The organism is Azonexus sp. (assembly GCF_047638095.1).
GTDB lineage: Bacteria > Pseudomonadota > Gammaproteobacteria > Burkholderiales > Rhodocyclaceae > Azonexus.
Genome location: NZ_JBLJBW010000014.1, coordinates 1 through 55,864 on the forward strand (window position 1 = coordinate 1; position 55,864 = coordinate 55,864).

The 55,864-nt window shown below is 58.4% G+C and carries 55 protein-coding genes, 1 tRNA gene and 1 pseudogene (1 of these 57 cut by a window edge); 32 read left to right on the plus strand and 25 right to left on the minus strand.

The genetic code is table 11. The features are described 5' to 3' along the window. The 4 genes from ACM62Q_RS05240 to ACM62Q_RS05255 form a co-directional block, all read left to right on the plus strand. Window positions 1–930, plus strand: a 930-nt coding sequence (locus ACM62Q_RS05240) for a hypothetical protein (RefSeq protein WP_415034285.1), incomplete at its 5' end; no start/stop codon positions are given. A gap of 354 nt (window positions 931–1,284) precedes the next feature. Next, window positions 1,285–1,533, plus strand: a complete 249-nt coding sequence (locus ACM62Q_RS05245) for a glycosyltransferase (RefSeq protein ID WP_415034287.1) — start codon at window positions 1,285–1,287, stop codon at window positions 1,531–1,533. Between the two features lie 131 nt (window positions 1,534–1,664). Beyond that, a complete protein-coding gene (locus ACM62Q_RS05250) occupies window positions 1,665–1,847 on the plus strand; it encodes a type II toxin-antitoxin system HicA family toxin (protein ID WP_415034289.1) in 183 nt (60 codons plus the stop codon). A gap of 11 nt (window positions 1,848–1,858) precedes the next feature. Then, window positions 1,859–2,254 (plus strand): type II toxin-antitoxin system HicB family antitoxin, encoded by a 396-nt coding sequence (locus ACM62Q_RS05255; protein ID WP_415034291.1) that lies wholly within the window; start codon window positions 1,859–1,861, stop codon window positions 2,252–2,254. A gap of 39 nt (window positions 2,255–2,293) precedes the next feature. Here ACM62Q_RS05255 and ACM62Q_RS05260 read toward each other — a convergent pair whose 3' ends face one another. The 5 genes from ACM62Q_RS05260 to ACM62Q_RS05280 are packed head-to-tail and all read right to left on the minus strand — an operon-like array spanning window position 2,294 to window position 6,480. Further along, the gene (locus ACM62Q_RS05260) at window positions 2,294–3,613 is read right to left on the minus strand and encodes a M18 family aminopeptidase (protein ID WP_415034293.1); all 1,320 of its coding nucleotides are present in this window, start codon (window positions 3,611–3,613) and stop codon (window positions 2,294–2,296) included. Between the two features lie 31 nt (window positions 3,614–3,644). Continuing rightward, on the minus strand, window positions 3,645–4,520 hold the full coding sequence (locus ACM62Q_RS05265) for an esterase/lipase family protein (RefSeq protein WP_415034295.1): 876 nt from the start codon (window positions 4,518–4,520) through the stop codon (window positions 3,645–3,647). A 4-nt stretch (window positions 4,521–4,524) separates the two neighbouring features. Then, on the minus strand, window positions 4,525–5,250 hold the full coding sequence (gene dnaQ, locus ACM62Q_RS05270) for a DNA polymerase III subunit epsilon (RefSeq protein ID WP_415034297.1): 726 nt from the start codon (window positions 5,248–5,250) through the stop codon (window positions 4,525–4,527). Then, the gene (gene rnhA, locus ACM62Q_RS05275; protein WP_415034299.1) at window positions 5,250–5,717 is read right to left on the minus strand and encodes a ribonuclease HI; all 468 of its coding nucleotides are present in this window, start codon (window positions 5,715–5,717) and stop codon (window positions 5,250–5,252) included. The genes dnaQ and rnhA overlap by 1 nt, the downstream gene beginning before the upstream one ends. Further along, entirely contained in the window at window positions 5,710–6,480 is a 771-nt protein-coding gene (locus ACM62Q_RS05280) for a class I SAM-dependent methyltransferase (RefSeq protein ID WP_415034301.1), read from the minus strand. The genes rnhA and ACM62Q_RS05280 overlap by 8 nt, the downstream gene beginning before the upstream one ends. On the opposite strand from ACM62Q_RS05280, the gene gloB reads away from it, so the two are divergent. After that, window positions 6,479–7,237 carry a hydroxyacylglutathione hydrolase gene (gloB, locus tag ACM62Q_RS05285; RefSeq protein WP_415034303.1) on the plus strand — a complete coding sequence of 253 codons (759 nt, stop codon included), beginning with the start codon at window positions 6,479–6,481 and terminating at the stop codon, window positions 7,235–7,237. The two genes, ACM62Q_RS05280 and gloB, sit on opposite strands and share 2 nt — an antisense overlap. A gap of 23 nt (window positions 7,238–7,260) precedes the next feature. Here gloB and ACM62Q_RS05290 read toward each other — a convergent pair whose 3' ends face one another. The 4 genes from ACM62Q_RS05290 to ACM62Q_RS05305 form a co-directional block, all read right to left on the minus strand. Further along, window positions 7,261–8,685, minus strand: coding sequence for a bacteriohemerythrin (locus ACM62Q_RS05290; protein ID WP_415034305.1), 1,425 nt, complete (start codon window positions 8,683–8,685; stop codon window positions 7,261–7,263). Window positions 8,686–8,872: 187 nt separating this feature from the next. Continuing rightward, window positions 8,873–9,511, minus strand: a complete 639-nt coding sequence (locus tag ACM62Q_RS05295) for a response regulator (protein ID WP_415034307.1) — start codon at window positions 9,509–9,511, stop codon at window positions 8,873–8,875. Further along, entirely contained in the window at window positions 9,508–11,499 is a 1,992-nt protein-coding gene (locus ACM62Q_RS05300) for a PAS domain-containing protein (protein ID WP_415034309.1), read from the minus strand. The genes ACM62Q_RS05295 and ACM62Q_RS05300 overlap by 4 nt, the downstream gene beginning before the upstream one ends. After that, a complete protein-coding gene (locus tag ACM62Q_RS05305; protein ID WP_415034312.1) occupies window positions 11,489–12,391 on the minus strand; it encodes a substrate-binding periplasmic protein in 903 nt (300 codons plus the stop codon). Before ACM62Q_RS05305 ends, ACM62Q_RS05300 begins: the two co-directional genes overlap by 11 nt. Window positions 12,392–12,549: 158 nt before the next feature. On the opposite strand from ACM62Q_RS05305, the gene ACM62Q_RS05310 reads away from it, so the two are divergent. The 6 genes from ACM62Q_RS05310 to ACM62Q_RS05335 are packed head-to-tail and all read left to right on the plus strand — an operon-like array spanning window position 12,550 to window position 21,163. Further along, a complete protein-coding gene (locus tag ACM62Q_RS05310) occupies window positions 12,550–16,062 on the plus strand; it encodes a DUF748 domain-containing protein (RefSeq protein WP_415034314.1) in 3,513 nt (1,170 codons plus the stop codon). Window positions 16,063–16,075: 13 nt separating this feature from the next. Further along, window positions 16,076–16,504 (plus strand): DUF3293 domain-containing protein, encoded by a 429-nt coding sequence (locus ACM62Q_RS05315; protein ID WP_415034316.1) that lies wholly within the window; start codon window positions 16,076–16,078, stop codon window positions 16,502–16,504. Further along, window positions 16,501–18,870 (plus strand): protein kinase domain-containing protein, encoded by a 2,370-nt coding sequence (locus ACM62Q_RS05320; RefSeq protein ID WP_415034317.1) that lies wholly within the window; start codon window positions 16,501–16,503, stop codon window positions 18,868–18,870. Before ACM62Q_RS05315 ends, ACM62Q_RS05320 begins: the two co-directional genes overlap by 4 nt. Continuing rightward, window positions 18,871–19,809, plus strand: a complete 939-nt coding sequence (locus ACM62Q_RS05325; RefSeq protein WP_415034319.1) for a nucleoside recognition domain-containing protein — start codon at window positions 18,871–18,873, stop codon at window positions 19,807–19,809. A gap of 47 nt (window positions 19,810–19,856) precedes the next feature. Further along, window positions 19,857–20,282 (plus strand): acyl-CoA thioesterase, encoded by a 426-nt coding sequence (locus ACM62Q_RS05330; RefSeq protein WP_415034321.1) that lies wholly within the window; start codon window positions 19,857–19,859, stop codon window positions 20,280–20,282. Further along, window positions 20,279–21,163, plus strand: coding sequence for a radical SAM protein (locus ACM62Q_RS05335; protein WP_415034323.1), 885 nt, complete (start codon window positions 20,279–20,281; stop codon window positions 21,161–21,163). Before ACM62Q_RS05330 ends, ACM62Q_RS05335 begins: the two co-directional genes overlap by 4 nt. Window positions 21,164–21,165: 2 nt before the next feature. On the opposite strand, the gene ACM62Q_RS05340 is transcribed toward ACM62Q_RS05335, so the two are convergent. After that, complete coding sequence (locus ACM62Q_RS05340; protein ID WP_415034325.1) at window positions 21,166–21,318, minus strand: hypothetical protein; 153 nt, start codon at window positions 21,316–21,318, stop codon at window positions 21,166–21,168. A gap of 13 nt (window positions 21,319–21,331) precedes the next feature. Next, window positions 21,332–23,236 carry a B12-binding domain-containing radical SAM protein gene (locus ACM62Q_RS05345; RefSeq protein WP_415034327.1) on the minus strand — a complete coding sequence of 635 codons (1,905 nt, stop codon included), beginning with the start codon at window positions 23,234–23,236 and terminating at the stop codon, window positions 21,332–21,334. Between the two features lie 76 nt (window positions 23,237–23,312). Here ACM62Q_RS05345 and ACM62Q_RS05350 point away from each other — a divergent pair, with 76 nt between their 5' ends. The 3 genes and pseudogenes from ACM62Q_RS05350 to ACM62Q_RS05360 form a co-directional block, all read left to right on the plus strand. Beyond that, window positions 23,313–23,510 carry a hypothetical protein gene (locus ACM62Q_RS05350; protein WP_415034329.1) on the plus strand — a complete coding sequence of 66 codons (198 nt, stop codon included), beginning with the start codon at window positions 23,313–23,315 and terminating at the stop codon, window positions 23,508–23,510. Between the two features lie 137 nt (window positions 23,511–23,647). Further along, entirely contained in the window at window positions 23,648–23,926 is a 279-nt protein-coding gene (locus ACM62Q_RS05355; protein WP_415034331.1) for a hypothetical protein, read from the plus strand. Between the two features lie 312 nt (window positions 23,927–24,238). Next, a pseudogene (locus ACM62Q_RS05360) lies at window positions 24,239–24,430 on the plus strand (hypothetical protein); the annotation flags it as partial. A 32-nt stretch (window positions 24,431–24,462) separates the two neighbouring features. Here ACM62Q_RS05360 and rho read toward each other — a convergent pair. The 4 genes from rho to ACM62Q_RS05380 form a co-directional block, all read right to left on the minus strand. After that, complete coding sequence (rho, locus tag ACM62Q_RS05365) at window positions 24,463–25,722, minus strand: transcription termination factor Rho (protein WP_415034333.1); 1,260 nt, start codon at window positions 25,720–25,722, stop codon at window positions 24,463–24,465. A gap of 196 nt (window positions 25,723–25,918) precedes the next feature. Then, window positions 25,919–26,245, minus strand: a complete 327-nt coding sequence (trxA, locus tag ACM62Q_RS05370) for a thioredoxin TrxA (protein ID WP_415034335.1) — start codon at window positions 26,243–26,245, stop codon at window positions 25,919–25,921. Between the two features lie 153 nt (window positions 26,246–26,398). Further along, complete coding sequence (locus ACM62Q_RS05375; protein ID WP_415034337.1) at window positions 26,399–27,004, minus strand: response regulator transcription factor; 606 nt, start codon at window positions 27,002–27,004, stop codon at window positions 26,399–26,401. Then, entirely contained in the window at window positions 27,001–29,001 is a 2,001-nt protein-coding gene (locus ACM62Q_RS05380; RefSeq protein WP_415034339.1) for a sensor histidine kinase, read from the minus strand. Before ACM62Q_RS05380 ends, ACM62Q_RS05375 begins: the two co-directional genes overlap by 4 nt. Window positions 29,002–29,124: 123 nt before the next feature. Here ACM62Q_RS05380 and ACM62Q_RS05385 point away from each other — a divergent pair, with 123 nt between their 5' ends. The 3 genes from ACM62Q_RS05385 (at window position 29,125) to ACM62Q_RS05395 (ending at window position 32,191) form a co-directional block, all read left to right on the plus strand. Then, window positions 29,125–30,129, plus strand: a complete 1,005-nt coding sequence (locus ACM62Q_RS05385; RefSeq protein ID WP_415034341.1) for a TRAP transporter substrate-binding protein — start codon at window positions 29,125–29,127, stop codon at window positions 30,127–30,129. Window positions 30,130–30,194: 65 nt separating this feature from the next. Further along, window positions 30,195–30,908, plus strand: a complete 714-nt coding sequence (locus ACM62Q_RS05390) for a TRAP transporter small permease (RefSeq protein ID WP_415034343.1) — start codon at window positions 30,195–30,197, stop codon at window positions 30,906–30,908. Beyond that, window positions 30,908–32,191, plus strand: coding sequence for a TRAP transporter large permease (locus tag ACM62Q_RS05395; protein ID WP_415034345.1), 1,284 nt, complete (start codon window positions 30,908–30,910; stop codon window positions 32,189–32,191). The genes ACM62Q_RS05390 and ACM62Q_RS05395 overlap by 1 nt, the downstream gene beginning before the upstream one ends. 271 nt (window positions 32,192–32,462) lie before the next feature. On the opposite strand, the gene ACM62Q_RS05400 is transcribed toward ACM62Q_RS05395, so the two are convergent. Next, window positions 32,463–34,091, minus strand: a complete 1,629-nt coding sequence (locus tag ACM62Q_RS05400) for a methyl-accepting chemotaxis protein (RefSeq protein ID WP_415034347.1) — start codon at window positions 34,089–34,091, stop codon at window positions 32,463–32,465. A 188-nt stretch (window positions 34,092–34,279) separates the two neighbouring features. On the opposite strand from ACM62Q_RS05400, the gene clpB reads away from it, so the two are divergent. Both clpB and ACM62Q_RS05410 read left to right on the plus strand, forming a co-directional pair. Beyond that, on the plus strand, window positions 34,280–36,862 hold the full coding sequence (gene clpB / locus ACM62Q_RS05405; RefSeq protein ID WP_415034349.1) for an ATP-dependent chaperone ClpB: 2,583 nt from the start codon (window positions 34,280–34,282) through the stop codon (window positions 36,860–36,862). A gap of 109 nt (window positions 36,863–36,971) precedes the next feature. Further along, window positions 36,972–37,661, plus strand: a complete 690-nt coding sequence (locus ACM62Q_RS05410; protein WP_415034351.1) for an MgtC/SapB family protein — start codon at window positions 36,972–36,974, stop codon at window positions 37,659–37,661. 8 nt (window positions 37,662–37,669) lie between these two features. On the opposite strand, the gene ACM62Q_RS05415 is transcribed toward ACM62Q_RS05410, so the two are convergent. Both ACM62Q_RS05415 and map read right to left on the minus strand, forming a co-directional pair. Further along, window positions 37,670–40,228, minus strand: coding sequence for a [protein-PII] uridylyltransferase (locus ACM62Q_RS05415; protein ID WP_415034354.1), 2,559 nt, complete (start codon window positions 40,226–40,228; stop codon window positions 37,670–37,672). Further along, the gene (map, locus tag ACM62Q_RS05420; protein WP_415034402.1) at window positions 40,228–41,142 is read right to left on the minus strand and encodes a type I methionyl aminopeptidase; all 915 of its coding nucleotides are present in this window, start codon (window positions 41,140–41,142) and stop codon (window positions 40,228–40,230) included. Before map ends, ACM62Q_RS05415 begins: the two co-directional genes overlap by 1 nt. 20 nt (window positions 41,143–41,162) lie before the next feature. Between map and rfbD the strand changes: the two genes are divergently transcribed. From rfbD to ACM62Q_RS05460, 8 genes are all read left to right on the plus strand, one after another. Next, entirely contained in the window at window positions 41,163–42,059 is an 897-nt protein-coding gene (rfbD, locus tag ACM62Q_RS05425; protein ID WP_415034356.1) for a dTDP-4-dehydrorhamnose reductase, read from the plus strand. A gap of 178 nt (window positions 42,060–42,237) precedes the next feature. Continuing rightward, window positions 42,238–42,657 carry a DUF4395 family protein gene (locus ACM62Q_RS05430; protein WP_415034358.1) on the plus strand — a complete coding sequence of 140 codons (420 nt, stop codon included), beginning with the start codon at window positions 42,238–42,240 and terminating at the stop codon, window positions 42,655–42,657. Window positions 42,658–42,810: 153 nt separating this feature from the next. Beyond that, window positions 42,811–43,164 carry a c-type cytochrome gene (locus ACM62Q_RS05435; RefSeq protein ID WP_415034360.1) on the plus strand — a complete coding sequence of 118 codons (354 nt, stop codon included), beginning with the start codon at window positions 42,811–42,813 and terminating at the stop codon, window positions 43,162–43,164. Window positions 43,165–43,215: 51 nt separating this feature from the next. Beyond that, window positions 43,216–43,818, plus strand: a complete 603-nt coding sequence (locus ACM62Q_RS05440) for a NapC/NirT family cytochrome c (protein ID WP_415034362.1) — start codon at window positions 43,216–43,218, stop codon at window positions 43,816–43,818. 161 nt (window positions 43,819–43,979) lie between these two features. Continuing rightward, window positions 43,980–44,306: a hypothetical protein gene (locus ACM62Q_RS05445; protein WP_415034364.1), complete on the plus strand. Its 327-nt coding sequence runs from the start codon at window positions 43,980–43,982 to the stop codon at window positions 44,304–44,306. Then, a complete protein-coding gene (locus tag ACM62Q_RS05450; protein ID WP_415034366.1) occupies window positions 44,306–45,145 on the plus strand; it encodes an HDOD domain-containing protein in 840 nt (279 codons plus the stop codon). The genes ACM62Q_RS05445 and ACM62Q_RS05450 overlap by 1 nt, the downstream gene beginning before the upstream one ends. A gap of 51 nt (window positions 45,146–45,196) precedes the next feature. Beyond that, window positions 45,197–45,748 (plus strand): YaeQ family protein, encoded by a 552-nt coding sequence (locus ACM62Q_RS05455; RefSeq protein WP_415034368.1) that lies wholly within the window; start codon window positions 45,197–45,199, stop codon window positions 45,746–45,748. 33 nt (window positions 45,749–45,781) lie between these two features. Further along, window positions 45,782–46,303, plus strand: a complete 522-nt coding sequence (locus ACM62Q_RS05460) for an OmpA family protein (protein WP_415034370.1) — start codon at window positions 45,782–45,784, stop codon at window positions 46,301–46,303. 109 nt (window positions 46,304–46,412) lie between these two features. Here the strand turns inward: ACM62Q_RS05460 and ACM62Q_RS05465 are convergent, their stop codons facing one another. Together ACM62Q_RS05465 and ACM62Q_RS05470 are read right to left on the minus strand one after the other, a co-directional pair. Next, window positions 46,413–48,338, minus strand: a complete 1,926-nt coding sequence (locus ACM62Q_RS05465; RefSeq protein WP_415034372.1) for a peptidase U32 family protein — start codon at window positions 48,336–48,338, stop codon at window positions 46,413–46,415. A 1-nt stretch (window position 48,339) separates the two neighbouring features. Beyond that, complete coding sequence (locus ACM62Q_RS05470; protein WP_415034374.1) at window positions 48,340–49,164, minus strand: class I SAM-dependent methyltransferase; 825 nt, start codon at window positions 49,162–49,164, stop codon at window positions 48,340–48,342. Between the two features lie 74 nt (window positions 49,165–49,238). On the opposite strand from ACM62Q_RS05470, the gene ACM62Q_RS05475 reads away from it, so the two are divergent. The 5 genes from ACM62Q_RS05475 (at window position 49,239) to ACM62Q_RS05495 (ending at window position 52,742) form a co-directional block, all read left to right on the plus strand. Beyond that, window positions 49,239–49,511, plus strand: coding sequence for a hypothetical protein (locus ACM62Q_RS05475; protein WP_415034376.1), 273 nt, complete (start codon window positions 49,239–49,241; stop codon window positions 49,509–49,511). 146 nt (window positions 49,512–49,657) lie between these two features. Beyond that, a tRNA-Arg gene (locus tag ACM62Q_RS05480) sits at window positions 49,658–49,734 on the plus strand. Window positions 49,735–50,032: 298 nt separating this feature from the next. Next, window positions 50,033–50,389, plus strand: coding sequence for a dihydroneopterin aldolase (locus ACM62Q_RS05485; protein ID WP_415034378.1), 357 nt, complete (start codon window positions 50,033–50,035; stop codon window positions 50,387–50,389). Continuing rightward, the gene (locus ACM62Q_RS05490) at window positions 50,368–50,913 is read left to right on the plus strand and encodes a dihydrofolate reductase (protein ID WP_415034380.1); all 546 of its coding nucleotides are present in this window, start codon (window positions 50,368–50,370) and stop codon (window positions 50,911–50,913) included. The genes ACM62Q_RS05485 and ACM62Q_RS05490 overlap by 22 nt, the downstream gene beginning before the upstream one ends. Further along, window positions 50,910–52,742, plus strand: a complete 1,833-nt coding sequence (locus ACM62Q_RS05495; protein ID WP_415034382.1) for a putative bifunctional diguanylate cyclase/phosphodiesterase — start codon at window positions 50,910–50,912, stop codon at window positions 52,740–52,742. The genes ACM62Q_RS05490 and ACM62Q_RS05495 overlap by 4 nt, the downstream gene beginning before the upstream one ends. 138 nt (window positions 52,743–52,880) lie before the next feature. Here ACM62Q_RS05495 and ACM62Q_RS05500 read toward each other — a convergent pair whose 3' ends face one another. The 5 genes from ACM62Q_RS05500 to ACM62Q_RS05520 form a co-directional block, all read right to left on the minus strand. Beyond that, the gene (locus tag ACM62Q_RS05500) at window positions 52,881–53,270 is read right to left on the minus strand and encodes a DUF6858 family protein (RefSeq protein ID WP_415034384.1); all 390 of its coding nucleotides are present in this window, start codon (window positions 53,268–53,270) and stop codon (window positions 52,881–52,883) included. Beyond that, window positions 53,267–53,656, minus strand: a complete 390-nt coding sequence (locus ACM62Q_RS05505; RefSeq protein ID WP_415034386.1) for a NifB/NifX family molybdenum-iron cluster-binding protein — start codon at window positions 53,654–53,656, stop codon at window positions 53,267–53,269. The genes ACM62Q_RS05500 and ACM62Q_RS05505 overlap by 4 nt, the downstream gene beginning before the upstream one ends. Window positions 53,657–53,691: 35 nt before the next feature. Then, window positions 53,692–54,318, minus strand: coding sequence for a ubiquinol-cytochrome c reductase iron-sulfur subunit (petA, locus tag ACM62Q_RS05510; RefSeq protein WP_415034388.1), 627 nt, complete (start codon window positions 54,316–54,318; stop codon window positions 53,692–53,694). Between the two features lie 262 nt (window positions 54,319–54,580). Then, window positions 54,581–55,198 (minus strand): cytochrome b/b6 domain-containing protein, encoded by a 618-nt coding sequence (locus ACM62Q_RS05515; RefSeq protein WP_415034390.1) that lies wholly within the window; start codon window positions 55,196–55,198, stop codon window positions 54,581–54,583. After that, window positions 55,195–55,864 carry the final stretch of a tetrathionate reductase family octaheme c-type cytochrome gene (locus ACM62Q_RS05520; protein ID WP_415034392.1) on the minus strand. 968 nt of this gene lie beyond the right edge of the window, so the window shows 670 of its 1,638 coding nt (coding positions 969–1,638); its start codon lies off the right edge, out of view; its stop codon occupies window positions 55,195–55,197. Before ACM62Q_RS05520 ends, ACM62Q_RS05515 begins: the two co-directional genes overlap by 4 nt.

The following is a 55,864-nucleotide window of genomic DNA, read 5'->3' on the forward strand; positions in this document are numbered from 1 at the left end:
ATTTTCATTTTTTGCCTTCCAAAAGTAACGCTAATTTTAGGTCACCCTTGGCAGACTAAATTTCGGGGGAAGCTCAGAGAAGACCGGCTCTTACCCCCGGAAGAGCGCTTGGCGCGGCAACTGCAATTGCAATTGGCTTACGTCGGTTACGTTGGTCTTGTGATCAGGCGGGCGCTTGAACGGTATGGTCTGCGCAGGGTTGATGGAGATTTCGTCTTCAGTTGGGCGGGACGGCGTTTCGTACTCCGGCGTGATGTACATGATTGGGTCGTAACTCAGTCTGAGAGATCTACCCTGAGAATCCTGCCGATTGCCTGGTTCGGCGCGTCAATAAATATCAGTGAGAGTCTGGAGCCTGGTCGCATCGTGTGTTGGCCAGGCGTGCCAACCAGTGTCGCATCGTCGCAGAGTCTTCCTGTTTCACCGCTGGATCTTTATGTCGTGGAGAAGGTGGGGAAGTTGATCGATGAGTGGATGTTGCGGCAGCTGCTCCAAGGTCATGGCCGAAAAATGGGGCCGTTGCCCACACTGGCCAAAAAGCTAACCGAGACTTGGCCCGAACAGTTTGAATCTATTTCGCCTACCCACGTTAGGCTCCTCGCGCCACTCGATGGTCAGAAAGCAGCCGAACTGAAGGCATCACTCAAAGGTGCGGCCAATTCACAAGTTGAGGACGCCGTCGGTGTGACCATCGAACAGGTCGCAGCACTTGCCCAACTTTGTGGACATCCAGCGCGATTCGAACGTGGGCAGCAGCAAGACTTCTACTGTCAATGCGGGACCTGCCAGGCAACCTGGTCGCTCAAGACAACAGGGAAAAAGCGACACTTTTCTATGCGACCGAAGGGTGCCTCTGCCATACCAGAGGAGGACGGCTTTCTTTGGTCTGGGAGAGATTGGCTGGAGTTCGACATAGATTCAGCACCGTGAAGATGGCCTGATCACAGAGTCTACATCCAAAAGGACCGCGTCGGCCAAGCTATCGGGGATCGGAAGTGCGCGGGGGGCTGCGAACTTTTCTCGGACCTCCGTATTCGTATATAATCTTTCCCACGGTGTCCTCTCCGACGAGGCAGGGCGGTTTCCTGTAACAGGAAACTACACCACCAAGTAATCCCTGCTTTTGTTGCGGAGCGCTGAAAATCCTGTCAGTCAGGATTTTTTTGCATTTAAGAAGAGAAAACAAAATCTCAGCGACCAAAAAAGCGTGTGATGAGTTGGGCCAATCTGTTTGAGTAGGCGTTGGTCTTGTGTCTCGTGGAAACAAAACCAATTTTGCGGCCCATGCCTGAAAAAAATGCTTCGCACGATGTCAATAACGCCTTGCCCAAGGTTGCCATCCTGCTGTGCACCTACCACGGCCAGCACTATCTCGCCGAGCAACTGGATTCTTTTCAGGCCCAGTCGCACTCAAACTGGGCGGTCTGGGCGTCGGACGACGGGTCCGAAGACGACACACGCGCCATCCTCAATGTCTATCGGCCCATCGAGATCATCCGCCAATACATCGAACAACAGCAGACACCACACTGACCGCCCAAAGGACGCCTACGGCGTCCGCGCTATCCTTCCCCGGCATGAAGGCCGAGGCTTGCCGCGCACCGGGTCAGTTTTTTTGTGGTTATAGTGTTGATGATTTCTGATGAATGGTTATGATAACCACCATGAACAGCGCAGAACTCATCAAACAGTTGGAAAAGGCGGGTTGGGTCCTGCGGAGCGTCAAGGGCTCGCACCATGTTTATGTCCACCCACAGCGCGGCGGTCATTTGAGCGTGCCGCACCCCAAGAAGGATCTGGGGGCTGGACTGGTGCACAAGCTGATGAAGCAGGCTGGGTTGAAGTAAAGGAGAACGTGATGAGATTTGTGATTGCTATCGAACCCGGCGATGACGGGCATGCCTTTGGGGTGGTTGTGCCCGATCTGCCGGGGTGTTTTTCGGCGGGCGACACCTTGGATGAGGCGATTGATAACGCCCGAGAAGCGATCGATCTGCACTGCGAAACCTTGATTGAGGATGGCGGCGATGTGCCGGCACCGAGGTTGTTGTCCGAGCATCAGGCGGACCCGGATTTCACGGGCTGGGTGTGGGCTGTGGTCGAGGTGCCGGTGGAGCGTTATTTCGGGCCGGCAGAGAAGGTCAATATCACTTTGCCGCGCTTGCTGCTGGCGAAGATTGATGACTATGCCCGCAGCCATGGTGAAACCCGTTCCGGATTCTTGGCGGAGGCAGCAAGGGTTGCGATGAGGTAGATCGCTGCCTAAAAACAAACCCGCCCGGCATCGTCTTGATCACCGGGCTTTTTTTTGCTCGAAAGACTTTCTTTGCAGGGCCGCGCTCAGTGCCTGGATCAGCCAGGCGTGGTCGGCTGCGCCGGCGCTTTCGCGCAGGCTGTGCATGGCCCAGAGGGGGCTGCCGATGTCGATGGCGGGGATGCCTAGGCGGGCGGCGAGGATGGGGCCGATGGTGCTGCCGCAGCCTAAATCGCTGCGGTGGGCGTAGTGCTGGCAGGGGATTCCGGTTTTTGCGCAGAGCGCCATGAAGCGCGCGGCGCTTTCGGCGTTGGTGCTGTAACGTTGGTTGGCGTTGTATTTGATGACCGGGCCGCCGTTGATGCGGATGCGGTGGCCGGGTTCGTAAGCTTGAGGGAAATTGGGGTGCCAGGCGTGCGCCATGTCGGCGCTGATGAAAAAGCTTTGCCGTCGGGCACGTTGCTGATCTTCCGGGTTGAGCCCTTGTTGCTGGGCAATGCGTTCGAGCACGTCGTTAAGGAAGGAGCCGCCGGCCCCAGCGCTGCTTTCGGAGCCGACTTCTTCGTGATCGAACAGGGCAATCAGTGCCGTTTGCGGGCTGGGGGGGCTGTCGATCAAGGCACGCAGCGCGCCGTGGCAGGAGGCGAGGTTATCCAGCTGGGGCGCAGCGATGAATTCTTCTTCTGCCCCCCAGAAAACGCCGGCCTGCGTGTCGCACACGGCCAATTCCCAGCTCAAAAGTGCTTCGGCGGCGCAGTTCAGCTCTTGTGCCAGAAGTGCGCGAAAGCGCTGCGCTGAGGTAAGCGCGTTGCTTATGGCAAAAATTGGCGGCAGTTCGGTTTGCTTGTTGAATTTCAGGCCGGCCTCATTGACCTCGCGGTTCATGTGTATGGCGAGGTTGGGTAGGCGCAAGAGGGGGCGGGCGATGTGTAAAAGCCGGGTTTGCAAGCCTTCCGGTGTGTCAAGCACGACACGTCCGGCCAGGCTTAAATCGCGGTCGGCAAAGGTGGCGAGGATGGGGCCGCCGTAGACTTCGACGGCGAGCCGTTCCAGGTCGCCCTGGCGATCCGCCGCCTGTGGTTTGACGCGTAATCCGGGCGAATCGGTATGCGCGCCGATCAAGGTGATGCCTTGCGCTGGATCGCTGCCCAGGGTGAAGGCGATTAGAGCGCTGGCGTTACGCGTGACGTAATAGCGCGCGCCAGGGCGCAAAGACCAGCGGGCGGTTTCATCGAGCGCGATAAAACCGGCGCTTTCGAGCTCATGGCTGGCACGTTCGACGGCGTGCCAAGGACTGGGGCTGGCGGCGATGAAATCGAGCAAGGTCTGTGCGGCAGCGCGGGGGGAATAGGATGTCATAGGCTTGAGGGGGCATGGGCTTTGGAGACGGTCACTTCTGACACAGGGCGATCAACTGGGCGGCGACTTCGCGATCGTAGAGGAGCTGCAAATGGCCGACCGGTGGCGTGCGTTGATTGTCCGCGCCGGTCAGACGCTGGTGCGCGCGCGGCATGATGAAATTGTCGAGCGGGTTTTCCAGGGCGATCACCGGGAGATTCGGGCGTTCATGCCTCAGATCTTGCAGCCAAAGGGAATCCGGCTGCATTTCGCGGCTGTTTTGGCCAAAGCCGAAACGCGCCAGCGCCGTGCCGCTGTTGGGGCTGGCCAGTGTGATCAGGCGGCGCACACCGTGTCCTTTTTGCGCGCCGTAGCGGGCGAGCCAGGAACGGCAGACCAGGCCGCCCATGCTGTGGCCGATGAGGATGATTGGTGTATTGCGCTGTTCTTGGCGCAATGCGGCAATGCGCGCCGCGACGAGCGGCACCATGCGCCCCATGCTGCCAAAGGGCGGGCGCAGGTTGAGTGTGGCGACATTCAGGCCGGCGGCTTCCAGACGCCGGCGCAGCAGCCACCAGACGGCGCGATTGCAGCTGTAACCATGCACCAGGAGGACGATGGGACGCCCCGCTTGCAGGCGATCCGGAGCCATCCACAGACTGGGCAGCGGCAGGACGAGGAGCTGGGTAAACAGGCTGGCGGCGGCTTCGTGCAGAATTTGCCCAAGGCGCGGGCGCAACTCGCCGGGTTCGGCGCAGCGGGCGCTAAAACCCCAGGTGGCGAGACTCTGCCCCAGACGCAAGGCGAGCAGGAAAAGCGCCCCGGCCAAGAGGGCGCGCCCGGGTGTCCAGCCGAACCAAGTTTGGCCGAGATAGGCGTAGAGCCCGAGTTCGAGCCAGAGCCAAAGTTGCAGGCGCAGGGCAGACATGGTGTTACGCGCTGCCGTCGGCAAGGGCGGCGGCTTGGGCCAGCCATAGACATTGCCCCTTGCTCTCTTTGTCGATGTCGGCCAGCAGACGGGCGTGCTCGTTTTCTTCTGTGGCGCTCGCCAAAAGAACGCGCAGGGGCTTACGTTGGCGGGCCTTGCCGTCGGCATCGCATTGCGGCACCGGCGCGTCCTCGGCCTCGATCATCAGGCTGTTTTGGCCGCGCGTCATAGCCAGGTATACCTCGGCCAAGAGCTCGGTATCGAGCAAGGCACCGTGCAGGGTGCGCCCGGAGTTGTCGATGGCGTAGCGCTCGCACAGGGCGTCGAGATTGTTGCGCTTGCCCGGGTGTCGCTCCTTGGCCTCTTTTAAGGTGTCGATCACGCCTTGGCACAGGGTTTCCACCGGCACGCGGTCGAGCCGGTCGAGTTCGGCGTTGAGAAAACCAAGATCAAAAGGCGCGTTATGGATGATTAACTCGGCTCCGTTGATGAACTCGAGAAATTCATCGGCGATGTCGGCAAACTTGGGTTTGTCGGCAAGAAATTCCAGACTGATGCCGTGCACCCGCTGCGCTTCGGCATCAATGTCGCGTTCGGGGTTGAGGTATTTGTGCAGGTGCTTGCCGGTCAGGCGGCGATTCACCAATTCGATGCAGGCCACTTCGATGATGCGGTGGCCTTGGCGCGGGTCCAGGCCGGTGGTTTCGGTGTCGAGTACGATTTGGCGCATTAGAGCTCTTTCAGTAAGTCGTCGATGCCGCGATTGGCCAGTTGGTCGGCGCGTTCGTTTTCCGGGTGGCCGGCGTGGCCTTTGACCCAGATCCATTCAATTTTGTGCTGGGCGCGCAAGGCATCGAGCTTTTGCCAGAGGTCGGCGTTTTTTACGGGTTTTTTGTCGGCGGTTTTCCAGCCGTTTTTTTTCCAGCCGTGTATCCATTCGCTGATACCTTTGAGTACGTACTGCGAATCGCTGTGTACCTGGGCGCTGACCGGGCGTTTCATGGCTTCCAGAGCGCGGATGACGGCTAAAAGCTCCATGCGGTTGTTGGTGGTGTCGGCCTCGCCGCCCCACATTTCTTTTTCGTGCGCTCCGCTTTTGAGCAGCACACCCCAGCCGCCGGGGCCGGGATTGCCGCGACAGGCACCGTCGGTAAAGATGTTGACCACGCTGGGGGCTGCCGGAATCGCTTTAGTCACTGTGAATTTCCTTTGGGGTTTTGCGCGCAATCGGCTGCAAGGCTTTGTCGCGCAAGGTTTTTTTCTGCCAGTTCGGGGTGATGAGGCGCAGACCGGGGACGCGCTTGACGGCGCGCAGCATATAGACCGCGCCGGAAAATTTCCACCAGCGGCGCCCGGCACGCTCGGTGAATTGCCAGCGCTGCAGCCATTTTTGTTCTTCAAAAGGCGGGACATAACAGCCCAGTTGGCTGGTGTCGATGCTAAAACCCAACAGATTCAACCAATCCTTCAGGCGCGGCAACGAAAGGTAGCGCCCGGTCCAGGGGTAATGGGTTGGCCGCCCGGCCTGTTTGCGCAAACCCCAGAGCGACAAGGGATTGAAGCCGCTGATCACGAGCTGGCCTTCGGGTATCAGCACGCGCTCCACCTCGCGCAGCACCTGGTGGGGATCTTCCGTAAATTCAAGCACATGGGGCAAGACGATGAGGTCCACGCTCTGATTGGCAAAGGGCAGCTGCTCTGGGTGGCACTGCACGGCAATCTCGGCACCAAGGCCCACGTGGGCGCGCAGCGCCATGCGGTTGGCGCGCAAAAAATCATGCTGCGTCAGCCCGATCTGCAGGGCGTTAAAACCAAAAATATCGGCCACCGCGGCATCGATCTGGGCGCTTTCCCACTCCAGCACGTAGCGCCCGAGCGCAGAGGCGAGCCACGGGCCGAGCTCGTCGCGGTTACGCGGCGTGTTTGACAAGCTGGGGTCTGGACGCGATAGTTCCGGCATGTTTCAAATCTCGTACATTCCTGCGTTCAAGGACAATTACATCTGGGTGTTGCAGCGCGGCGCGCGCGCTTTCGTGGTCGATCCGGGCGATGCGGCACCCGTCCTGTCGCACTTTGCTGCACACGGATTGGAGCTGGCCGGCATCCTCGTCACACATCACCATGCGGATCATCAAGGCGGCGTGGCGGCGCTGCTCGAACGCTGGCCTTGCCAGGTCTTTGCGCCGGCCAAAGAGTCTATCACGGGGCGGACTCAGCCCTTGTCGGGCGGTGAAAAGATCGATGTGCTGGGGGTGCAAGTCGAGGTTCTCGATGTTGCAGGGCATACATGCGGCCATCTGGCCTATCTTGCGCCGCAAGCGCTTTTTTGTGGCGACACCTTGTTCGGGGCCGGCTGCGGCCGTTTGTTCGAGGGCAGCCCGGCGCAAATGTATGCAGCGCTGACGCGCATCGCCCTTTTGCCGGAGGCGACGAAAATTTACTGCGCCCACGAATACACGCAGATGAATTTGCCTTTCGCGCAAAGGGTGGAGCCGGACAACCCGGCCATTGGCGAGCGCATTTCCCGGGTCGCCGCGCGTCGGCAGGCCGGTTTGCCGACCGTGCCGCTTGCTTTGCCGGAAGAAAAGGCGACCAACCCCTTTTTGCGTTGCAGCGAACCCGCGGTCATCGCCGCCGCCCGCGCGCAGGGCGCGCTCAGTGACGATGCGGTGGAGGTGTTCGCGGCCTTGCGGGCGTGGCGTAATGGGTTTGGCTGAGTTCTCTTGCCGCTGCCGCTGCCTCAGTCGTTTTCCGCGTTATCCAGGAACGGCCGGTAACGCTGGTCTTCGCCGAGGATGTGCTTGCGTAGCCAGTCGCGCAGATAGCCCAGGATTTCGCTGCCGAGCTGGCGGCGGCTGTGGTAAGTGAATTCTTCGCGCACCTGACGGATCCAGCGCACGAAGCCTTGGTGGATGCGCCGGTGTTGTTCGAGGTCGGGGTAGTTGGCGGCGGCGATCAAATCTTCTTCATACTCGAAATGAAAGACCGTGTAATTGATCAACTCGTCGATGATCATTGCGACAATGGCGCGGTCGTTGCGGATTTCGGCGTTGGCCAGCTGATTGATGGTGTCGATGAGAATCTGGTGCTGTTCGTCGATGTGGGTATTGCCCACGCTCATTTCGGGCTGCCAGTTGACCAATTTGACCTGATTGCGCCCTTCGACCACCTCGAGAAAAGCCTCGACGACAACGGGATCGAACTGACGCCCGCTCAGGCTGCGGATCTGCTCGATGGCGTGCAGGGTTTTCCAGGGGGCTTTGTAGGGGCGGCGCGAGGTGAGCGCGTCGAATACATCAGCCAGGGCGCAGAGCCGCCCGGAGAGCGGAATTTCCTCGCCGGCCAGGCCGTTGGGGTAGCCGCTGCCGTCGTGCCATTCGTGGTGGGTCAGGGCGATTTCTGCGCCCAGTTCGAGATAGCGGCTGTTGTCCATGAGCAGACTGGCTTGCGTTAGCATGCGCGCGCCGTCGACGGCATGCTGGCGCATGGTGTTGCGCTCGTGGGCATCGAGCGGGCCAGGTTTGAACAAGATGCGGTCCGGCGTGGCGATTTTGCCAACATCATGCAGGATGCTGGCGGTGGCGACCTGGTCGATGTAGGCGTCGTCGAGAATTCCCGAAAAATGCCCACGTTGTTGCAGCAGCCGTGCGGTTTCGCCGACCAGCCGAGCAACCCGCAAGACATGCGCGCCGGTGTCAGTGTCGCGGTGCTCGGAAAAATTGGCAAAGGCGACGACGGTGGCCTTGGCATTACGGCGCAATTCCTCAAAAGCCCGGCTCTCGACACTGATATCGGTATAGGTGAAGACGTAGCCGCCGTCGGGCAGGGGGCGGGCCTTGACCTTCAGCACCGTGCCGGTGGGACGGATGCGGATTGCTTGCCAATCTTCCTGGCGCTGCATGCGGTGCATGCAATCGGCAATATGTTTGGCTGGGTCCACGCCGTCGATCTGGTCGCCTTCCTGCTCGAATTGCTGCAGTAATTCCTTGAAGGGGCGGCCGATCAGCGGGGTAAAGGCATCGAGTTCAAGTAGGTGCAGATAGGCTTGATTAAAGCCTGCAATGCAAAAATTGCGATCCAGCCAGAGCAGGCCCTCGTCGATACATTCGAGCACATCGGCGATCGGTGCCTCATGGCGGGGGTGCTGGATGCTACGGGTATCCACGTTGTTTGGAAATGTTGGCAAATGATAGAAAACGAAAATAAGCGGCGAAAGACACAGTTTTTGACACTGTCTTGCATTCTAGGGCGCAAGTTGGGGCTGTGCCATTCCTGAAAATGCTTATGGCACTACGTGTAAACAGGTAAGCGGGGGTAGGCGAGGGGGTAGGTGGCCGTTGTCGGCGGCTGGCTTACACTGAAGGCACCAGGCGATGGCGGATGGCGTAGTGGGTGAGGCCGACGGCGCTGTCGATGCGCAGTTTGCGCATGATGTTGCGCCGGTGGACGTCGACGGTGGATTGTGCGATGCCCAGTTTTTCGGCGATTTGCCCGGAAGTGAGGCCGCTGGCGACCAGACGCAGGACTTCGGTTTCGCGCCCGCCGAGTTTGCTGGCGGCAAGTTTGTGGCCGTCGCCCAGCACATCGCGAATGGCTTGTGTGGTTTCCGGGCAGAGGTAGCTGCGGTTGAGGCAGACGGCATCGATGGCGCGCAGGAGCTCGGTGCTGGCGGCGGCCTTGGTGACATAGCTCAGCGCGCCGGCGGCGAGCATGTCGGAAATGTAGCCACGGTCGGCAAAAATCGACAAGGCAATGACGCGGCATTGCGGGAGTTCATTTTTCAAGCGGCGGGTGATTTCGATGCCGTTGATGCCCGGCAAATCGATATCCAGACAGATGACATCCGGTTTCAGGCTACGCGCCAGCGCCAGCGCTTCGTGGCCGTCGCCGCTTTCACCAACGATTTCCAGGCGCGGATTGCGCTCGAGTAAAAGATGGAGGGCTTCACGAAACATTTGATGGTCATCGACCAGCAAGAGGCGAAAGGTCACGCGGGTTCTCCTTCTAGAGGCAAGGTGATGCGCAGTAGGGTACCGCGCCCGGGGCGGCTGTCAATATGACAACTGCCGCCGGAAAATTCCGTTAAATCGCGCACGGTGAGGATGCCAAGGCCGATATTTTGGCTGTCTTGACCGAGTTCTTCCAGCGCAAAACCTGCGCCGTCATCTTCGATGCGCAATTCGATCTGTGCCGGCTGGCGTGCCAAATAGACATCGATGCGGCTCGCTTGGGCGTGTTTGGCACAATTTGTCAGCGCTTCTTGAACAATGCGGAATAAAACGGATTCTTGCGCCGGCGGCAGGCGGGCATCGTCGTTACAGTGCAGCTGCGCACGGACTCCGGTGCGCCGGGTAAAGGCTTGCAAATGGCTGGTCAGCGCCGGGCACAGGCCGGCGTAATCGAGAATGGGCGGGCGCAGATCGTTTGAGATATCGCGGATGCTCGCCGTGGTGTCTTCGATCAGGGCGCGTGCATCTTCCAGATGGAGTGCCAAATCGGTGGTGTCGTTTGCGTTCAGGCGGGCGATGGTGTCTTCCAGGTGAATACTCAAGGCCGCAAGATTGGGGCTGGTGCGGTCGTGCAATTCACCCGCCAGGCGGCGGCGGGCCCTTTCCTGGACGTTGATCAGTTGGTGCGAGAGGGTATTGACGCGGCGTTCGGCTTCTTTGCGCTCGCTGATATCTTGTTTGACGGCAATGAAATGGCGGATTTCGCCGCCTTCGTCGAGTACCGGCGTAATGGTTTGGTCTTCGCTGTAGAGGCTGCCGTCGCGCCGGCGGTTGAGTATTTCGCCGCGCCATACCTGGCCGCTCAAGATGGTCGACCATAGGCGTTGGTAAAATGCTTTGGGCTGGTGACCGGCGTTTTGCAGTTGCCCCGGCGTGCGCCCAAGTACTTCTGACAAGGCATAAGCCGTCATGCGGCAAAACGCCGGATTCGCCCATTCGATGCGCCCGTTTTTGTCTGTGATGATGATGGCGTTGGCTGCGGCAGATAAGGCGCTGTGATGCAGGCGGATTTGTTCGATGTCGGCGGCGCGCTGGCGGGTCATGCGCTCATAACGGAAAAAATACAGGCTGCTGGCAGCAAAGGTGGTGAGGAGCAAAAACAAGGTGGTTGCGATGCTGTGCCAGGCTTCGTGCTGCCAACTTGCCATGGCTTCTTTTTTATCGATTTGCATGCTGACGAAAAACGGCGTTTCGCGGGCTTCGGCAAAACTGCCCAACATCTCCTGCGAGTCGTCTTGCTCATTGTTGAAACGGCCGCTGCTGTATTGGCTTAGGGTGGCCGCATCGGGGGCGCGCTCGTTCATGCTGCCGGGCAGGTGTTCAGGATGGGTGGAGAGTAATCGCCTGTTGTCGTAACGCAGGATATCGACGGTGTTTTTCGGGTGGCCGCGGTGCTGTTCGTAGTAGTTGAGAAAGTAATCGGGGTTGATGGCCGCAAGAAAACTGCCGGCCGTGGCAGGGCTGTCGCTATGGCGCAAGACGGGTAATAGCAGCAGGTCGTTGGCGGCAGCGGGTTGCTTTGCCGTGCTGAGACGTCCGGCATTGAAATCGCGCCCGATCCAGGGCGGTGCGGCGCGTAAAAAACGCCCGGGCAGGGTCGTGGCGGGCAAAAAAGCGCTTTGATCGATTGCCTGGCCGAGATTGGCGGGGTTTGAGCTGGCGCTGATTTTTCCTTGCCCATCCAGGCGTGAGAGCGAGCGCAGGTAAGGGGCGTTTTCCAAGGCGCGTAGCAAATCTTCGTTAGTGGCGTGCGCATCGAGCTGTTCGAGGGTGAGTTGCACGGCATTGAAGGTTTGCTCCAGATGGGTGGCAAATATCTGGGCATACAGATCGCTGTTGGCGGCGATGCGTTCCAGGGCTTCGTTGTGCAAACGCCACAAGGTGTAGCTGGTGCTGCCCAGAAATAGCAGCGTGAGCAGCGCTAAAACGCTAAAAAAAATCTGGCGTGGGGTACGCGGTTTAATTGGCATGGGTGTCGCTGACAACGATGGGCAGCAGGCGGTGCCGGCGCGCTGCGTCGGCCAGGCGACCATCGCGCTTGATGTGCGTGACGAATTCTTCCAGGCGCGCCAACCAGGCGCTATCCCCCGGTTTCAAGGCGAAGGCGTAAGGCATTTTTTCAGTGCCCGGCAGTGGTTCGATCAGGCGCGCCCAGGGGGTTGTTTCCAGCGTACGCCGACTGTAGGGATAATCGGTCATGAACACGTCGGCGCGCCCGGATTGCACCTCTTCTTCGCGCCCGTTGGGGCGCTGTGTGACGAGCAGGCGGGCGTAGCGCAGGGTGTGGCGCATGATGTTTTCGTGGTAGGTGCCACGGGCGACGGCCACCACATTGCCGGGGCGGTCGATGTCCTGCCAACTGCGGATGCGCCGGTTACTGCGTGTGGTCACGGCATAAATGCCGCTGCTCAAATGGGGTTGGGTGAAATCGAGATGTCGTTGCCGTTCCGGTGTTACGGCAATGGCAAAGATGGCCACGGCACAGCGCTCGGAAAGCAAATCGTCGATCAGGCGCGGGAAGGAGCTATCGACAAAGCGCAGCGACACGGCCAGATCTTGCGCCAGCGTCTGCGCCAGATCGATGCCGATACCGGAGAGCTCGCGGGTTTTCGGGTTGCGGTAGGAAATGCCGTAGTAATCGGGCCAGATGCAGACATCGATTGCCTGTTGTGCCTCGATGCGGCTCAAGGTGTCGGCCGCCGCCAAAGGTGCAGTGAACAGGCTCAGACCGGCGGTGAGCAACCAGACGAGCAGCCAGACAAGCAGCCCGGCGAGCAGGGGCTGTTTTATGTTTTTGCCGGGGCGGCGGCAAAAACATAAAGAGTGGGCGATTGGGCGTATCAGGATGGGTGTGAAATACAAAACGTAAATGAAACAAAAACAGAACAAAAAATAGCGATGCAGGCGTTATCTTGCCACGTCTGACTATGCTAGATTCAGCAGATTACTTTTTGCCTAAAACGAGCATGAACACAGGGTCTTCACATTCTTCCTCAAGATTGTTACAGCTACGTGAGCGCGTGGATACCCCCAAAAACCGGTATTGGGCGAAATGGCTGCTGGGCAGCTTTGCCGTATTGATCTTGCTGGGCTTTTTGGTACTGCCGCCGATTCTGAAAAATGTTTTGACGACACAATTAAGCGAAATCCTGCACCGTGAGGTTACGATCGAAGCGATCGAGGTCAATCCCCTGCAGCTTGCTGTGCGTGTTTCCGGTGTTTCGGTGCGCCGCAAAGCGGGAGAGGGGCAGACGGCGGAACAGGCGGCGGGACAGACGGCGGAACAGGCCGGGTTTGATGAGCTGTACATCAATTTGTCGGCGGCTTCTCTTTTCAAAATGGCGGCGGTGGTCGATGCGCTGAAACTCACCCATCCGCGTTTGGCGGTGACACGCCATGCCGATGGGCGTTTCGATGTCTCCGATCTGCTCGATGTATGGCTCGCGCCCGACGACAGCCCGCCGGGGCCGACACCGCGCTTTTCTTTGAACAACATTGAGATCACGGCGGGCGATTTGCGCTTCAACGACGAGCAGCATGGCAAAGCGCACCGCATCGATCAACTGCATCTGGGCCTGCCTTTCATTTCCAGCCTGCCTTATCAGGCCAAAATCGAGGTGCAGCCTTTGTTTGCGGCCCACATCAACGGTGCCCCCTTGCGCTTGGAGGGAGAAAGCCGGCCGTTTGCGCAAGACAGGCACAGCCAGATCGACCTGACGCTCGATGCCTTCGACCTGGGTGGTGTGCACGCTTATTTGCCGAAAAATTTCCCTTTGCATTTGCCGGCGGCGACGCTCGATAGCCGCGTGCAGGCGGTGTTTCGTGAATTGCCGGGCGGGGTGAATTCCCTGGTCCTGAGCGGGCAGCTGGCCTTGAACGGCGTGAAACTCACCGATGCGGCAGATGCGCCGTTTATCGCCTGGCAAAAAATGCAGCTCGATCTGGACGAAATCGACCTTTTCAATCAGCGTTTTGCCGTGCGCCAGCTCACTTTCGATGGTCTGGAAGTCGATGCGACAGTCGATCGTGCCGGTGAACTGAATTTTTTGCGTCTGCTCGATCGCTTGCAGGCCGCGCCGCAGGAGAACACCGTGGCGGCAGCGCCCGCCGGCGCACTGGTGAAGGAAGGCGCGCCAGCAGGGGGAGCAGAGGCTGGGAAGAAAAACGCTGCAAGCCAGGAAAAACATCAGGAAAAAACCCAGGAAAAAGCCTCGGAAACCCCGCCTTTGCGCTGGTCTTTGGGCGGCTTGGCCCTCAATAATGCGCAACTGCGCTGGCAGGATGCCTCGAACGCCGCGCCCGTCAGTGGCAGCGTACGATCGCTCAACCTGCGCCTGGGGGCGCTCGATCAGGCGCTGGAGAAATTGCAGCTGGAATCCTTGACGGCAGAAATCGATTTTGCCGAAGCCTTGCGCGCCCGTCAGCTGGCGGTGGACGGCGTGGTACTCGATCTGTCGGGGCGGCGGGCCGAAATTGCCGCTGTACGCCTGGAAGGCGCACGCTTGGCGCTTTTGCGCGATGCGCAAGGCTTGTTGCACTGGCTGAATCCGCCGCAGCTCAAGGCAGACAAAAAAACCGCCGAGAAACCGGCTGATAAAACTGCCGACAAAACCGCCGACAAAACCGCCAAGATCGCGCCCTGGCGGGCGCAACTGGCGCGTCTGGAAGTGGCCGATCTGGCCTTGCGTTTCGAAGACCGCAGCGTCAATCCGAGCGCCGTGCAGAAAATCGATCAGCTCCAGCTGGTGGCGGAAAAACTGGGCAATCTACCCAAGGAAGAAGCGCGTTTGCAGATGAAGGCGCAGCTCAATGACAAGGGGCAGCTGGAGATCAACGGCGGGCTTCAGGTCGAGCCGCTGGCCGGCAAGCTGCAACTGAAAACGACCGGGGTGCCGATCGACGTCTTGCAAGGCTATATCGATCCGCATTTGAACGCGGCCTTGCAGCGCGGGCAGTTCTCCAACAGCGGCGAATTGCTTTTTTCTCTCGACGAGCAAACCGGGAAGGACGCACTGAAACTGGCCTATCGCGGTTCTGCCACGCTGGGTAATTTGCTTTTGGTCGACAAGGAAAACAAAAGTGATTTTCTCAAGTGGAAATCCTTGCACGTGGGGGGCATTGATTTTCGCCTGACGCCGCTCGCCATCGATATCGGCGAAATCGCGCTGACGGACTTTTTCTCCCGCCTGATCCTGAACGCCAATGGCCGCCTGAATCTGGCCGACATCTTGCGCCAGAAAGAAACCCCCGCGGCACCGCTGGAAAACCCCGCCTCCGGCACACCGGCCGAGGAAAAAAATACCGCGCCGGCCGTCGCTGAAGCCCCAGCTACCCCGCCGCTGCCGATCAAAATCGGCAAAATCACGCTGAATAACGGCACCGTCAATTTTTCCGATTATTTCGTCAAACCCAATTACACGGTCAATATCGGCAAGCTTTCCGGGCGGGTAACGGGTTTGTCCGCGCAGGCGGGGACGCTGGCCGACATGGAATTGCGCGGCAACTACGGGGCAGGCGCGCCGGTCTTGATTACGGCGCAGTTGAACCCTTTGGCGGCGAAGTCTTTTCTCGATCTGAAAGCCGAAGTCAAAGGCGTCGATCTCACCGGCTTTTCGCCCTATGCCGGCAAATACGCGGGTTATCTGATTGAAAAAGGCAAACTCAGCTTGGATGTTGCGTACAAGCTGGAAAATCAGAAACTGAGCGCCGAAAACCATTTGTTTATCGATCAATTCAATTTTGGCGAGAAAACCGATAGCCCGGACGCCACCAGCCTGCCGGTCAAGCTGGCGATTGCCCTGTTGCGCAATAATCGGGGGGAAATCGACATTCGCTTGCCGATTGCCGGTTCGCTCGATGATCCGCAATTTTCCATTGGTGGCCTGGTCATCAAGGTCATCGTCAATCTTTTCGTGAAAGCGGTGACTTCGCCCTTTGCGCTTCTGGGTTCGATGTTTGGCGATGGCGAGGAACTCTCCAATATCAGTTTTGAGCCGGGGCGGCGACGTATCGATGCGCCCGCGCAGAAAAAACTGGAAGCGCTGGCCAAAGCCTTGCAGGAGCGCGATGGTTTGAAGCTCGACATCACCGGCTATGCCGATGCCGAAAGCGAGCGCGAGGGCATCAAGCGGGTGGCGATCGAGCGTTTGATGCGGCGCGAAAAATTGGCCGATCTGCAGAAAAAAGGCGGCGACAAAAACGCGGAGGCCTTGGAACTGCGCGAGGTGCGCATCACGCCGGAGGAATATCCGGCCTACTTGGCGCGGGTCTATAAGGCGGCAAAGTTTCCCAAACCGCGCAACGTGATCGGCCTGCAAAAAGATATTCCTGCTGAAGAAATGGAGCGCTTGCTGATGGCCAACACGCCGGCGGAAGAGGGCGATCTCGCGCTCCTCGCCCGTCAGCGGGCGGAAAGCGTGCAAAGCTGGCTGGTGGACGAGGGCAAGGTCGACCCTGGGCGGATTTTTCTGGTGCCGCCCAAGCCTGGGCAGACGCCGCCCGCCGGGGCGCAAGCCGTCTTTAACCTGCACTAAGCGGCGAGCGAAAATGTCGTCCGAGGCCTTGCTGGCGGCCTATGTCGCCACCTGTTACCGCGTCTATTTGCCGGGAGATTGCCTGGATTTACGGGTGGGTGAAGCCAATGCCCCGCTGGCGGCTTGGCTGGCCCGCGAAGGCATTACCTGTTTCGCTGTGTTGACGGCATTCAACCCGGGCAGCATCGTTTTGAGCGCTGAGGAAAACGCGCAGCGCCAGGCCGATTTGATCGGTGAATTGCTGTTGGGCAATTACGAAACTTATAACGCAGAAAACTTGGCCGATAACGCCGCTTGGCCGCTCGAGGAAAGCGTGTTCGTGCCGCATCTGGAACGCCTGGATGCGCTGGCGCTGGCGGCCGATTACGGCCAAAATGCCGTCTTGTGGGGGAGTGCAGAAGGCATTCCGATGCTGGCCTGGACGGCTGAACTGGATACATGATGCAAAAAATCGGTCGTTTTGAAATTCGTGGCGAACTCGGGCGCGGCGCGCAGAGCGTGGTTTATCGCGCCTGGGACCCGCAGCTGGAACGCGAAGTGGCGATCAAAACCCTGCATTTCGAGCGCCCCAATCCGGCGCAAAACCGGGTGTTGTTGAGCGAAGCGCGCTCGGTCAGCCGTTTGCGCCACGCCAATTTGGTGCCGATTTTTGAAGCAGGTGAAGAAGAGGGCGATCTCTACCTGGTGTTCGAATATGTGCCGGGCCGCAATTTGGCGGAGTTTTTGCGCATTCACGGGGCTTTGCAGCCGGTGCGCGCGGCGGCAATTTTGCGCGATATTTTGGCGGCGGTGGCGCAGGCGCACGCGGCCGGGGTGATTCATCGCGACTTGAAACCTTCGAACATTTTGCTGGCCGCCGATGATGTGCCGCGCGTCATGGATTTCGGCATCGCCACGCCGATCGATGCGCCGAGCGAGCGCATGGATCAGCTCTCAGGTACGCCGAATTACATGGCGCCGGAATACGTTCTGCGCCGGGAGTTGAGCGAGCGCTCCGATATTTTTGCCGCCGGCCTCATCTTTTACGAAATGCTCACCGGCCAGCGGGCTTTTGCCGGCAATGATGTGCAAAATTTGTTGCAGCAGGTGGCCAATAAGAGCGTGCGTCTGCCGGCCGATTGCCCGGCCGATGAGCGCCTGAGCGTGATTGCGCACAAAGCCCTGGCGACGGACCCTGCCTTGCGCTACCAGAGCGCCGAACAGTTTGCTGCAGCGCTCGATGAGTATCTCGAGCCGCCGCTGGAAACGCCGGTGGGAGAAGGCAATGCGCAGGCGACGGTGGAGTTTTTGCTGCGCCGCATGCGCCATAAAAGCGATTTTCCAGCCCTTTCGGAATCGGTTACGGCGATCAACCGCATTGCCAACAGCGAAACGGAAAGCGTCAATCGCCTGTCCAGTACGATTTTGCGCGACTTTGCCTTGACCAACAAAATTCTGCGCCTGGTCAATTCAGCGCATTTTCGCACCGCTGGCGGCGGTAGCATCAGCACCGTCTCGCGCGCGGTGATCGTGCTTGGTTTCGAAGCGGTAAGGAATATCGCGATTACCGTGCTGCTTTTTGAGCATCTGCAGAACAAGGCGCATGCCGGCCCTTTGAAAGAAGCGTTCTTGCGCAGCAATCTGGCGGCCGTGCTGGCGCGCGATCTGAGTACGCTGACGCGTCAGGGCAACTCGGAGCAAGCCTTCATTTGCGCCTTGTTTCATGGCTTGGGGCGCTTGCTCGCGCTCTATTACTTTCCCGAAGAGAGCGAGGAGATTCGCCGCCAGATGGCGCAAAAAGGCTGTAGCGAAGAAGCCGCGGCGCGCATGGCGCTGGGCATTGGTTTGCAAGATTTGGGGCTGGCGATTGCCAAACAGTGGGGTTTCCCCCCGCTGATCGTCGATTCCATGCGCGATTTGCCGCCCGGCCGGGTGCGTCGTCCGGCAAGCGATGAAGAGCGGCTGCGCGCCCTCTCCGGCCTGGCCGAGCAGCTTTGCGAAAGCCTGGCTGCTGCGTCTGCCGAGGCGCGTGTGCGCGAAATGAAGAAAATTCAGCAGCGTTTTACGGATGCTTTGCCACTCAACGATGAAGAATTGGCCTTGAGTGTGCGCCGCAGTATCGAGGAAGTCGGCGAATTTGCCCGCATCATTCAACTGAACGTCAAACAAAGCGCTTTTGGCCGGCAGATGCGCGAATTTGCCAGTCAAGGCAGCGCGCTCGAAGCCGATGCGGGGGTGGCTAGCACTTTCAGTGGCACCGTGCTGCAAGAGGCTGTCGGTGTTTTGGAAGACAGCCCGGAACTGCCCGAAAAACCGGATGCGCAAGCCGTATTGACGGCAGGGATTCAGGATATCAGCAACACCCTGGTCGATGATTTCAAGCTCAATGACATTTTGCGCATCATTCTCGAAACCATGTACCGGGCGATGGGTTTCAAACGGGTGCTGCTGTGCATCCGCGATGCGCGCAACAACACCATGCAGGGGCGTTTCGGTCTGGGGCCGGACAGCCCGGCCTTGGCGCGTAGTTTCCGTTTTCCGCTGGGCAGCGGGGCGGATGTGTTTTTCGTCGCTTGCGCGCGCGGGGCGGATATTCTCATCAGCGATATCGAAGATCCGAAAATTGCACCGCGCATTCCCGAGTGGTACCGCAAACTGACGCCGGCCCGCTCCTTCATCTTGTTTCCGCTGACCATCAAAGGCAAGCCGGTGGCGATGATTTATGCCGATGCCGATGCCGCCAACAGCATCGTTATTGCTGAAAAAGAATTGTCACTGCTGCGCACCCTGCGCAACCAAGCGGTGCTGGCGATCAAACAGGGCGGCTAAATGGAAGTTTTGGTCGATATTTTGTTGCGCGCCGGACGCTCGGCAGTCGAGCTTTCTTTGTTCGTGCTTTTGCCGGTGATGGTGGTGATGCTTTCCTTGATGCGTCTCTTGGAAGCTCGCGGCGTGCTCGACTGGCTGGTGGACAAAACCGCCCCCTTGCTCAAACCCTTTGGTCTGACTGGGCTGGGGGTATTTGCTGCGCTGCAGATCAATTTCGTCAGCTTCGCCGCACCGATGGCGACGCTGACCATGATGGCGCAGCGCGGGGCCTCCGATCGCCATATCGCCGCCACTTTGGCCATGGTATTTGCCATGTCGCAGGCCAATGCCGCCTTGCCGATGATGACCATGGGCTTGGATATCGGGCTTACCTTGTTGTGGTCTTTGCTCGGCGGTCTGGCCGCAGCGAGTGCGACCTACTATGTATTTGGCCGCAACTTGTCGGTGACCGAAGGCCAGCTCGACGAGCATCTCGATCATCCGCTTGCCGACAGCGCCAAAGGGATTCTGGACGTCATCAACCGCGCCGGGGCGGAAGCCTTTCGCCTCGCCACCGGGGCAATTCCCATGCTGGTGCTCTCTTTGGTGGCGGTGACTTTACTGCGTACCTTCGGTGCCATCGATGCGCTCACCGTGCTCTTGGCCCCGTTTCTGGATTGGGCCGGCATCGACCGCATGCTGGTCTTGCCTTCGCTGACCAAATATCTGGCTGGCGGCACGGCGATGATGGGTGTGGTCGATGACATGCGCCGCGCCGGGCAGATGAGCGCCGAACTGCTCAATAGTAGCGCCGGTTTTCTCATTTCCCCCTTTGACCTGCCCGGCGTCGCCGTGCTGATTTCCGCCGGGCCGCGTATCGCCCAGGTGTGGAAACCGGCGGCTTACGGCGCTTGTGTCGGCATCGCCCTGCGCACGCTGGGTCATGCCTTCCTGGGCTGATTTTTTGTTCTGAAAATGTTTTGAAAATGTTCTGAAAGGCATCTCGCATGGCCCGCATCAAGATCGAACTGCCGGAAAAATTCATTTTTTCCACCGATGTTCCCCTCTACATCCAGCACATCAACTACGGCCAGCATCTCGACAATGCCGCGCTGCTGATGCTGATCGCCGAAGCGCGGGTGCGTTTCTTCCAGCATTTTGGCTGGCGCGAACTGGACGTGGAAGGTGTCGGCATCGTCGTGGCCGACGTGGCCGCGCAATACCGCTCGGAAGCCTTCCACGGCGAAAGCTTGCACATCGAATTTGCCACCGCCGATTTCAACGACTACGGCTGCGATCTGGTCTGGCGCGCCACCGATCAAGCCAGCGGCCGTGAAGTGGCGCGCGGCAAGCATGGCATCGTCTTCTTCGACTACAAGGCGCGGAGCAAGGCCAAAGTACCCGCCGCCTTCCGCGCCAAAACCGGAGCATGATCCCCATCCGCTACGTCGAGCCGGTCTATCGTCCGCCCTCGGAGGCCGAATCGCTGATCCTGCCCGTCACCGACGGCTGCTCCTGGAATCAATGCACTTTTTGCGAGATGTACAGCGCGCCGCAGAAGAAATTCCGCGCCCGCAGCGAGGACGAGGTGCTGGCGAACATCCGCGATCTGGGCGCGCAGTACGGTCAGGCCATCCGCCGCATTTTCCTCGCCGACGGCGATGCCCTGGTCCTGCCGACCCGCCGCCTGCTGAACATCCTGACCGCCATCCGCGAGCATCTGCCGGGAGTGCGCCGTATTTCCAGCTATTGCCTGGCGCGCAACCTCGGCAAAAAAAGCGTCACCGAATTGCAGGAACTGGCTGCCGCCGGCCTGAGCCTCGCCTACCTCGGTGCGGAATCGGGCGATGATGCCGTGCTCGCTGCCGTCAACAAGGGCGAAACCTATGCCAGCACGCTGAACGCGCTGGAAAAACTCGGTGCCGCCGGCATCAGCCGCTCGGTCATGATCCTCAACGGTCTGGGTGGCGTGGCGCGCTCCCGGCAGCACGCCGAAAACTCCGCCCGCCTCATCAACGCCGCGCAACCGGAATACCTCGCCACCCTGGTGGTCAGTTTTCCCCTGGGTGAGGCGCGCTTTCGCGCCGCTTTCCCGGATTGGGAACCGCTCGACCAGCGCGGCCTGTTCACCGAAATGCGCCATTTCATCGGCGCGCTCGAATTGCAACGCACCGTTTTCCGCTCCGACCACGCCTCCAACTGGCTGATGCTCAAAGGCAGCCTGGGGGCCGATAAAGCGCGCCTGCTCGCCCAGATCGACGCCGCGCTGGCCGGGGCAGCGCCGCTACGCCCGGCCTGGGCGCGCGGTTTGTAAGTTCAGGCAGCGAACTGGGCGCGCGGCAGCAGCCAGCGCCCTGGATAACCGGGCAGTTCACTGAAGCCGAAATGCTGATAAAAGGTGGCAGCAGTCGGTGTTTTGGCGTCCACGATCAGGGCTTTTGTGTGGCGCTCGAATGCGCACAGCGTCAATTTTGTCGCCGCCTCATTGGGCCGCCAGCGCTCGCGCGATGAAATCGCGTTTGACGCGGGGACGCGGCACGCGCTCATCGAACCAGCGGCGTACGTCATCTTCCAGGCAGATGCCGTGCATATAGTTGTAGAGCGCTTTGTTGAGCGCCCGTCCAAGTGTGTCGTGATCGACGCCGCTGGGGTCGTTAAAAGCCACGTCATTCTTGGCGAAACCAGCGAAGGGCGCGGGTTGTAGAGTGATGCCGAATTGCGCTGGGTTTTTGCCGACCGGCGAATGCACCGTGCAGGAAAAGCGGTGAAAGAAACCCGATTGAATGCAGCCTTCGGCAAAAAGCTGGCGCACATATTCCAGCGCATCCACCGTATCCTGCACGGTTTGTGTGGGAAAACCGTACATCAGGTAGGCGTGCACCAGGATGCCGGCGTCGCTGAAGGCGCGGGTGACGCGGGCGACCTGATCGACCGAGACGCCTTTTTGCATCAGTCCGAGCAAGCGGTCGGAGGCGACTTCCAGGCCGCCAGAAACGGCAATGCAGCCGCTTGCGGCAAGTTCATGGCAAAGCTCCGGGGTGAAGGATTTTTCAAAACGTATATTGCCCCACCAGGAAATCACCCGGCCGCGTGTTTTCAGCTCTGCCGCCATGGCGCGCAAAGCTTTGGGCGGCGCGGCTTCGTCGACGAAATGAAAGCCGCTGTAGCCGGTTTCGTCGATTACCTGCTCCATGCGATCGACCAGTTGGGCGGCGCTGATGGCATCAAAACGTGAGATGTAATCGAGGCTGATGTCGCAAAAGCTGCATTTTTTCCAGTAACAGCCGTGGGCGACGGTGAGCTTGTTCCAGCGCCCATCCGACCACAGGCGGTGCATGGGGTTGAGCAGGTCAAGCAGTGATAAATAGCGATCCAGCGGCAGCCCCTCCCAGGTGGGCGTGCCGATTTCGCTAAAGGGAATATCGGCTTCGCCACTGTGGATGTAGCGCACGCTGCCCACGTCGCGCACATAGGTGCGCACCAGTTGTTCTCGCGGGCGGCTGCCGCTCAAGTGCTCGATCAGGGCAAGCAACGGCTTTTCGCCATCGTCCAGGGTGACGTAGTCGAAAAAGTCGAAAACGCGCGCTTCGGCGAGTTCGCGCAATTCGGTATTGACCCAGCCGCCGCCCAGCACGGTGACGATTTCCGGGTGTTGCGCCTTGATGCTTTGTGCCATGCGAAAGGCCGCATAAACCGAGCCGGGGAAGGGGACGGAAAAGAGGGCGATCTGCGGTGGATTTTCTTGCAGGGTGGCGAACAGGCGGCGTTCAAGAAAACGATCTACCAGACTGGGCGGCGCGGCCAATGCTGCGGCCAGTGGCGCAAAACTGCCTTGGCTTTGCGCCAAGGATTCGCCGTAGCGGATGAATTCGAAGCGCGCATCGCCCGCCTCGCGGATGATATCGGCCAGGTCGTTGATGAACAGCGTGGCGAAATGGCGCGCCCGGTCTTGCAGGCCGAGTGCGCCGAAGGCCCAGTTGAGCGGATCGCCGCTGTCATCGTCGAGATAATGTTCGAGTGCCGAGAAACGCGGTCCTTCGGGCAGAAAACTGCGCGACACGATGCGCTGGGCAAGCGAGGGGTCGCGTCCCTGCAAAAACGCCAGCGTCGGGCCAGTGGCGTAGCGGTAACGGGGAAATTCGTTGAGAAAAAATTTAAGGCTTGCCGAGCGCCGTTTGCGTGGCAAAGCCTCGGCTGCCTCGTGCAAAGCGTCCAGGCCCTCGGGCGCAAGCAGATCGAGCACGAGATGAATGGCCAGATCGGCCTGTCGGGCGGGAAAGCCGCGCGCGCGTAAAAAGCCGGTGAGATAGGCGGTGGCGGGGTAGGGAATGTTCAGCTGCGTCATCGGTGGGATGATGCTGAGAATGGCGGGGCGTTCAGGGAGCATGGGGCGTAGTTTACTGGACGATTCGCGGCATTCGTGTAGAGTGAGCGTATCCCTTGCTCGTGTGAAGGAGTTGATTATGGACATTGCATCGGTTGGCGCATCCGGCGCCTACGTTCCCGCCGTTACCCCGCAAACTGCCGCTGCAGGCGTTGCTGCACCGCCTACTGAGCGCAGCGAGCCGCGCCCCGTCGAAGCCGCCAGTGGCGAAGCGCCGCGTGTCGTGGTCAATGCTCAAGGTCAGCAAACAGGAAAAATCATCAATACGACGGCTTGAAATCTGCCGATAAGGCATCGGGTCGACACCATGGGCACTGCGGTGCCCTTTTTGCTGTGCGCCCGGCACGGGCGCACTCTCGTGGGTGAAAGTCTTACCGTAAGTTGATCACAGCGAACGAAGCGAAGCGCAACTGCATGAGGGTGACCGATTGTGGGGAGGGCGAGGCAGGGTTTCACAACGCATGCGTTGTGCTGCCGCAGCCGGAATCCTGTGCAAAGGATTCCGTGGACGGGGTGGAGCGAAACTGCGAGCCGATGGACAGGAACCGGATAGAAGGCGTTACCGAGCAGGGCGAGCGGGCGAAATTCCGCGAAGCTCTCGTGATCAAGGCGAAGTGGCGTAAATCCGGCGGTTGTGTAGAGAAGGAGTGTGTTCTTACCCGGGGAGATCTCGCCTCATGGCTGAAAGGCTGACGCCGGAAGGTGGAGCGACCAGCCCGCAGGGCGCAGGACAGCCGAAGGCTGGTCCCGACCAACGGGAGGGATGCGGCAAAGCCGCACAGAAGTCAGCAGAGGCCGTAGTAGCTGCCGGTAAGGAGCGAAGGGCCGAACGAGGAGAAGTGTTCGAGACCATGTCGATGTTGAACGCAAGGCGTCAGAAGTCCGCGCAAGCCATGCCGCGAACATCCTCCAACATTGTCTTGAATACACCTGTAATCGGGCCGAAGAACGGTGCCCCCGGCTCGAAAGTCATGCCGCGCCATATGAGGTGCAACTCGGTGAGCGGGCTATGCCGCTCACAACCTCGCCGTCTTAAAGCACATCACCCTCAACATCATTCGCCTCGACCCCATCAAACGCAAGAGCGGCATCAAGGTCAGAAGGCTTATCGCTGCCACCTCTGGCCTCTACCGCGCTCAACTGCTCGGCTTGCGTGACTTTCATGCGATTGCCCTGCCAGGAGGGGGGACGGAGTGATGGCCATTGTTTGCGTTCCGGGTATTGCGGTCTTAGCCGCGGCGCATGGCGTCGAAGAATTCGGCGTTGCCCTTGGTGGATTTGACCTTGTCGAGCAGGAATTCCATGGCTTCGAGGTCGTCCATCGGGTAGCAGAGTTTGCGCAGAACCCACATTTTTTGCAGGACATCCGGTTTCAGCAGCAATTCCTCGCGGCGGGTGCCGGAGCGGTTGACGTTGATGGCCGGGTACATGCGTTTTTCGGCCATGCGGCGGTCGAGGTGGATTTCTGAGTTACCGGTGCCCTTGAATTCTTCGTAGATGACTTCGTCCATGCGGCTGCCGGTGTCGATCAGGGCAGTGGCGAGGATGGTCAGCGAGCCGCCTTCTTCGATATTGCGGGCGGCACCGAAGAAACGTTTGGGTTTTTGTAATGCATTGGCATCGACGCCGCCGGTGAGTACCTTGCCGGAAGCGGGCTGCACGGTGTTGTAGGCGCGGGCAAGGCGGGTGATGGAATCGAGCAGGATGACCACATCGCGCTTGTGTTCGACCAGGCGCTTGGCCTTTTCGATGACCATTTCGGCGACGGCGACGTGGCGGCTGGCCGGTTCGTCGAAGGTGGAGGCGACGACTTCACCCTTGACGGTGCGCGTCATTTCGGTGACTTCTTCCGGACGTTCGTCGATCAAGAGGACGATCAGCGCGACTTCCGGGTGATTGGCGGCGAGTGCGTGCGCAATGTTTTGCAGCATCACCGTTTTGCCAGTTTTCGGCGGGGCGACGATGAGGCCGCGCTGACCAGCACCGATGGGTGAAATCATGTCGATGACGCGGCTGGTGATGTTTTCGTCAGACTTGACATCGCGTTCGAGCTTGAAGTGACGCATCGGATGCAGGGGCGTCAGGTTCTCGAACATGATCTTGGTTTTGTTGGCTTCCGGGGGGAAGCCATTGATCTCGCTGACGCGGGTCAGGGCGACGTAGCGTTCGCCATCTTTCGGGGTGCGGATTTCGCCCTCGATGGTGTCACCGGTGCGCAGGTTGTAGCGGCGGATCTGCGAGGGGGTGACGAAAATGTCGTCCGGGTTGGCGAGGTAAGAGGTGTCGGCGGAGCGCAGAAAGCCGTAGCCGTCGGAGAGGACTTCCAGGGTGCCGTCGCCGTAAATGGTTTCGCCGTTACGGGCAATCGCCTTGAGCACGGCAAAAATGAGTTCCTGCTTGCGCATCCGGTTGGCGTTTTCGATGGCGAGTTCGGTAGCCATGTCGAGCAAGCGGCTGACGTGTAGGGTCTTGAGTTCGGAGAGTTGCATGGGGAATGTAAGAGGGGCGCCGGGCAGCAGGAAAGACAGCAAAAAGGCGGCAGGGGCCAGCGGGCTGTGGCGTCAAGCGTGTGCTTCGGGGAGTGTTGGTAAGGACGCGTTGGGGCAGGGAGATTTGCTGTTTCTGGGCCTGCCGGCGTCAGCCTGAAAGTGCGCGCGGCACTTTCAGGCGGCAAGACTAAGGGGATTACAGCGCGCTGTCAATGAAAGCGGCGAGTTGCGATTTGGAGAGTGCACCGACTTTGGTGGCTTCGATGTTGCCGTTCTTGAACAGCATCAGCGTGGGGATGCCACGGATGCCGTATTTGGCCGGGGTGCCTTGGTTGTCGTCGATGTTGACCTTGGCGACTTTGAGTTTTCCGGCGTATTCAGCGGCGATTTCGTCCAGGATGGGGGAAATCATCTTGCACGGACCGCACCATTCGGCCCAGTAATCGACGAGCACCGGCAGCTCGGCCTGGAGGACTTCCGCCTCGAAGGTGGCGTCGGTGACGTAATGGATGTGTGCGCTCATGATGGCCTTTCAGGAAGAAGGAGGAGCAAAAGAAGAAGCTTGTAAGAGCAAGTAGATGCTCGTGAATGCTGGCGGAATTGTTCCGGCAGAAAGCGTGGCAGCATGCTAGCGAAAAAAAACCGGCAAGGGAAGCGCGAAACGGTGCTGGGTGATTTATAAGGGGGCGGATTTCAGCAAATTCGCCAATTCCACCGCGGTTTTGACCTGCATTTTTTCAAACAAATTGGCCCGGTGTACTTCGACCGTGCGCGTGCTGATATTGAGTTCGTCGGCAATTACCTTGTTGTATTTGCCGGCGAGAATGCCCTCCATGATCTGATGCTCGCGTGGAGTGAGTTGCAAGACGCGGTGCTTGATCGAGTCGGCGCTGGCGTGGGCGGCGTGCTGTTGGGCATCATGCGCAAGGGCTTCGCTGACGCGGGTGGCCAGCGCGTTGTCGTTGAAGGGTTTTTCAAAAAAATCGAAAGCCCCTCGTTTGAGTGCAGCAACCGCCAGCGGCACATCGCCGTGGCCGGTGAGGAAAATCACCGGCAGGCTGGCGCTGCGGGCGAGCAAGGCGTCGAAACAATCCAGGCCACTCATTCCTTCCATGCGCATGTCGAGAACCACGCAACCACGGGTGGCGGGCGTCCAGGCGGCGAGAAAATCCTCGGCGCTGGCATAGGCGGCAGTGGGCAGGCCACGGGATTTGAAGAGCCAGGCCAGGGCATCGCGGATGGCCTCATCGTCGTCGACCAGGTGGGCTTGCGGGGTGTTCATTCGGCGTTAGAGTCCAGGGGAAGGGTGAAGGTGAAACGGGTGCCGCTGCCGCTCGGAGAATCGGGTAAATCTTCTGCCCACAGGCGGCCACGGTGAAATTCGATGATCGAGCGGCAAATGGATAAACCGATGCCCATGCCTTCCGATTTGGTGGTGAAAAACGCGGTGTAAAGTTTGTCGGCGATTTCCGGTGCGATGCCGCAGCCGTAGTCGGTGACGTGCAGGCGAATGTCTTGCGTGCCAAGTGCCACATCCAGGTGCAGCTGACGATGGGCGGGGGCGGTATCGGCCATGGCGTCGAGGGCATTGCGCAAAAGATTGAGCAAAACCTGTTCGATGAGCAGGCGATCAAGCGAAATGTCCGGCAGTGCTGGCAAGGTGGTTTCGATGCGGATATGACGTTTGCGCGCTTCCGGTTCGATGAAGGCGAGGCAGTCGTCGATGATGTCGCTCAGCGCACAGGGGGCGCGTTTGGGTTCGCTGCGGCGTACGAAATCATGTACGCGGCGAATGATGCGGCCGGCGCGCTGGGCTTGCGTCGCCATTTTTTCGAGGGCTGGGCGTAATTCGGCGCAGGAAAAATTTTCTGTTGCAAGCAGATTCAGGCAGCCGGTGTTGTAACTGGCAATTGCGGCGAGCGGCTGGTTTAATTCGTGGGCGAGGGTGGAGGCCATTTCGCCCAGGGTGACCAGGCGGGCGGTGAATTGCAGCTGCTCCTGCTGCTGGCGGGCCAGTTCTTCGGCGCGCTTGCGCTCGGTAATATCGAGCACGGAGGCCATCCAGCCGGTGTGTCGGCCGTTGCCGTCAATCAATTTGGCCTCATAGACGAGCGCTTCGAACCGTTCGCCGTCTTTACGCATGAAGGTGAGTTCGAAACCTTCTTCCGGGGCCAAGCCAGCAAGCACGGTCTGGTGCATGGCGCGTGCTTCATCCAGATGTTCCGGAGCCCAGTAGGGCATGGGCGGGCTGTGATCGACCAGTTCTTCGGCAGAAAAACCGGTCATTTTGCAGAAGGCAGGATTGACGTAAATGATGCGTCCATTGAGATCGCGAGCGCGCATGCCGACGGTGAGCGAGTTTTCCATGGCGGTGCGAAATGCGTGTTCTGCCCGCAAGGCGGCTTCGGCACGGGTGCTTTTTTGCATCAGGCCGCGCACCAGCCATAGGCTGGCAAACACCCCCAGGGCCAGAAACAAAATGGCCAGGGTGAGCATGTTTTGCAGTGGATTCTGGGTGCTGGGGTAGCTGCTGATTTTCAGGCGCAAACCCTGCCCGGGCGGGTCGAAAGCCAGTAGATAGGAATCGCTGCTGGTTCCGGCAACCTGGGTTTTGCTGGCGAAAATCTGCTCGTTGTCATCGACGATTTCAACCTTGTATTTTTCGGTGAACCACCAGGGAATCTGTTTGCTCAATAAAAGGTTCAGACGATAGGTGGCTTGCAACATGCCGCTGAGTTCGCCACTGTGATAGATCGGTAAAAGGAGGTGAATCTGGCCATCTTGCGCCGTATTCAAGTAGGGCGCGCTATAGACCGCCTTGCCCAGGCGGCGCGCGGTATCGAAGGCGGTACTCAGAATTTGCGCTTGCGGAGAATCCGCCGGGCGCTGTAGATGGATGGGGAGCGTGAGGATGTTTTTTTCCTGAGCATCGAGCCAACCCAGGCGCAAGATGTCCGGGTTGTTTTTCAGGAAATGGCTGGCGCGCAGCTGAAACAGGGTGCTTTGTTCCTGATGTTGCGTTTCTTCCGCTAATTCGCCGGCGAGTTGTTGCAGTTGCTCGCGATGATTTTCCAGATGAAAACGCAGGCTTTGTTCCAGCCATAAAACGTCTTTGATCAAGACGTTATGTTGCTCTTCGCGCTCGCTTTTTTGCAGTAACCAGAGTAGCGCAATCAAGGCGGCGATGAGCAGCGCCAGCCCCAATTTGGGCAGCAACAGGTACCAGGAGAGGCGCTGCCTGTTGATGGGTGCGCGGGCAGGGTGTGGAAGGGGCGACATGTGGCGATGTTAACCCGGCGCCGGGATGTGGAAAACCACAATACCGAAGATTTACGCCCTCCGTAATACTTTGCTTCGCTAGCAAGGGTTTTTGCGGCATTCCATTCTAAAGAGGAGAAATCGATGAAAGTTTCCAAACTTCTGGTCGGCCTGTTTGCTTGCGCCGCCTCGCTGGGCGCTTATGCGCAGCAGCCGATTGTGATCAAGTTCAGCCACGTCGTGGCCGGCGATACCCCCAAAGGTAAGGCGGCGGAATTTTTTGCCAAGAAAGCCAGTGAGCTGACGCAAGGCAAGGTCAAGGTCGAGGTCTATGCCAACTCCACCTTGTATAAAGACAAGGAAGAAATGGAAGCGTTGCAGCTGGGGGCAGTACAGATGCTGGCCCCGTCGCTGGCCAAATTCGGCCCGCTCGGCGTGCGCGAATTCGAGGTTTTCGATCTGCCCTACATTTTCGATAACTACGATGCCCTGCACAAAGTGACGAATGGCCCGGCCGGTAAGCAACTCCTGGCCAAGCTCGAACCCAAGGGGATCAGCGGCTTGGTTTTCTGGGATAACGGTTTCAAGTCTTTCTCGGCCAACACGCCGATCAAGACGCCGGAAGATTTGAAAGGCAAAAAAATGCGTATTCAGTCTTCCAAAGTGTTGGAAGAAGAAATCCGCGCGCTTAAGGCATTGCCGCAGGTGATGGCGTTCTCCGAGGTGTACCAGGCGCTGCAAACAGGCGTGGTCGATGGCACGGAAAACCCGATTTCCAATCTTTACACCCAGAAAATGCACGAAGTGCAAAAACACCTGACGCTCACCGACCACGGCTATCTCGGTTATGCCGTGATCGTCAACAAGAAATTCTGGGACGGTTTGCCGGGCGATATTCGCAAGCAACTGGATGAAGCCATGGTCCAGTCCACGCGCTACGCCAACCAGATCGCCAAGGTGGAAAACGACAATGCGCTGGAAGCGGTGAAGAAGAGCGGTAAAACCGAGGTCTACACGCCGACCGCCGCCGAGCGCGCAGCCTTCAAGAAGGTGCTGGTGCCGGTACATAAGAAGATGGAAAGCCGCGTCGGCAAGCAGACCATCGATGCCGTGTATCAAGCGACGGGTTTTAATCCGAACGCACTGTAAAAAGTTTCAAACAAAGTCCTTCCGCCGGCCACAACCGGCGGAAGTTGGGTTAACGAGGGGAAAACATGAAATTTCTCGATCATCTGGAGGAGTGGCTGATTGCCTTCCTCATGGGCACGGCGACGCTGATCATTTTTTTATCGGTAGCACATCGCTTCAGTAGCGGCTGGGACATTCCCGGCGTGCAGGATTGGCTCCTGGAAATCAACATGGGTTGGGCGCAGGAGCTGACCATCATCATGTTTGTGTGGATGGCCAAATTTGGCGCGGCCTATGGCGTACGCACCGGCATTCACGTCGGGGTTGATGTGCTGATCAACCGTCTGACGGCAAAAAACCGTAAAAAATTCATCATTTTTGGCCTTTCGGCAGGGGCGTTTTTCACCTTCGTCGTGGGCAGCCTGGGGCTGACCTTTGTGCTCGAAAATGGCGCGCATTACCAGATCTTCTCCTGGCTCGGCCTGGATACCGGTGAGATGTACGAAGGCCCGGTCACGCCGGACCTCGAATGGCCGACCTGGATCGTTTATTCCGCCGTGCCGCTGGGCTCTTACCTGATGTGTTTCCGTTTCTTGCAGGTCATCTACTCTTTCGTGCGTACGGGCGAATTGCCGCACCACGATCATGGTCACGTCGATGGTATCGAGGAAGAGGTGCTGCCGGTGGATGCCAATCCTTATGACATGGGTGACGATCTGCACCCGCAGGATATGAAGCACAAGCAGTATGGCGAGGCGGAAAATCAAACCGATGCCCCCGCCGGCAAGGAGGACAAATAATGAGCGCGCTGATTATTTTTGTCATCCTGGCGACCTTGATGCTGACCGGGATGCCCATTTCCATTTCGCTGGGTCTCACTGTGCTGACCTTCCTGTTCACCATGACGCAGGTGCCGATCGAATCCGTGGCTTTGAAGTTGTTCACGGGGATCGAAAAGTTCGAAATCATGGCGATTCCCTTCTTCATCCTGGCCGGCAACTTCCTCACCCACGGTGGGGTGGCGCGGCGCATGATCAATTTTGCCACTTCCATGGTCGGTCACTGGCACGGCGGTCTGGGCTTGGGCGGTGTGGTCGCCTGCGCGTTGTTCGCTGCCGTATCGGGCTCCAGCCCGGCGACCGTGGTGGCGATTGGCGCGATTATTTTGCCGGCGATGGTGAAGCAGGGTTTCCCGAATAAATTCGGGGCGGGCGTCATCACCACGTCGGGGGCGCTGGGTATTTTGATTCCGCCCTCCATCGTCATGGTGATGTATTCGGTGTCGACCAATACTTCGGTCGGTGCGCTGTTCATGGCAGGGGTGATTCCCGGCTTGCTGCTGGCCTGTTTCCTCGGTTTCGTGACCTGGAACCGGGCGCGTAAATTCGGTTATCCGCGCATGAAAAAGGCCAGCTGGAAAGAGCGTTTGCAAGCGCTGCGCGCCTCTGCCTGGGGGCTTTTCCTGATTGTGGTGGTGATGGGCGGGATTTATAGCGGCATCTTCACGCCGACTGAAGCGGCTGCCATGAGCGCGGTGTACGCCTTCATCGTGGCGGTGTTCATCTATAAAGATCTGCGTCTTTCTGATGTGCCGAAGGTGCTGCTCAATTCGGCCAATATGAGCGCCATGCTGCTCTACATCATCACCAATGCGGTGCTTTTCTCCTTCCTCATGACGCACGAGAATATCCCGCAAGCCATGGCCAATTTCATGATGGGCACCGGTATTGGCGTGATCGGATTCTTGATCATGGCCAACATTTTGATGCTGATCATGGGTAACTTCATGGAGCCGTCTTCCATCGTGTTGATTCTGGCCCCCATCCTGTTCCCGATTGCCATGACACTGGGCATCGATCCGGTGCATTTTGGCATTGTCATGGTGGTGAATATGGAAGTGGGCATGTGTCACCCGCCGGTCGGCCTGAACCTGTACGTCGCCTCCGGCATCACCAAGATGGGCATCACCGAACTGACCATCGCGGTCTGGCCCTGGCTGCTCTCCATGCTGGTATTCCTTGTGCTGGTGACCTATGTGCCGGAAATCTCCCTCTGGCTGCCGCGCACCCTAGGCATGTTGTAGGACTAAACCGACAGAGGCGGACGCAAGGCCGCTAAGGCGTACAAACCCCGGATACATCGCGCTGTATCCGGGGTTTTTTGTTGCTCTCGTCCATGCTGTGCTGCACCTAGAGTCATTCTGTCTTGCGCGGTACCAATGATTCGCGCACCAACGGGCGGTTGTGGACCTTGTTTTGCCCGTGGTTTATCGCCTCGACGGTTTGCCTGAAAAGGCGGTGGCGGACGAAAAAAAGCCACCCGCAGAGGATGGCTTGGTTTTCTGGCGCTTGCGCTCAGGTCTTGAACTGGGCAACCGCAGCGTGGAGTTCGCCGGAGAGTTGGTGCAGGCGGCGGGCGGCATCGGCCGTGTGGCGCACGGCGGAAGCGCTTTCTTCCGACATTTGAGCGATGGTTTCGATTTTGTGGGCGATGTCGTTACTGGCGTGGCTTTGCTCGGCGATGGCATCGGAAATGCTGTTGACCACGTCGCTGACGCGTTGCGCGCCATCGCGGATGCTGTTGATCGATTCGCCGGCCTGGCTGGCGAGATTGACCCCGCTGCTCACCTTGGAGACACCGGCTTGCATGCTCGACACTGCGCCGCGCGTGCCTTGCTGGATGCGCGTCACCATGGTGGCGATTTCGGTGGTGGACAGGCTGGTGCGTTCGGCAAGCTTCCTGACTTCGTCAGCAACCACGGCAAAACCGCGCCCCTGTTCGCCGGCGCGCGCCGCTTCAATGGCGGCGTTGAGCGCGAGCAGGTTGGTTTGGTCGGCAATTTCGCGAATCGTATTGACGATGGAGGTGATCTGATCCGACTGGCGGCCCAAATCTTCGACGATTTCCGAAGAAGCCTGCACCGCTTCGGAAATTTGTCGCATCTCGCTTGCGGCAGAATGAATGACGGAAGCGCCTTCTTCCGAAACCGTGGCCGAATTTTGCGAAATGGCGTGCGCTTCATGGGCATTTTCGCGCACCTGGTCGATGCTGACCGCCATTTCTTCCACCGAGGCGGCCATGGAAGAAGCGGCATCACTTTGGCGTTGTGAGCGGTCGGCGACTTCTTCGGCGGCACCCAAAAGTTGATTGGCCGAACTGGCGACATGCTCGGCATTTTCCAAAATAGTGGAAATCATCGTGCGCAAGGTGTCTTGCATGCGGGCGATGTCGGCGAGCAGGCTTTCCCCCGGGGGAGCGTCGACATTGCTCGACAGGTCGCCGGCGGCAATGCGGCGGGTGACGGCGCTGGCGGCCGCCGGGTCGCCGCCCAAGGTGTTCAGGATATTGCGCGAAACGAGCAAAAGCGAAATGCTGATGAAGCCGGAAATTCCCAAGCCCCAGAGGAGGAGTCTTAACGCGTCGCGGCGAAATTGCGCATCGACATCATCGACATAAATGCCAGAACCCACGGCCCACCCCCAAGGTTTGAAACTTGCAAGGTAGGAGATTTTGGGTACCGGCGCATCCGAACCCGGTTTGGGCCAGAGGTAGTCGACAAAACCCTCGCCTTGTTTTTCCAGCACCTCATCCATGGCGACAAAAATCTGCTTACCCGTCGGGTCTTTTACCTGATCGAGTGCCGGCCAGCCCTCTGCCGGTTTGATCGGGTGCATCAGCATTTTTTGGCGCGGGGCGTGAACCCAGAAATATTCGACTTTGTCGTAGCGCATGGCACTGATCACAGCAAGAGCCTGCTGTTTGGCGTCTTCTTCGCTCATCTGGCCGGCGCGTGCCTGTGCTTCGTATTTGGCCAAGGTGGAAACCACCACTTCAACCAGGTTGCGCACCTTGTTCTGGCGGTCTTCCATCATGCGCTGTTTGTCGTCGAGGAGCAGGTAGACGAACAAAATGATGAGGGCAACAATGGTTGCCAGGGTCATGGCGATCAATTTGCCGCGCAGTGTCATTGGTGTGTTTGGCATGGGCTCTCTCCCGGTAATTCTGCTTTTGTATGAGGGTCTGCGCTTGAATGCGCTGGCGACCGTTATCCATATGAGATTTTAGCGGTTTGCCTGGGGTTTTTGTGCCAGGGCGCGACAAATTGTCTCTTGAAATTCCCGCCTTCTGCCTCATTTGTCACTCATGTCAATTTTTGCCTGAGGAAACTGCCATGCGACTCGATAAACTGACCACCAAATTCCAGGAAGCCCTGGGGGATGCACAAAGTCTTGCCAATGGTAATGACCAGCAATTCATCGAGGCGCAACACCTTTTGCTGGCTTTGCTGAATCAGGAAGAGGGCGGCAGCGTGTCGCTTTTGGGGCGCGCCGGCGTCAATGTGCCGGTCTTGAAGCGTGATCTGGAGTTGGCTTTGCAGCGCTTGCCCAAGGTCGAAGGGCATGGCGGCGATGTGCAGGTGGGGCGCGAGCTGACGAACTTGCTCAATTTGACGGACAAGGAAGCGCAAAAACGCGGCGATCAGTTCATTGCCAGTGAAATGTTCTTGCTCGCGCTGACCGATGACAAAGGTGAAACTGGCCGTTTGGCGCGCCAGCATGGTTTGCAGCGCAAAGCCCTGGAAGCGGCGATTCTCGCTGTGCGCGGCGGGCAGGGGGTGGATAGCCAGGAGGCAGAAACTCAGCGCGAAGCCTTGAAAAAATACTGCCTCGATCTGACCGAGCGCGCACGCCAAGGCAAGCTCGATCCGGTGATCGGGCGTGACGATGAAATCCGCCGTGCCATTCAGATTTTGCAGCGGCGCACGAAAAATAATCCGGTGTTGATTGGTGAGCCCGGCGTGGGCAAAACGGCGATTGTCGAAGGCTTGGCGCAGCGCATCGTCAACGACGAAGTGCCGGAAACGCTCAAAGGCAAGCAGGTGCTGGTGCTCGACATGGCCGGGCTGCTGGCCGGAGCCAAGTACCGTGGCGAGTTCGAGGAGCGCTTGAAGGCGGTGTTGAAGGAGGTGGCGCAGGATGAAGGGCGCATCATTTTGTTCATCGACGAATTGCACACCATGGTGGGGGCCGGCAAAGCTGAGGGCGCGATCGATGCGGGCAACATGCTCAAACCGGCGCTGGCACGCGGCGAGTTGCACTGTATCGGTGCCACGACCTTGGATGAATACCGCAAATACATCGAAAAAGATGCCGCCTTGGAGCGCCGTTTCCAGAAAGTGCTGGTGGAAGAGCCATCGGTGGAATCGACCATCGCCATTTTGCGCGGTTTGCAAGAGAAGTACGAACTGCACCACGGGGTGGATATCACTGACCCGGCGATCGTTGCGGCGGCAGAACTCTCGCACCGCTACATCACCGACCGCTTTCTGCCGGACAAGGCGATCGACCTGATCGACGAAGCTGCGGCGCGCATCAAGATGGAAATCGACTCCAAACCGGAGGCGATGGACAAGCTCGATCGGCGCATCATCCAGCTGAAAATCGAACGCGAGGCAGTCAAAAAAGAGAAGGACGAAGCCTCGCAAAAACGCTTGGCCTTGATCGAGGAGGAAATCGTTAAGCTGACCAAGGAATATTCCGATTTGGAAGAAATCTGGAAGGCAGAAAAATCGGCGGTACTCGGTTCGGCGCAGATCAAGGAAGAAATCGACCGCCTTAAGGCCGATGTTGCCCGCCTGCAGCGCGAAGGGCGGCTCGATAAGGTGGCTGAGCTGCAATACGGCAAGCTGCCGCAGTTGGAAGCGCAGCTCAAGGCGGCGGAAAAAGCGAGTCACGGCGAAAAACGCGCGCATCAGCTTCTGCGCACGCAAGTCGGCACGGAAGAAATTGCCGAGGTGGTGAGCCGTGCCACCGGCATTCCGGTCAGCAAAATGTTGCAAGGCGAGCGCGATAAATTGTTGCACATGGAAGCGCGCCTGCATCAGCGCGTCGTCGGCCAAGACGAGGCCGTGCGCCTGGTGGCCGATGCCATTCGCCGCTCGCGTGCGGGGCTTGCCGACCCGAACCGCCCCTATGGCTCTTTCCTTTTTCTGGGGCCGACCGGTGTGGGCAAAACCGAGTTGTGCAAGGCGCTTGCAGAATTCATGTTCGATGCCGAAGACCATTTGATTCGCATCGACATGAGCGAATTCATGGAAAAACACTCGGTGGCGCGTTTGATCGGCGCGCCGCCGGGTTACGTCGGCTACGAAGAGGGCGGTTATCTGACCGAAGCCGTGCGGCGCAAACCCTATAGCGTCGTTTTGCTGGACGAAGTCGAAAAAGCGCATCCCGACGTGTTCAACGTCTTATTGCAAGTGCTCGACGACGGGCGCATGACGGATGGTCAGGGGCGCACGGTCGATTTCAAAAACACGGTGATCGTCATGACTTCCAACCTGGGTAGCCAGATGATTCAGCACATGGCGGGCGAGGATTATGCGGCGGTGAAAGAAGCGGTGATGAACGAGGTGAAAAGCTATTTCCGCCCCGAGTTCATCAACCGCATCGACGAGCCGGTGGTCTTTCACAGCCTGGACGAAAAACATATCGCCGGTATCGCCCGCATTCAGCTTGCCTATCTGGAAAAACGCTTGGCGCAGCTCGAAATGGGCATGGTGGTCGAGGAATCGGCCCTGCTGGAGCTGGCAAAAGCCGGTTTCGACCCGGTGTTTGGCGCGCGCCCCTTGAAACGTGCGATTCAGCAGCAAATCGAAAATCCGCTGGCCAAGGCCATTCTTGAAGGCAAATTTGCTGCCAAGGATGTGATCCGGATCAGTGCAGGGACGACCGGCCTGGAATTTTCGCTCGCATGAAGTGCTGCATGAAGTGCTGCCTGGGCGGGGCTGAAAAAAACGCTTGCCGACACAGTAAATAAGGGCGTATACCGTTTTCCGGGGCCAAGGCAGGCTCCGGGAGACGACTATGGATGATCTGGCAACGATTTCCGCGCATCTCGTGGCCGCTTTGATCGCAGGCGGCATCATCGGTCTGGAGCGCAGCTACCACGGCCGACCGGCCGGTTTTCGCACACATGCCCTGGTGTGTATGGCGTCCAGCTTGTTGATGTTGGTGACGCTTTATCAGTGGAAATGGCTGCCGGGCGTCCCCATGGACACCGTGCGCACCGACCCGACACGCATGGCGCAAGGCATCATGACGGGTATCGGTTTTCTCGGGGCCGGGGTGATTTTCAAGGAAAGTTTCACCGTGCGCGGTCTGACGACGGCAGCCTCGATCTGGACGACCGCGGCCATCGGCGTTTTGATCGGCGTGGGTTTCTATCTGCCGGCAGTGCTGGCAACTGCCCTCACTTTGGGCACCTTGTCGCTGTTTCGCTGGATCGAAGCGCGCCTGCCAGCGCATTTTTATGCCCACCACAGCATACGTTTTGATCGCGCTACGCCGTTTCCCGAAGCGGTATTGCGCAGCTACGTCACGGCAGCCGGGTTTTCCATCGCCAACATGAGTTATCGCTTGGCCGATGACGGCAGCTGGTATGAGTACAAAATGATTCTGAGCACGACCAACCCGGCCAATATTTCGCGCTTTGCCGAAGCCTTGCGCCAGCGCCCGGAAGTCAAATCTTTCCGCATTTCACCCGCCGGGGATTGAGTTTTACCTCACACCTGCAGCCGTTCCATGAGTACGGTTTCTAGCCTGATACGGCGGGCGGGGTCGTTTAAGTCGGCACCGCTGACCAGAAAAACGTCTTCGGCGCGCTCGCCCAAGGTGGCGATTTTGGCGGTGTGCACCTGAACGCCGTGTTCGGCCAGGGTTTGTGCGATCAAGTAGAGCAGGCCGGGACGATCGGCGGCGACCAGGGATAAAACATAGTGCGTACCCTTGTCGTCCGGGCGCACGCTGACTTCCGGTTTGATCGGAAAATGCCGCAGCTGGCGCGAGAGGCGCACCGCCGAAGGCGCTTCCGGCGGTAACTGACGGCGTAAGCGCTGTTCCAACTCGTGCTCGATGTAATCGAGCGTTTCGCGCTGCACTTCTTGCGCCTCGACCGCTAGTAAAACGAAACTGTCGAGTGCGTAACCATGTGCCGTGGTGTGTATTTTGGCATCCACCACGCTGTAGCCGGCGCGGGCGAAAAAGCCGGCCAGGCGGGCAAAAAGGTCGGGTTGGTCGAGGGTGTAGACCATGACCTGCACGCTGTTACTCAATTCGCCCAGACGGGCGCGCACCACCGGTTGCTGGTTGTGGATGCGGTAGTGCAGGGCGCGCGTGTGCCAGGCAATTTCTTCGGCGGAATGGCGCAGGAAATAAACCGTATCGAGTTGTCGCCACAGACGTTCGTGCACGGTATCGGAGAGGGCAAAGAAGCGCAGCTGGCGCATGGCCTCGGCTTGGCGTTCGGCGATGATGCCGTGCGCGGCCGGACTTTCGTCGCCGCTCAAATGATGCAAGGTGGCCTGGTAAAGGTCGGCAAGCAGCTTGCCTTTCCACTCGTTCCACACCTTCGGGCTGGTGCCGCGAATGTCGGCGTGGGTCAGGAGATAGAGTGCCTGCAAATGGCGCACATCACCGACCAGCGCGGCGAAACGGGCGATCACCTCGGGGTCGTGGGTGTCTTCTTTTTGCGCGATCAGCGACATGCGCAAATGCTGGCGCACCAGCCAAACGATGAGTTCGCTGTCATCGGCGCTCAAACCGTGCTGGGCGCAGAATTCGGCGGCATCTACCGTGCCTTTTTCCGAGTGGTCGCCGCCGCGGCCTTTGGCAATGTCGTGAAAAAGCGCCGCAATATAGAGCAGCCAGGGGCGCTCGAAGGCATTGATGATGCGCGAGCATTCCGGGTATTCGTGGGCGAATTCACTCAAGGTGAAACGGCGCAGATTGCGCAAAACCTGCAAGCTGTGCTGATCGACAGTGTAGGCATGGAAAAGGTCGTGCTGCATCTGGCCGACGATGCGCCCAAAGTTGGGCAGATACGCGCCGAGAATGTCGAGCTGATTCATCCGGCGAAATTCGCTGACGACACCGCTGTCGTTTTGTAAAAGTTCAAGAAACAGGCGGCGATTGACCGGATCGGCACGAAATGCGTCGTCGATAAGGTGGCGGGCATGCCACAGGCTGCGCAGGGTCGGCGCGGTCATGCCGTTGAGCGTGGGGTTTTGCTGCAGGGCACGAAATGCCTTGAAAATGAGCTGGGGCCGGGTTTTGAAATCTTCGCGCTGGCGAATGGCGAGCTGGTTGCCGACGAGCTCGAAATCGGCATCGTAATCACGCGCATGCTGGCGGTTTTCCGGAAACAGCGCATATTCCATGTTTTGCAGGACGATGGTGTTGAACATGACCAGGGTTTTGGCGTTGCGGTAATACACCTGCATCAGCTGTTCGGAAGCTAGTTTTTCACTGTTGTCGGCGTAACCGTAGCGCATCGCAAGCGAGCGCTGGTAATCGAAACGCAAACGCTCTTCACGCCGCCCGGAAAGTAGATGCAGGCGGATGCGTAAATGGTGCAGAAAGTCTTCCAGCTGTTGCCCGAGTATTTGCCCTTCCGGGCTGACCATGCCGCTTGTTGCAAGCTCCGCCCAGGTCGTGCCGAAACCGGCGACCCGGGCGATCCAAAGCAGGGTGTGCAAATCGCGCAGACCACCCGGAGCTTCCTTGATGTTGGGTTCGAGGCTGTACGGGGTTTCGTCGTGGCGCTGGTGGCGATCTTTTTGTTCGAGCAGTTTGGCATCGTAAAAATTGCGCGCATTGAGGTGGCGGCGAAATTGTTTTTCGAAGCGGCCAAAAATTTTGCTGTTACCGGCGAGTAAGCGGGCTTCCGATAGCGCCGTTTGTACGGAAAGATCCCCGGCCGCTTCGATCAGGCACTCATCGATGGTGCGCACGCTGTGACCGATTTCCAGGCCAAGATCCCACAAACAGGCGAGCAGGGCGTCGATTTTTTTCGCCGTGGCAGCGCTCGCAGTTTGTGGCAACAGGATGAGCAGATCGATATCAGAAGCCGGATACAGCTCCCCGCGCCCGTACCCCCCCACGGCGGCGAGGGCGGCAGCGACGGGAAAGCGGCTCAGAGTCCACAATTCGCTTAACAGCGCATCAACATCCTCGGCGCGCGCGCGCAATAAGGCGGCGGCATCGTTATCCTGCGCATAGCGTGTTTCCCGGTCGTGGCGCTGTGCTTGGCTGCGTTGGCGTAGTGCGGCGACCGGAAAAAGCATCAGGGAATCCAGTTCGGTTTGGGGCGGCTGCCAGCCGAGAGAGTGAGTACCTCGTAAGCGGTGTCGGTGACCAGTACCGTGTGTTCCCACTGGGCGGAAAGGCTGCGATCCTTGGTGACGATGGTCCAGCCGTCAGACATTTCGCGGATGGCCGCTTTGCCAGCGTTGATCATCGGTTCGACGGTGAAAATCATCCCCGGTCGCAGCTCCGGGCCGGAGCCTGCTTTGCCGTAATGTAAAACCTGCGGGTCTTCGTGGAATTTTTCGCCGATGCCGTGGCCACAAAATTCGCGCACCACCGAATAGCCGTTTTTCTCGGCGTATTTTTGAATCACCGCGCCGATGTCGCCCAAATGCGCGCCAGGGCGCACGGCTGAAATCCCCAGCCACATGCATTCAAAGGTGATGTCGCACAGGCGTTTTGCCTGGATCGACGCTTCGCCGACGATGAACATGCGGCTGGTGTCGCCGTGCCAGCCGTCTTTGATGGTGGTGATGTCAAGGTTGACGATGTCGCCGTTCTTCAGCGCCCGCTCGCCGGGTACGCCGTGGCATACCTGCTGGTTGATCGAGGTGCAGATCGATTTGGGGTAGGGGTCGTATCCCGAGGGCGCATAGTTCAGCGGTGCCGGGATACAGCCTTGTACCTCGACCATGTAATCGTGGCAGAGGCGATCGAGCTCGTCCGTCGTCACCCCAGGGATGACAAAAGGGGCGATGTAATCGAGCACCTCGCTTGCCAGGCGGCAGGCAAGGCGCATCTTTTCAATGTTTTCCGGCGTTTTGATGCTGATACTCATTGTTCTGGTGGCGCGTTGGGGAAGGGCAGAGGATAAAGGAAGCCTCGGTGATACGCAAAATTCACCGGCGCAAAACCCGCTTTCCCTTGGCCGGTGGCATACTGCCGCCCTGATTTTGCCGCGAGAATGAAACGATGAAAATTTTGCTACTGGGTAAAAATGGCCAGGTCGGCTGGCAGTTGCAGCGCGCGCTGGCCCCCTTGGGGGAAGTCATCGCTTGGGGGCGCGAAAGTTGCGATATGGCCGACACGGCAGGTTTGGCGGCGCGGGTACAAGCGCTTGCCCCGCAAATCATCGTCAATGCCACGGCCTATACCGCAGTCGATAAAGCCGAGAGCGAGCCTGAGCTTGCCTATGCCATCAACGCTGAAGCGCCGCGCCAACTTGCCCTGGCCGCCCGCAACTGCGGCGCAAAGCTGGTGCATTATTCAACCGATTATGTTTTTTCCGGGACGAAAACCAGTGCCTATGACGAAGACGATACGCCGGCACCGCGTAGCGTCTATGGTCAGAGTAAGCGCGCCGGGGAAGAGGCCATACAAGGCGTCGCGGGTGCGCAATCCGTGATCTTTCGCACGAGCTGGGTGTTTGGAGAGCACGGCGGCAATTTCGTCAAAACCATTTTGCGCCTGGCCGCCGAACGCGAAGCGCTCAATGTCGTTGACGACCAGATCGGTGCGCCCACCCCCGCGGCGCTGATCGCCGATGTCACCGCCCTGGCACTGCGTCAATGGCAACAGGAAAGCGGAAACATTCCGGCGCATCGCCTATATCACCTGAGTGCGGCCCAGCCGGTGAGTTGGTACACATTTGCGTGTGAAATCGTGCGTTTGGCCAAGATGCAGGGGCGTACCTTGCGCCTGGAAGCCAGCGCAATCAAGCCTATTCCCAGCGCCGATTACCCCACCCCCGCCGCGCGCCCGGCCAATTCACGCCTGAATTGCCAGCGCCTGGAAGCTGATTTTTCTCTGCAACTGCCCGCTTGGCAGGGCTATCTCGAACGCCTGCTGCCCTTGTTGCCGGGGGCGTAAGACGTTCGATTTTTGTCGCATGCGCCCTGGGCTTGTCGAAGGGCTGCGCTAGGGCCTGGGGGAGCGCAAGGTCGCGTTTCATGAAGCAGGGGCAATAAAATTTGCAGAAAAATTTGTCGGTTTGTGCATGGTAAGTTAGAATATCAGTGTTTAATTATTTACCTGCGGAGAACTCACCATGTTGCGCTTTGATATTGCCCCCATCTGCTCCAATGCCTACCGTTTGCAAGCCTTGATGAGCACGACGATTGCGGCCATTTACCTATTCACCCCGTACAAGTGGGTGGCGATTTTTCTCGCGGTTGGCGGCTTTATTCGTGGCTTCGTATCGCCGCACAAATGTTTTTCTTACAAACTCTTTGCCAGCATCACCAAAAAACTGAACCTGCAGAAGATGCAAAATGCCGGCTCCAAGATGTTTGCCGACAAAATTGCTTTTGTCGCCGGTACGGCCATGTTCGTGACCTGGCTGCTCGGCTCCAGCGTGGGCATGATTCCGGGGTGGGCGATTTTGATTTTTGCTTTCCTTGATGTGAGCACCGGTTTTTGTGCCGCGTGCTGGGCTTACCTCGCGTATTACAAGATGAAGGGCGCGTAAGCCTTTCCTACCTCCAAAGATCACGGGCTGGACACGTTTTTTTACATCTGGCCCGGTTTTTGGCGACACAGATCAAGGATTTTTACCCCTCTGCTCCTGAAAATGCAGCCCAAGGTCGAGCCGGTGCTCGGTCGTTATTTTCGGGAGAGAGAAATGAAAAAACTGCACAAGATCACCTCCGTTTTGCTGGCCGGTACCGCCGCCGCTTTGTTTGCCACCGGGGCGCAAGCTTTTGACGAAGCCACGGCCAAGGATTTGATGAAGCAGAACAAGTGCACCCAGTGCCACGGTATGGACAAAGACAAAGATGGTCCGTCCTTCAAAAAAATTGCCGGCAAGTTCAAAGGCAAGGCCGATTCTGAAGCGAAACTTCTCACCCACCTGACGTCAGCCCCCAAGGTCAAGCTTTCCGACGGTTCGGAAGAAGAACACAAGGTGGTGAAAACCACGCCGGCCAAGGATGAGGCTCAGATCAAGAACCTGATCCAGTACATTCTGTCGCTGTAAGACAGCCCGGTGCCCCGCCGGGCGGGGCACCAAAAAAGCCTGGGGGGCTAAATGAATCAAGAAAACCAAGGCGCCTTGCGCCGCTGCTGGGGAGCCTTGCGCCGGCCCAGCGTCAAATATTCCTTGCTGACCTTGCTGGTTGTCGGCTTTTTCTCCGGCATCCTGTTCTGGGGCGCGTTCAACACGGGGATGGAAGCGACCAATACGATGGATTTTTGTATCGGTTGCCACGAGATGCGTGACAACGTCTATGTCGAATACAAGGAAACCATCCACTACAAGAACCGTAGCGGCGTGCGCGCTGTGTGTTCTGATTGCCATGTGCCGAAGGACTGGACGCATAAGATCATTCGCAAAATCAAGGCGAGTAAGGAAGTCTGGGGCAAGATCACCGGGGTGATCGATACCAAGGAAAAATTCACCGGCCACCGCATGGAAATGGCGACCCGCGAGTGGGAACGCATGAAGAGCAGCGATTCGCGTGAATGCCGTAACTGCCACAATTTCGATGCGATGAGCGAAGAATTGCAGCGCAAGACGCCGTACAAGAAACACATGGCGGCGAAAGCGGAAGGAAAAACCTGCATCGATTGCCACAAGGGCATTGCCCACCGTCTGCCGGATGAATTCGAGGAAGACGAAGAAGAGGAGTGATCGTCGCCTAGTTTCCTGATCACGCAACCCGGCCTCGGCCGGGTTTTTTACACTTGTTTTCTGCGCTTTTCTGATAAAAGTCAGTTTCGTCCTGGTTTGACTTGACCTTTCCAAGCCAGCCGTTAGGATGCGGTATGTCAGGAATGAAATAAAGATCAAATATGTCAGAGCGTTTGCGTTTTTTATCCATGGCCGAGGTCGCTGAGGGTATGTTGCTGGGTAAGCCGCTGGTGGTGGCCAAGCAAGGGGTGATCGATTTCACCTTGCCCGCCGGCCACGCGCTGACGGAAACCAATTTGCGCCAGATGCGTTTGCGCCAGGTGGAGTTTGTCTGTGTCAGCGAAACGGATTTGCGTACCGAGGACGAACGCAGTGCCGAGCTGGCGGCGGAAGCTGAACGCCTGGACGAGGTGTTTGCCCATGCCGATTTGAGCGCGCCAGCCCTAGCCGGTTTGCACGCAGCGGTACTGGCCTACCGGAGCCTGTGATGCCCTTGCACTTACTACCCGAGCAGGTGATTCAGCGGGCTGCCTTGTTGCCGGCTTTTCCGGCCGTGGTCAAGGATGTGTTGCGCACCCTGGACGACGAGGCGGCGAGCCTTTCTTCCTTGACGGATCTGATTAGCAAGGATCCCGTGATTACCGCGCGCGTATTTTCGTTTGCCAATGCCGCCGCAGCGGCCGGGCGGGGGCGGCGTGAAGTGCGCGATATTCAGGTGGCGCTGTCCCTGATCGGCATGGCCAAATTACGCGAAATCGTGCTCACCGTGAGCATTGCCGAGTTTTCGCGCGTTTGTCGCATGGACCGCAATTTCTGGCGTCATAGCGTGGCGGTTGGCGTGGCGACACAGGAATTGGCGAGAGTCGGGCAATTTTCCGCCGATATTGCCCTGGTATGCGGCCTGCTGCACGACATTGGGGCGCTCTGGATGGCGCGCTGTCAGCCGCTGGAATTTCAGATGGTGCGTAACAGCATGGGGGCCGATCCGAACCTGGACATCATCGCCGCCGAACGCCGGCATTTTGGTGTCGATCATTGCTGGATTGGTGCCGTGTTGGCGCGTGCCTGGGAATTGCCAGAGCCGCTTATTCTGGCCGTGGCGCATCATCACGATCCGGAGCCGCCGCTCGATAAACTGGCGGCTGCGACGCACGTTGGCGAAGTGCTGGCCAATGCCCTCAACCTTGCCAGCCATGGGCGCGCTCGCGTGCGTCATCTGTCGGCAGAAGCTTGTGCCCTGTTGGGTCTGGATTGGAGCCAGGACATGAGTTTTCTGTTTGGCCGCATTGAAGCGCGCGTGCGGCATTTAGGGCGGTTTTTTGATTGAAATTTCGGCTGGTCCGCCCAGATTCTGGATAAGTCAGCCAAGAAAAGAACAATGGCACTCAAAGCAACGATTTTCAAACTCAATCTTACGGTTTCCGACCTCGATCGCGGGCATTTTGCGGATTATGCGCTGACGGTGGCGCGCCACCCTTCGGAAAACGATTTGCGCATGATGGTGCGCATTTTGGCTTTTGCGCTGTTCGCCAGTCCAGATCTGAGCTTTGGCAAAGGCTTGTCGAGCGACGACGAATGCGCGCTGCAGGCGGTCGATGCGGGCGGCGTGTTGCGCGATTGGATCGAAGTCGGGCAGCCGGACTTGAGCCGCATCCGCAAAGGCGCGCAGCGCTCAGATAATGCTGTGGTGCTGGCTTACGGCGGGCGTGCTGTGGATGTCTGGTGGGAACAGATTGCCCCTGATCTGGCGCGTTTTCGTAATCTTACCGTGCTGCGTTTGTCCGCCGAAGATGGCGAGGCGATGGCAGCATTGGCTGCGCGCAACATGGCGCTGGAATGCACGATACAAGAAGGCACGGTATGGCTGGCGCAAGGGGCGAGGAGTGTGGAAATGACACTTGAAACACTGTTGCGCCCATTTGCGGGATAGAATCGCAGTTTCCATCGAACAAAGGGCAAATCCATGTCTTCGCAAGACGAAAACGAAACACAAGGGGTGGTATTTGGTGTGCTGGCCGGCGTCATTTTTGGCGTAATCGCCTTGGTGGCTGGTTTGGGTATTTGGAAAGCCAAACAGTCGGCCGCGCCGACCGTTGCGCAAGTAAGTGCTGCTGCAAGTGTGCCCTCTGCAACGGAAATCGATATTGAAATCGTCGAGATCGAGGCCGTCGGCGAAGCCTTGGCCAAGGTGTATTTCGATCTGGGTTCGTCCAGTCTGAATGCGGCGGATCAAGCCATCGTGGCGCAAGTCACGGAAGCTTTGGCGGGCAAGGCCGACGGCATCGTGCTTTTGTCGGGCTTTCATGATGCATCCGGCGATGCTGCGGTGAATGCCCGCATCGCCAAGGCCCGCGCGGTCGCCGTGCGCGATGCGCTGGTGGCTGGTGGGGTGGCGCTCGAGCAGATCAAATTCCGCCGCCCGGAGTCGACCTTGGGCAGTGGCGATGCCGCCGAAGGCCGGCGCGTGGAAGTGCGCGTGCAGTAAAAATTGTCGTGTAAAAAAACGGCGTATCCTGCGATGCGCCATTTTTTTGCCTTGATGGGTCAGCCTCGATAAAGCTTGCAGCCCGCCCGGGGCGGCGTTACGGCCATTTTCAGCCGCAAGGCTGGGCGTTGGTAAGGCCAAGATGGAGCGTTACCCCTTTTTTCATCTTGCCGATGACGTGCATTTCGCAAGCCTGGCAGTCGAATTTTAGGATGAGTTTTTCCTTGCCGTTCATCAGCGTCATGGGGTCAGGTTTGAGGTATTTGACCTCCTTGGGGCATAGATTGAAGCTGTGGCGCAGGCAGTGCTTGGTAATCATCAGCGACACCATGCCTTTTTCCGCGCCGGCTTCATAGGCTTCGTCGATCAGGCGCACGCCGTGTTTTTCATAAAAGGCGCGGGCTTTGGCGTTGAAGACGTTACCGAGATAGCTCAGCTCATCCTGGGGGTAGAGGGCGGGTGCAGCGCTGGGCGCACGGCGGGTGGGGCGGGGGTGTTGGGCGATGCGCCTGGCCAGCAGCAGATCGACGGCTTCCCGGCGTAACGCGTTGATGCGGCCGACCGGGAAGAACCAGTCGTCGTGCAGTTTCAGTGTGAGGCTGGCGGCGTGCAAGAGTGTGCCGCCCAGTTTGGTGAGGTTTTCTTCCAGCTTGTTACGGGCGGCTGCCGGGTTTTGTGCGCGCTCGATGCCGCTGTGCCCATCTTTATTCAACGTTGCGTTAACGCACAGACCGTCTTCATCGCAAAGCTTGAGTTCGAAAGCCTCGGGAGTTTCGGAAAATTCGATTTTCACGGCAATGAGGCGTTCGGCGGAGTCCTTCTCCAGCGTCCGCTCGAAAAGCTGGTCGCGGTTGCGAAAGAGGGTGACGCCCAGGTCCAGATCTTCCGGAAATTGCGCCAGGTGCAGCCGCTGGCCTGCTGCCTCGCTTTCCACTTTGTTGACTCGCATCCCCTGTACCTCGCCGTGTGCGTCGTGAAAGCACAGACCGTCGCCGTTATGGAAAGCGGCGTCGCTCGCGATGCGAATCCAGCCCTCGCCGATCTCCTCGACCTCACCCACCGCCTCGCCCACGAAGGCGGGAGAGTCGAAGGCACCGATATCGTCTTGTCGACCTTGGGCGAAGTAGTCGGTGTAACCGCGATTGAAGGTTTTTTCCGGTTGCGGCGTGAAGGTGAAGCTCGAACGCCCGCTGGAAGCGCGACGATATTCGTCGGGATGCGTGGCGATGATCTCGTCGAGCAACATACGGTAGTGGGCGGTGATGTTCTTGACGTAGGCCAAGTCTTTCAGGCGGCCTTCGATTTTGAAGGAGCTCACGCCTGCTTCGATCAGGGCGAGTAAGTTTTCTGACTGATTGTTGTCCTTCATCGACAACAAATGTTGATTCTCACTGAGCACCTTGCCCTTGTCGTCCACCAGCGTGTAGGGCAGGCGGCAGGCTTGCGAACACTCGCCGCGATTGGCGCTGCGCCCGGTGTGGGCATGGCTGATATAGCACTGTCCGGAAAAAGCGACACACAGTGCGCCATGCACGAAATATTCCAGTGCCACCGGTGTTTGTGCGGAAATGGCGCGGATTTCCGTCAGGCTCATTTCACGCGCCAGAACGATCTGGGAAAAGCCGACGTCGGCGAGAAATTTCGCTTTTTCGGGATGACGAATGTCAGTTTGCGTGCTGGCATGTAGCTGAATTGGCGGTAAATCCATTTCCAGCAAACCCATGTCTTGAATGATGAGCGCGTCTGCGCCGGCGTCATAGAGCTGCCAGGTGAGCCGCTGGGCGGCTTCCAGCTCGCTGTCGTGCAAAATGGTGTTGAGCGCGACGAATACCTTGGCATGGAAGCGGTGCGCGTAGGTGGCGAGCTGTTGGATTTCGGCGACAGAATTGCCCGCGCCGTAGCGTGCGCCGAATCCCGGGCCGCCAATATAGACTGCGTCGGCACCATGTTTGATAGCTTCCTGGCCGAAAACCGCATTTTTGGCCGGGGCAAGGAGCTCGAGTGGGCGAGCGGCAGGGGTTAGCAGGGGTGTCATGTCAGTAAATGAAGCGCGGGGCCAGGGTTTCGAGATGGAATTCGCGCAAAATCGCTTCTGCCCGCTCGCGGGCGTTCTGGCGTGGTTTGGCGTTGCTGCGGCGGCTGGCAATGATCAGTTCGTTCTTCATCGAATGCTCCCAGCCAACCAATTCGGTTACGGTCAGCGCATAACCGTGGGATTCCAGCAACAAACAGCGCAGCACATTGGTTAAATGGCTGCCCAATTCACGGGTGTGGATGGGGTGGCGCCAGAGTTCAGAGTGCGGCGTCTGCGACAAGGCGGCGTTTTTCTCCGCGCGCAAGGTGGCTGCAACTTCGGCCTGGCAGCAGGGCACGAGCACGATATGGCGGGCCTCGCGCTGCAGGGCAAAGCGAATCGCATCATCGGTTGCCGTATTGCAGGCGTGCAAGGCAGTAACGACATCGACCTGGGCGGGCAGGGCAGTTGAATGGAGCGACTCTTCAACTGTGCAAGCCAAAAACTGCATCCGAGTAAAATTTAATCGGGAAGACAATTCTTGCGATTTTTCAACGAGTTGCGCGCGACTTTCGATGCCGATGACGCGGCTTTCTGCGCGCGTTTTGAGAAACAAATCATAAAGAATGAAGCCCAGATAGGATTTGCCCGCGCCGTGGTCGACCAAGGTGTGCAGGCCATCGAGCAGTGGTTCGATGAACTGCGCCAGGTGATACACCTGCTTGAGTTTGCGCCGGCTGTCCTGGTTGAGCTTGCCGTCCCGGGTCAGGATGTGTAGTTCTTTGAGCAGCTCCAGCGATTGGCCAGGGCGAATTTCAGGCGGAAGATCGGGTGTTTTTTTAGACATGGCACGATTATCGCATGGTGTCAGGCGAGGCGGGGTTTCCGCCACTCATTGAACCACCGTCTAGGAGACATAAAATGGGCAGTCTGAGCAACGAATCTTTCGAACAGTTCCTGGATTCCCTGAAAAAAGCGGGCATCGTCATTTCCAATGAGGCTGAACTGCGCGAACGCCTGGCCGAAGCCCAGCGCTGGCGCTACGCCTTCCAGACGCTGGCCGCCAACGGCAAGAGCATCGGCATCTCTTTTGCTGACGTTGGTTCCAACGATGAACAAATCGAACGCACTTTTAGCGAATTCCAATTCTCCGAAAAAACCCGGGCCGTGTTTTCGGCAAGTTTGGTGCACTAAACAAAAACCTCTCGCCGACAGCCTATCGAAAATAGACTGTCTGAAAAAAACGACGGGCGCGCAATGCGCCCGTCTTGCGTTTCAGGGTTTTTTATTTCTGCGGTAGACTGCGCAAACTTCGCGTCAGACGCCATAAACACCGCACAGTGCCCGTAGCTCAACTGGATAGAGCAGCCGCCTTCTAAGCGGCAGGTCGGGGGTTCGAGTCCCTCCGGGTGCACCATTTAAAAACCCTCGAAACGCTTGCAAGACAAGGCTTTCTGAGGTTTTTGTTTTTATGTTTTTGGCAATCAAAGAGCCCTGGAAATTGCCTTTTCCGGCTCTCACTGTCCCCAAATTGTCCCCATCTGATTCAGGACTGCGCCTCGAACTTTGCGGCCTCGTTTGTGACCGCCCCTATCCCGATTGCGCCGATTTTTTCTGGCGTTTTTCGTTTGCGGCAGGGCGGCGCGCTCTGCTAAGGTAGCGCCTTTACAAATTCAAGGTGAATCGGCGTGCGGGACGGTCATTGGTGTGCTTCGGTGGATGCAACGATCCAGTTACGGACAGGTTGTCACCATCTGGAAAAACACGGGCCACAAGCGGTTGCGGTACACGTGGATGCCTGGGCACCCATCGAGGCAATCCATAATCCGCACAGCATCGATGAAGTCATCAATTACGAAGTGATTTTTCTGGCGATTCGTAAGCTCGAGGATAACGGGCATTGCGAGTGCCTGGAGTCGAGCATACTTGAATTGATGGCGGCGATTTTTTCTATTGCGCCGGTGAGTGCGGCGACGGTGAAAATGCAAAAACCCCATGTGTATAAAGGGCAGGCGATTCCTGCGATTACCCTTTCCCTGACGCGCGAGCAGTGGTTGCGTCACGCCCGATGATTGCGGCGATCGGTGCCGTGGCTGCGAACGGCATGCTCGGGCGCGATAACTGGCTGCCCTGGGATATTCCCGAAGAACTCGCTTATTTTGAACGCACTGTCGCCGGCGCAGCCCTGGTCATGGGGCGGCTGACCTATGCCTCGATGCCGTCAGTGCCGGAAGACTCTTTTGTTTTATCGCGCGATGCCGACTTGGTTTTGCGCCCTGGTTGCCAGCGTTTCGGCGACATTGAAAGCGCGCTGCGCGCGGCCTGTGCGACGGGCAAACCGGTTTTCATCATCGGCGGTGCGGCAGTTTATGCTGTCGCCTGGCCTTACTGTCGTTATTTTTATCTGACCCATATCGAAGCCGAATTCGCCGGAGATACCTTATTTCCGGCGCATATTCCCGTGCCGACCTGGCGGCGTTGCAGGCAACACGAGGAAAACTACCTGGAGCGCCACAGTGGGCAGCCGGTGCGCTGCCGGTTTACGGTGTATGAACAAGATGCACCGCGCCCCTTGGCGGGAGATTCGTCTTTATGAAACCGGATTTTCTTTGGGGCTGGCTGGCTTTCGTTTTACCTTTGGCCGCGTTTTTTCTGTACTGGCAAGAAGTTTTGCCGCTCGCCCTCGCCTGGGGGCTGTCGCTGGGCTGCGTGTGGGTTGTTTGGTTTGTCCTGCAGCGCCGGGAAAATGCCCTGAAAGAGCGCCATTGCTTGATGCATCAGGTGTTTGACCATAGTGGCGAAGCGGTGATGATTACCGATGCCGATAACCGCATCCTCGATGTCAATCCTTCATTTTCCGTGTTGACGGGCTACGAGAAAGCCGAGGTGCTGGGGAAAAACCCGCGCCTGCTTTCGTCTGGGCGCACCAGTCGCGAAGAATACAAAGCCTTGTGGTCGGCATTGAGAGAAGACGGCCGCTGGCAGGGTGAAATTTGGGACCGCCGCAAAGACGGTGCGGTATATCCCAAGCTCTTGGCGATTTCCGTGCTGCGCGATGCAAGCGGGGCGGTGCGTTATCACATCGCCAATTTCAAGGATATTTCCAGCGAGAAAGCGACGCAGGCGCGTCTGGAGTACATCGCCCACCATGACATGCTGACCGGCCTGAACAATCGTTTTAGCCTGGATGATCGTCTCGACCATGTGTTGAGCATGGCGCGCCGGGAGAAGCGGGAGGTGGCGCTACTGTTCATCGATCTCGATCGCTTCAAGGTCATCAATGAAACCTTGGGGCATGCGGTGGGCGATGAGTTGCTGATCGGCGTTAGCCGGCGTTTGCGCGAGCTGGTGCGGGCGAGTGATCTGGTGGCACGCCTGGGCGGCGATGAGTTCGTCGTCGTTCTGGCGGGATTGACGCCCGGCCATGCGGCGGGGCAGGTGGCAGAAAAAATCGTGAGCGCGCTGGGGGCACCGTATGTCCTGGGCGAGCACAGTTTGTATGCAACGCCCAGTATCGGTGTGGCGGTTTTTCCCGGGGACGGGAAAGACCGTGAAAGCTTGCTGAAAAATGCCGAATCCGCGATGTATCAGGCGAAAGCGGACGGGCGCAACAATTTCCGTTTTTTCGATGCGGGCATGAATAGTGTGGCGCTGGAGCGTCTGGAAATCGAGCACGCCTTGCGCTTGGCGCTGGCCGCCGATGAATTTGTACTGCATTTTCAGCCGGTTATCGACGTGGCAAGTGGTGCGGTTTCCAGCGTGGAAGCTTTGGTACGCTGGCAGCATCCAACGCGTGGCTTGTTGCCGCCCGGCGTGTTCATCGGCGTGGCCGAGGAAACGGGCTTGATCGAAGTGCTCGGTGCCTGGGTTATGGCGCAAGCTTGCCGGCAACTGGCGGAATTTCGTCGGCTGGGTCTGGCGCAACTGAAAATGGCGATCAACATCTCCGCGGCGCAAATGCGCAGTGCAGAGCTATTGGATCGGGCAGAAAGCCTGATCGAACGCTATGGACTCGATCCGTCCTGGCTGATTTTCGAGATTACCGAGTCGGTAGCCATGGCGCAGCCGGAAGAAACCATCGAGATACTCGACAAGCTGCGCGCCATGGGAATTCAGGTGGCGCTCGATGATTTTGGCACCGGCTATTCTTCATTGGCTTATTTGCGTTTGTTTGCCCTCGACAAACTCAAGCTGGACCGCTCTTTCGTGCATGAAATCGGCCAAGGCGGCGACGGTGAGGTGATCTGTGATGCCACGATCGGTCTGGGGCATGCCTTGAATCTGGTGCTGGTCGCCGAAGGTGTGGAAACCCAGGCGCAATTCGATTATCTGGCACAGCGTGGTTGCCAGCTGGTGCAGGGCTACCATTTCAGCCGGCCCCTGCCGGCAGATGAAGTTATTCGCTATATCCAGGAGCGTTCTTGACGCTGGGCGGTGGCCGATGCATCGTTCGTCACGCACGGGCTCGCGCGCCCTGAGCCTGCCGAAGCGCTCCGGCAGGCATAAGGCTTTCTCTCAAATGAAATGATTGCGCCGCGCCAGCAGCTTGTGGCGCATGCGTTTTCAGCCGTCTTGCAAACCTGTCACCCAGGCGGTCATGGCTTGGTTGGCCGGCACCATGGGGGCTTCCATGAAGCTGATCACGAAACGCTCGCCCAGGTCGGCAATACCGATGGCGCGCGGGCGCACGGCCAGTACCTGTGGGTTGGGAATGGCGAAGCCGAAACAGAAGATGATATCGACTGCGCCAAGCAGACCGGGCATGATCTCGCCGCCGATTTTGCTGGTGTGGGCAAAATGGTCGAAAACGCCGAGAAAGTGCACCTTGGGGTTTTCGGCGATTTTTTCTTTGAAGTAATCGATCAAGGCCTCAAGCGTCGGATAGCGGGTTTCGCTTTTGCGAATTTCCAGGGAAAAAACCGGGTATTTGTCGTTGAGCAAAGTCTGCTTCATGTGGTGCTTTCGTCGTGGTCGTGGTGGGTTGCGTGGGAAGGATGGGCGTGCGGCGCGTTTGGGCTGCAGGTGAGTAATTTTCCGGACAAAAAATCGCGCACGGCGAGATCGGGGTCGTCCTCGCAGGCGATGAGCGGCAAAACGCCTTGTTCGCGCAGGCGCAGGTAAAGTGATCGGCCCATGCTGGCGCTGATCAAAACATTGATGCCTGCCAAGGCGGTCGGCAAGTTTGGTCGCTGCGCGTGCAGGCTTTGTTCGAGCGGGAGTTCGAGCAGGGTTTTTTCGCAGATGGCATGATCTTTGACCTCATAAATCCAGAATTTGCGGCACTTGCCGGCATGTTCTGTAATGTTGCGGCGATTTTGGCTGGTAATGGCGATGCGCATGGTGTTCTGTTGGGCTTGGGGAGGGGAGGAGGGCGTTAAGCGGTTTCTTTTTCGTCGCTGCCGATGATCAGGCGACTGTCGCTCAGGTAGCGGTGGGGCGGGACTTCCAGATTGGTCGGGGCGGGTTTGTTTTTGAACACGCGCCCGGCAAAGTCAAAGGTGGAGCCGTGGCACGGACAAAGAAAACCGCCTGGCCAGTCAGCGCCCAGCGCGGGGTCGCCCGGGGTAAAGGCGTTGGACGGCGAGCAACCCAGGTGGGTGCAAATGCCAATCACCACCAGCAATTCCGGCACGCGCGAACGCGTCGGGTTGGCGGCGTATTCCGGTTGTTGCGAAATGACGGCAGAGGCAGGGTCGGCGAGCATGGGTTCGGCTTTTTTCAGGGCAGCGAGCATTTCTGGCGTGCGATTGAGAATCCACACCGGCTTGCCGCGCCATTCGACGATCATCATTTCGCCCGGCGGCAGGCGTCCGATATCAACCTCCACCGGTGCGCCGGCGGCCAAAGCGCGCTCTGAAGGCAAGAGGCTGGAGACAAAGGGCGTCAGCGCCATGAAACCTATTGCGCCGCCCACGCCTGCCGTCGCCATGATCCATTGGCGACGATGGGTGTCGGTAGCGCAGGCAGAAAATGATTGGCCTTGGCAAAGACATTGAGACATGGCGTTTCCTCAAAAGCGAGCGGCGGTAAATGGCAAGCAATGGTAGAGATAATCAAAAGTCGTGCCAAAAAATAAGTTAAGTAATGCTTTGATAATAAAGAAAATTTTGTTTGCGCAGGGTTTTCATTGTGTATTTGGCAGTCATTATTGTCTTTGTTGTCAAATTTGGCATGGCGGCTTTTGTCGTAGAAATTTTCAAAATTTATAGGCAAAAAAAAGGCAGACCGCAGCCTGCCCAAGTTCGCCAGGAAAATTGCTGTTTTTAATGTTTGCCGCTGTCCTCGATTTCTTCCCAGCCGGTGATCATCGCTTTGATGTGGGCAAAAACGGTGTGGCCGGTGGTGGTCAGATAAACGTGCACGAAGAAGAAGGCGGTAATCAGGAAGGCTCCCAGCGTATGCGCCACGGCCACCCATTCCAGGCTCAGGTACTGATCCAGCCCGAAATCCGCCCAATTGGCGTAGAACAGGTAGAGCAGGCCGGAACCCCAGATCAACGGCGAGATCACCGCCAGCAGGGCGAGGTAAGTCACCCGTTGCAAGGGGTTGTGTTTGTTTTGCACGGTCTTGTGATAAGGCGAATGCTCGCCTTTGAAGATGCCGTAAGCGTAAAAGCGGATCATTTGCGGGATGTTTTGCAAGGTGGGCAGGTATTGCCGCCATTCGCCGGTGGTGAATTGCCAGAAAATGGTGAAGGCCCAGATGGTCAGCAAGGTCCAGGCCGCCAGGCTGTGCCAGTGCACTGCCTGGGCAAAACCCAGCAGGTGGTAACTGCCGTGCACCTCAAAGCCGGTAATCATCATTATGATGATCAACAGCGCCTGTGACCAGTGCCAGAAACGCTCGTAGCGTTTGTAGATGTAGATGCGATTGGCGCTCATTGTGAATTCTCCTTGCGGCGACGGGTGAAGATGCGGATCAGGCCGTGGATGAGGCTGCCGCCGATAGCGCCGACGATGGCGATGGTGCCGAACAGATCGACCCAGCGGTTGCTGTCGCGGCCCGGCAGATACACATCGGTAATCGCCGCCAGCCGGCCTTCTTCGCCGCGCATGTGGCACTCGGCGCAGGGTACGGCTTTGTCCTTGGGGGCAACCATGTGGGTGATGAACCAGTTCATGCGTGTTTCGATGAAACCGAATTTGCCGCTGTAGGGCAGCCCGGCGTAATCCATGCCGGCCTGGATCGATTTGGAAAAATCGTAGTTCTTCCACAGCGCGGTATCGTCGTCGCCATAGACGTGATTGACCACCAAGGTCTTGTTTTCGGTGTCGTAAGCCTGCTTGCCGCGCATCACCTTGAACGGCCAGATGCGGGCCTGCGGATCTTTGGCCGAACCTTCGACGCGATTGAGTTCGAGGATTTTCGTGTCGTCGATCTTGTCGGTGAAAGTCAGTTGATGCACCACGCCGTTGTACCACTTGTATTCCGGGCGCACGTTTTCACCGTAGGCAAAATCACCCTTGGCGGCGGAGTATTTCAAGTGGCCGTGGTCATCCTTGATAAACAGGGGCTTGCCGTCGGCGTCTTTTTTGCCGGCGGTCGAC

Bases quoted from the DNA above. Each gene is read 5' to 3' on its own strand.
- ACM62Q_RS05400 (WP_415034347.1), bottom strand. From the start codon at position 34,091: ATGCCAAACACACCAATGACACTGCGCGGCAAATTGATCGCCATGACC.
- ACM62Q_RS05335 (WP_415034323.1), top strand. From the start codon at position 20,279: ATGATCCCCATCCGCTACGTCGAGCCGGTCTATCGTCCGCCCTCGGAG.
- rfbD (WP_415034356.1), top strand. From the start codon at position 41,163: ATGAAAATTTTGCTACTGGGTAAAAATGGCCAGGTCGGCTGGCAGTTG.
- ACM62Q_RS05495 (WP_415034382.1), top strand. From the start codon at position 50,910: ATGAAACCGGATTTTCTTTGGGGCTGGCTGGCTTTCGTTTTACCTTTG.
- ACM62Q_RS05410 (WP_415034351.1), top strand. From the start codon at position 36,972: ATGGATGATCTGGCAACGATTTCCGCGCATCTCGTGGCCGCTTTGATC.
- petA (WP_415034388.1), bottom strand. From the start codon at position 54,318: ATGTCTCAATGTCTTTGCCAAGGCCAATCATTTTCTGCCTGCGCTACC.
- ACM62Q_RS05395 (WP_415034345.1), top strand. From the start codon at position 30,908: ATGAGCGCGCTGATTATTTTTGTCATCCTGGCGACCTTGATGCTGACC.
- ACM62Q_RS05345 (WP_415034327.1), bottom strand. From the start codon at position 23,236: ATGCTCCCTGAACGCCCCGCCATTCTCAGCATCATCCCACCGATGACG.
- ACM62Q_RS05325 (WP_415034319.1), top strand. From the start codon at position 18,871: ATGGAAGTTTTGGTCGATATTTTGTTGCGCGCCGGACGCTCGGCAGTC.
- ACM62Q_RS05320 (WP_415034317.1), top strand. From the start codon at position 16,501: ATGATGCAAAAAATCGGTCGTTTTGAAATTCGTGGCGAACTCGGGCGC.
- ACM62Q_RS05380 (WP_415034339.1), bottom strand. From the start codon at position 29,001: ATGTCGCCCCTTCCACACCCTGCCCGCGCACCCATCAACAGGCAGCGC.
- ACM62Q_RS05390 (WP_415034343.1), top strand. From the start codon at position 30,195: ATGAAATTTCTCGATCATCTGGAGGAGTGGCTGATTGCCTTCCTCATG.
- clpB (WP_415034349.1), top strand. From the start codon at position 34,280: ATGCGACTCGATAAACTGACCACCAAATTCCAGGAAGCCCTGGGGGAT.
- ACM62Q_RS05440 (WP_415034362.1), top strand. From the start codon at position 43,216: ATGAATCAAGAAAACCAAGGCGCCTTGCGCCGCTGCTGGGGAGCCTTG.
- ACM62Q_RS05330 (WP_415034321.1), top strand. From the start codon at position 19,857: ATGGCCCGCATCAAGATCGAACTGCCGGAAAAATTCATTTTTTCCACC.
- ACM62Q_RS05450 (WP_415034366.1), top strand. From the start codon at position 44,306: ATGCCCTTGCACTTACTACCCGAGCAGGTGATTCAGCGGGCTGCCTTG.
- ACM62Q_RS05255 (WP_415034291.1), top strand. From the start codon at position 1,859: ATGAGATTTGTGATTGCTATCGAACCCGGCGATGACGGGCATGCCTTT.
- gloB (WP_415034303.1), top strand. From the start codon at position 6,479: ATGTTTCAAATCTCGTACATTCCTGCGTTCAAGGACAATTACATCTGG.
- ACM62Q_RS05435 (WP_415034360.1), top strand. From the start codon at position 42,811: ATGAAAAAACTGCACAAGATCACCTCCGTTTTGCTGGCCGGTACCGCC.
- ACM62Q_RS05315 (WP_415034316.1), top strand. From the start codon at position 16,076: ATGTCGTCCGAGGCCTTGCTGGCGGCCTATGTCGCCACCTGTTACCGC.
- ACM62Q_RS05500 (WP_415034384.1), bottom strand. From the start codon at position 53,270: ATGAAGCAGACTTTGCTCAACGACAAATACCCGGTTTTTTCCCTGGAA.
- ACM62Q_RS05375 (WP_415034337.1), bottom strand. From the start codon at position 27,004: ATGAACACCCCGCAAGCCCACCTGGTCGACGACGATGAGGCCATCCGC.
- ACM62Q_RS05385 (WP_415034341.1), top strand. From the start codon at position 29,125: ATGAAAGTTTCCAAACTTCTGGTCGGCCTGTTTGCTTGCGCCGCCTCG.
- trxA (WP_415034335.1), bottom strand. From the start codon at position 26,245: ATGAGCGCACACATCCATTACGTCACCGACGCCACCTTCGAGGCGGAA.
- ACM62Q_RS05280 (WP_415034301.1), bottom strand. From the start codon at position 6,480: ATGCCGGAACTATCGCGTCCAGACCCCAGCTTGTCAAACACGCCGCGT.
- dnaQ (WP_415034297.1), bottom strand. From the start codon at position 5,250: ATGCGCCAAATCGTACTCGACACCGAAACCACCGGCCTGGACCCGCGC.
- ACM62Q_RS05460 (WP_415034370.1), top strand. From the start codon at position 45,782: ATGTCTTCGCAAGACGAAAACGAAACACAAGGGGTGGTATTTGGTGTG.
- ACM62Q_RS05445 (WP_415034364.1), top strand. From the start codon at position 43,980: ATGTCAGAGCGTTTGCGTTTTTTATCCATGGCCGAGGTCGCTGAGGGT.
- ACM62Q_RS05300 (WP_415034309.1), bottom strand. From the start codon at position 11,499: ATGCCAATTAAACCGCGTACCCCACGCCAGATTTTTTTTAGCGTTTTA.
- ACM62Q_RS05260 (WP_415034293.1), bottom strand. From the start codon at position 3,613: ATGACATCCTATTCCCCCCGCGCTGCCGCACAGACCTTGCTCGATTTC.
- ACM62Q_RS05515 (WP_415034390.1), bottom strand. From the start codon at position 55,198: ATGAGCGCCAATCGCATCTACATCTACAAACGCTACGAGCGTTTCTGG.
- ACM62Q_RS05355 (WP_415034331.1), top strand. From the start codon at position 23,648: ATGAGGGTGACCGATTGTGGGGAGGGCGAGGCAGGGTTTCACAACGCA.
- ACM62Q_RS05430 (WP_415034358.1), top strand. From the start codon at position 42,238: ATGTTGCGCTTTGATATTGCCCCCATCTGCTCCAATGCCTACCGTTTG.
- ACM62Q_RS05265 (WP_415034295.1), bottom strand. From the start codon at position 4,520: ATGTCTGCCCTGCGCCTGCAACTTTGGCTCTGGCTCGAACTCGGGCTC.
- ACM62Q_RS05245 (WP_415034287.1), top strand. From the start codon at position 1,285: ATGCCTGAAAAAAATGCTTCGCACGATGTCAATAACGCCTTGCCCAAG.
- ACM62Q_RS05415 (WP_415034354.1), bottom strand. From the start codon at position 40,228: ATGCTTTTTCCGGTCGCCGCACTACGCCAACGCAGCCAAGCACAGCGC.
- rho (WP_415034333.1), bottom strand. From the start codon at position 25,722: ATGCAACTCTCCGAACTCAAGACCCTACACGTCAGCCGCTTGCTCGAC.
- ACM62Q_RS05505 (WP_415034386.1), bottom strand. From the start codon at position 53,656: ATGCGCATCGCCATTACCAGCCAAAATCGCCGCAACATTACAGAACAT.
- ACM62Q_RS05455 (WP_415034368.1), top strand. From the start codon at position 45,197: ATGGCACTCAAAGCAACGATTTTCAAACTCAATCTTACGGTTTCCGAC.
- ACM62Q_RS05465 (WP_415034372.1), bottom strand. From the start codon at position 48,338: ATGACACCCCTGCTAACCCCTGCCGCTCGCCCACTCGAGCTCCTTGCC.
- ACM62Q_RS05475 (WP_415034376.1), top strand. From the start codon at position 49,239: ATGGGCAGTCTGAGCAACGAATCTTTCGAACAGTTCCTGGATTCCCTG.
- ACM62Q_RS05470 (WP_415034374.1), bottom strand. From the start codon at position 49,164: ATGTCTAAAAAAACACCCGATCTTCCGCCTGAAATTCGCCCTGGCCAA.
- ACM62Q_RS05250 (WP_415034289.1), top strand. From the start codon at position 1,665: ATGAACAGCGCAGAACTCATCAAACAGTTGGAAAAGGCGGGTTGGGTC.
- ACM62Q_RS05350 (WP_415034329.1), top strand. From the start codon at position 23,313: ATGGACATTGCATCGGTTGGCGCATCCGGCGCCTACGTTCCCGCCGTT.